Annotated in this window: 54 protein-coding genes and 1 pseudogene (1 of these 55 cut by a window edge); 29 read left to right on the top strand and 26 right to left on the bottom strand. The window is 70.8% G+C overall.

The genetic code is table 11. The features are described from left to right. Together AB0L71_RS15255 and AB0L71_RS15250 are read left to right on the top strand one after the other, a co-directional pair. On the top strand, positions 1-164 hold the final stretch of the coding sequence (locus AB0L71_RS15255; RefSeq protein ID WP_365242604.1) for an alanine racemase. 1,123 nt of this gene lie to the left of the window's left edge; only the last 164 of its 1,287 coding nucleotides appear in the window; the start codon falls outside the window, past its left edge; its stop codon occupies positions 162-164. Positions 165-202: 38 nt separating this feature from the next. Next, positions 203-1,831 carry a D-aminoacylase gene (locus AB0L71_RS15250; RefSeq protein WP_365242602.1) on the top strand — a complete coding sequence of 543 codons (1,629 nt, stop codon included), beginning with the start codon at positions 203-205 and terminating at the stop codon, positions 1,829-1,831. A 77-nt stretch (positions 1,832-1,908) separates the two neighbouring features. Here AB0L71_RS15250 and AB0L71_RS15245 read toward each other — a convergent pair whose 3' ends face one another. Then, positions 1,909-2,769, bottom strand: coding sequence for a serine protease (locus tag AB0L71_RS15245; RefSeq protein WP_365242600.1), 861 nt, complete (start codon positions 2,767-2,769; stop codon positions 1,909-1,911). A gap of 238 nt (positions 2,770-3,007) precedes the next feature. Further along, the gene (locus AB0L71_RS15240; protein ID WP_365242598.1) at positions 3,008-3,739 is read right to left on the bottom strand and encodes an NAD(P)H-binding protein; all 732 of its coding nucleotides are present in this window, start codon (positions 3,737-3,739) and stop codon (positions 3,008-3,010) included. 375 nt (positions 3,740-4,114) lie between these two features. On the opposite strand from AB0L71_RS15240, the gene AB0L71_RS15235 reads away from it, so the two are divergent. Together AB0L71_RS15235 and AB0L71_RS15230 are read left to right on the top strand one after the other, a co-directional pair. Further along, a complete protein-coding gene (locus AB0L71_RS15235; RefSeq protein WP_365242596.1) occupies positions 4,115-5,326 on the top strand; it encodes a pyridoxal phosphate-dependent aminotransferase in 1,212 nt (403 codons plus the stop codon). Between the two features lie 95 nt (positions 5,327-5,421). Next, positions 5,422-5,829 carry a hypothetical protein gene (locus AB0L71_RS15230; RefSeq protein WP_365242594.1) on the top strand — a complete coding sequence of 136 codons (408 nt, stop codon included), beginning with the start codon at positions 5,422-5,424 and terminating at the stop codon, positions 5,827-5,829. A 357-nt stretch (positions 5,830-6,186) separates the two neighbouring features. On the opposite strand, the gene AB0L71_RS15225 is transcribed toward AB0L71_RS15230, so the two are convergent. After that, on the bottom strand, positions 6,187-8,019 hold the full coding sequence (locus tag AB0L71_RS15225) for a phosphoenolpyruvate carboxykinase (GTP) (RefSeq protein ID WP_365242593.1): 1,833 nt from the start codon (positions 8,017-8,019) through the stop codon (positions 6,187-6,189). 211 nt (positions 8,020-8,230) lie between these two features. Between AB0L71_RS15225 and AB0L71_RS15220 the strand changes: the two genes are divergently transcribed. After that, positions 8,231-8,926: a hemolysin III family protein gene (locus AB0L71_RS15220; RefSeq protein WP_365242591.1), complete on the top strand. Its 696-nt coding sequence runs from the start codon at positions 8,231-8,233 to the stop codon at positions 8,924-8,926. A 44-nt stretch (positions 8,927-8,970) separates the two neighbouring features. Further along, on the top strand, positions 8,971-9,603 hold the full coding sequence (locus AB0L71_RS15215) for a TetR family transcriptional regulator (RefSeq protein ID WP_365242589.1): 633 nt from the start codon (positions 8,971-8,973) through the stop codon (positions 9,601-9,603). A gap of 44 nt (positions 9,604-9,647) precedes the next feature. Here the strand turns inward: AB0L71_RS15215 and AB0L71_RS15210 are convergent, their stop codons facing one another. Continuing rightward, on the bottom strand, positions 9,648-11,675 hold the full coding sequence (locus tag AB0L71_RS15210) for a thioredoxin domain-containing protein (RefSeq protein WP_365242587.1): 2,028 nt from the start codon (positions 11,673-11,675) through the stop codon (positions 9,648-9,650). A gap of 44 nt (positions 11,676-11,719) precedes the next feature. Then, complete coding sequence (locus tag AB0L71_RS15205) at positions 11,720-11,935, bottom strand: helix-turn-helix transcriptional regulator (protein WP_365242585.1); 216 nt, start codon at positions 11,933-11,935, stop codon at positions 11,720-11,722. 332 nt (positions 11,936-12,267) lie between these two features. On the opposite strand from AB0L71_RS15205, the gene AB0L71_RS15200 reads away from it, so the two are divergent. Continuing rightward, complete coding sequence (locus tag AB0L71_RS15200; RefSeq protein WP_365242583.1) at positions 12,268-12,702, top strand: PaaI family thioesterase; 435 nt, start codon at positions 12,268-12,270, stop codon at positions 12,700-12,702. A 237-nt stretch (positions 12,703-12,939) separates the two neighbouring features. Next, on the top strand, positions 12,940-16,203 hold the full coding sequence (locus tag AB0L71_RS15195; RefSeq protein WP_365242581.1) for a tetratricopeptide repeat protein: 3,264 nt from the start codon (positions 12,940-12,942) through the stop codon (positions 16,201-16,203). Positions 16,204-16,299: 96 nt separating this feature from the next. On the opposite strand, the gene AB0L71_RS15190 is transcribed toward AB0L71_RS15195, so the two are convergent. Both AB0L71_RS15190 and mca read right to left on the bottom strand, forming a co-directional pair. Then, positions 16,300-16,539, bottom strand: coding sequence for a hypothetical protein (locus AB0L71_RS15190; RefSeq protein WP_365242579.1), 240 nt, complete (start codon positions 16,537-16,539; stop codon positions 16,300-16,302). Between the two features lies 1 nt (position 16,540). Then, entirely contained in the window at positions 16,541-17,422 is an 882-nt protein-coding gene (gene mca, locus AB0L71_RS15185) for a mycothiol conjugate amidase Mca (protein WP_365242577.1), read from the bottom strand. Positions 17,423-17,574: 152 nt separating this feature from the next. Here mca and AB0L71_RS15180 point away from each other — a divergent pair, with 152 nt between their 5' ends. Both AB0L71_RS15180 and greA read left to right on the top strand, forming a co-directional pair. Then, positions 17,575-17,991, top strand: a complete 417-nt coding sequence (locus AB0L71_RS15180; RefSeq protein ID WP_365242575.1) for a DUF4307 domain-containing protein — start codon at positions 17,575-17,577, stop codon at positions 17,989-17,991. 183 nt (positions 17,992-18,174) lie between these two features. After that, positions 18,175-18,672, top strand: a complete 498-nt coding sequence (gene greA, locus AB0L71_RS15175) for a transcription elongation factor GreA (RefSeq protein WP_365242573.1) — start codon at positions 18,175-18,177, stop codon at positions 18,670-18,672. A gap of 97 nt (positions 18,673-18,769) precedes the next feature. On the opposite strand, the gene ilvA is transcribed toward greA, so the two are convergent. After that, a complete protein-coding gene (ilvA, locus tag AB0L71_RS15170) occupies positions 18,770-19,999 on the bottom strand; it encodes a threonine ammonia-lyase (protein WP_365242571.1) in 1,230 nt (409 codons plus the stop codon). Between the two features lie 156 nt (positions 20,000-20,155). Between ilvA and AB0L71_RS15165 the strand changes: the two genes are divergently transcribed. The 3 genes from AB0L71_RS15165 to AB0L71_RS15155 all read left to right on the top strand — a co-directional run bounded on the left by AB0L71_RS15165 (position 20,156) and on the right by AB0L71_RS15155 (position 21,562). After that, on the top strand, positions 20,156-20,686 hold the full coding sequence (locus AB0L71_RS15165) for a MarR family transcriptional regulator (RefSeq protein WP_365242569.1): 531 nt from the start codon (positions 20,156-20,158) through the stop codon (positions 20,684-20,686). A 115-nt stretch (positions 20,687-20,801) separates the two neighbouring features. Then, on the top strand, positions 20,802-21,314 hold the full coding sequence (locus AB0L71_RS15160; protein ID WP_365242925.1) for a sigma factor-like helix-turn-helix DNA-binding protein: 513 nt from the start codon (positions 20,802-20,804) through the stop codon (positions 21,312-21,314). Positions 21,315-21,349: 35 nt separating this feature from the next. Further along, a complete protein-coding gene (locus AB0L71_RS15155; RefSeq protein WP_365242924.1) occupies positions 21,350-21,562 on the top strand; it encodes a hypothetical protein in 213 nt (70 codons plus the stop codon). 93 nt (positions 21,563-21,655) lie between these two features. On the opposite strand, the gene AB0L71_RS15150 is transcribed toward AB0L71_RS15155, so the two are convergent. After that, a complete protein-coding gene (locus AB0L71_RS15150; protein ID WP_365242568.1) occupies positions 21,656-22,801 on the bottom strand; it encodes a cystathionine gamma-synthase in 1,146 nt (381 codons plus the stop codon). 68 nt (positions 22,802-22,869) lie between these two features. Here AB0L71_RS15150 and AB0L71_RS15145 point away from each other — a divergent pair, with 68 nt between their 5' ends. The 5 genes from AB0L71_RS15145 (at position 22,870) to AB0L71_RS15125 (ending at position 27,796) form a co-directional block, all read left to right on the top strand. After that, positions 22,870-23,973, top strand: coding sequence for a hypothetical protein (locus AB0L71_RS15145; protein WP_365242566.1), 1,104 nt, complete (start codon positions 22,870-22,872; stop codon positions 23,971-23,973). Between the two features lie 100 nt (positions 23,974-24,073). Continuing rightward, positions 24,074-24,901 carry a M55 family metallopeptidase gene (locus AB0L71_RS15140; protein ID WP_365242564.1) on the top strand — a complete coding sequence of 276 codons (828 nt, stop codon included), beginning with the start codon at positions 24,074-24,076 and terminating at the stop codon, positions 24,899-24,901. 264 nt (positions 24,902-25,165) lie between these two features. Next, entirely contained in the window at positions 25,166-25,831 is a 666-nt protein-coding gene (gene msrA, locus AB0L71_RS15135; protein WP_365242562.1) for a peptide-methionine (S)-S-oxide reductase MsrA, read from the top strand. A 123-nt stretch (positions 25,832-25,954) separates the two neighbouring features. Continuing rightward, positions 25,955-26,161, top strand: coding sequence for a hypothetical protein (locus AB0L71_RS15130; protein ID WP_365242560.1), 207 nt, complete (start codon positions 25,955-25,957; stop codon positions 26,159-26,161). 1,197 nt (positions 26,162-27,358) lie between these two features. Next, on the top strand, positions 27,359-27,796 hold the full coding sequence (locus AB0L71_RS15125; protein WP_365242558.1) for a GNAT family N-acetyltransferase: 438 nt from the start codon (positions 27,359-27,361) through the stop codon (positions 27,794-27,796). 109 nt (positions 27,797-27,905) lie between these two features. Here the strand turns inward: AB0L71_RS15125 and AB0L71_RS15120 are convergent. Together AB0L71_RS15120 and AB0L71_RS15115 are read right to left on the bottom strand one after the other, a co-directional pair. Continuing rightward, a pseudogene (locus AB0L71_RS15120) lies at positions 27,906-28,136 on the bottom strand (GNAT family N-acetyltransferase); the annotation flags it as partial. Between the two features lie 264 nt (positions 28,137-28,400). Next, on the bottom strand, positions 28,401-29,315 hold the full coding sequence (locus AB0L71_RS15115) for a hypothetical protein (protein WP_365242557.1): 915 nt from the start codon (positions 29,313-29,315) through the stop codon (positions 28,401-28,403). A 94-nt stretch (positions 29,316-29,409) separates the two neighbouring features. Between AB0L71_RS15115 and AB0L71_RS15110 the strand changes: the two genes are divergently transcribed. After that, the gene (locus AB0L71_RS15110; protein ID WP_365242556.1) at positions 29,410-29,847 is read left to right on the top strand and encodes a VOC family protein; all 438 of its coding nucleotides are present in this window, start codon (positions 29,410-29,412) and stop codon (positions 29,845-29,847) included. Positions 29,848-30,048: 201 nt separating this feature from the next. Here the strand turns inward: AB0L71_RS15110 and AB0L71_RS15105 are convergent, their stop codons facing one another. From AB0L71_RS15105 to AB0L71_RS15095, 3 genes are all read right to left on the bottom strand, one after another. Further along, positions 30,049-31,194, bottom strand: coding sequence for an MBL fold metallo-hydrolase (locus AB0L71_RS15105; protein WP_365242554.1), 1,146 nt, complete (start codon positions 31,192-31,194; stop codon positions 30,049-30,051). A gap of 302 nt (positions 31,195-31,496) precedes the next feature. Beyond that, complete coding sequence (gdhA, locus tag AB0L71_RS15100; RefSeq protein ID WP_365242552.1) at positions 31,497-32,834, bottom strand: NADP-specific glutamate dehydrogenase; 1,338 nt, start codon at positions 32,832-32,834, stop codon at positions 31,497-31,499. 324 nt (positions 32,835-33,158) lie between these two features. After that, positions 33,159-33,671, bottom strand: coding sequence for a hypothetical protein (locus AB0L71_RS15095; RefSeq protein ID WP_365242551.1), 513 nt, complete (start codon positions 33,669-33,671; stop codon positions 33,159-33,161). 234 nt (positions 33,672-33,905) lie between these two features. On the opposite strand from AB0L71_RS15095, the gene AB0L71_RS15090 reads away from it, so the two are divergent. Further along, positions 33,906-34,352 (top strand): RDD family protein, encoded by a 447-nt coding sequence (locus tag AB0L71_RS15090; RefSeq protein WP_365242549.1) that lies wholly within the window; start codon positions 33,906-33,908, stop codon positions 34,350-34,352. 176 nt (positions 34,353-34,528) lie between these two features. On the opposite strand, the gene AB0L71_RS15085 is transcribed toward AB0L71_RS15090, so the two are convergent. The 4 genes from AB0L71_RS15085 to AB0L71_RS15070 form a co-directional block, all read right to left on the bottom strand. Beyond that, positions 34,529-35,215 (bottom strand): ABC transporter ATP-binding protein, encoded by a 687-nt coding sequence (locus AB0L71_RS15085; protein WP_365242548.1) that lies wholly within the window; start codon positions 35,213-35,215, stop codon positions 34,529-34,531. Between the two features lie 45 nt (positions 35,216-35,260). Further along, positions 35,261-36,739 carry an ABC transporter permease gene (locus tag AB0L71_RS15080; protein ID WP_365242546.1) on the bottom strand — a complete coding sequence of 493 codons (1,479 nt, stop codon included), beginning with the start codon at positions 36,737-36,739 and terminating at the stop codon, positions 35,261-35,263. A 179-nt stretch (positions 36,740-36,918) separates the two neighbouring features. Next, complete coding sequence (locus AB0L71_RS15075; protein WP_365242544.1) at positions 36,919-38,187, bottom strand: Ig-like domain-containing protein; 1,269 nt, start codon at positions 38,185-38,187, stop codon at positions 36,919-36,921. 291 nt (positions 38,188-38,478) lie between these two features. Continuing rightward, a complete protein-coding gene (locus AB0L71_RS15070; RefSeq protein ID WP_365242543.1) occupies positions 38,479-38,919 on the bottom strand; it encodes a hypothetical protein in 441 nt (146 codons plus the stop codon). Between the two features lie 119 nt (positions 38,920-39,038). Here AB0L71_RS15070 and AB0L71_RS15065 point away from each other — a divergent pair, with 119 nt between their 5' ends. Then, entirely contained in the window at positions 39,039-39,317 is a 279-nt protein-coding gene (locus AB0L71_RS15065; protein ID WP_365242541.1) for a hypothetical protein, read from the top strand. A gap of 39 nt (positions 39,318-39,356) precedes the next feature. Here the strand turns inward: AB0L71_RS15065 and hutH are convergent, their stop codons facing one another. The 5 genes from hutH to AB0L71_RS15040 form a co-directional block, all read right to left on the bottom strand. Beyond that, positions 39,357-40,916: a histidine ammonia-lyase gene (gene hutH, locus AB0L71_RS15060; RefSeq protein ID WP_365242539.1), complete on the bottom strand. Its 1,560-nt coding sequence runs from the start codon at positions 40,914-40,916 to the stop codon at positions 39,357-39,359. 74 nt (positions 40,917-40,990) lie between these two features. Then, on the bottom strand, positions 40,991-42,157 hold the full coding sequence (locus AB0L71_RS15055; protein WP_365242537.1) for a GGDEF domain-containing protein: 1,167 nt from the start codon (positions 42,155-42,157) through the stop codon (positions 40,991-40,993). Positions 42,158-42,242: 85 nt separating this feature from the next. After that, positions 42,243-43,055, bottom strand: a complete 813-nt coding sequence (locus AB0L71_RS15050; protein ID WP_365242536.1) for an enoyl-CoA hydratase-related protein — start codon at positions 43,053-43,055, stop codon at positions 42,243-42,245. Positions 43,056-43,169: 114 nt separating this feature from the next. Further along, entirely contained in the window at positions 43,170-44,342 is a 1,173-nt protein-coding gene (locus AB0L71_RS15045; protein WP_365242534.1) for an adenylate/guanylate cyclase domain-containing protein, read from the bottom strand. 233 nt (positions 44,343-44,575) lie between these two features. Beyond that, positions 44,576-45,442, bottom strand: a complete 867-nt coding sequence (locus AB0L71_RS15040; RefSeq protein WP_365242532.1) for a biotin--[acetyl-CoA-carboxylase] ligase — start codon at positions 45,440-45,442, stop codon at positions 44,576-44,578. A 132-nt stretch (positions 45,443-45,574) separates the two neighbouring features. Here AB0L71_RS15040 and AB0L71_RS15035 point away from each other — a divergent pair, with 132 nt between their 5' ends. The 4 genes from AB0L71_RS15035 (at position 45,575) to AB0L71_RS15020 (ending at position 48,333) form a co-directional block, all read left to right on the top strand. Beyond that, on the top strand, positions 45,575-47,167 hold the full coding sequence (locus AB0L71_RS15035; RefSeq protein ID WP_365242530.1) for an acyl-CoA carboxylase subunit beta: 1,593 nt from the start codon (positions 45,575-45,577) through the stop codon (positions 47,165-47,167). Between the two features lie 14 nt (positions 47,168-47,181). Next, complete coding sequence (locus tag AB0L71_RS15030; RefSeq protein WP_365242528.1) at positions 47,182-47,388, top strand: acyl-CoA carboxylase epsilon subunit; 207 nt, start codon at positions 47,182-47,184, stop codon at positions 47,386-47,388. An 82-nt stretch (positions 47,389-47,470) separates the two neighbouring features. Further along, positions 47,471-47,599 carry a hypothetical protein gene (locus AB0L71_RS15025; protein ID WP_365242526.1) on the top strand — a complete coding sequence of 43 codons (129 nt, stop codon included), beginning with the start codon at positions 47,471-47,473 and terminating at the stop codon, positions 47,597-47,599. Between the two features lie 122 nt (positions 47,600-47,721). Further along, on the top strand, positions 47,722-48,333 hold the full coding sequence (locus AB0L71_RS15020) for a nucleoside triphosphate pyrophosphatase (protein WP_365242524.1): 612 nt from the start codon (positions 47,722-47,724) through the stop codon (positions 48,331-48,333). A gap of 6 nt (positions 48,334-48,339) precedes the next feature. On the opposite strand, the gene AB0L71_RS15015 is transcribed toward AB0L71_RS15020, so the two are convergent. Next, positions 48,340-48,813, bottom strand: a complete 474-nt coding sequence (locus AB0L71_RS15015) for a hypothetical protein (RefSeq protein WP_365242522.1) — start codon at positions 48,811-48,813, stop codon at positions 48,340-48,342. Between the two features lie 420 nt (positions 48,814-49,233). Here AB0L71_RS15015 and AB0L71_RS15010 point away from each other — a divergent pair, with 420 nt between their 5' ends. Beyond that, positions 49,234-50,988: a biotin carboxylase N-terminal domain-containing protein gene (locus tag AB0L71_RS15010; protein WP_365242520.1), complete on the top strand. Its 1,755-nt coding sequence runs from the start codon at positions 49,234-49,236 to the stop codon at positions 50,986-50,988. A 176-nt stretch (positions 50,989-51,164) separates the two neighbouring features. After that, positions 51,165-51,767, top strand: a complete 603-nt coding sequence (locus AB0L71_RS15005) for a helix-turn-helix domain-containing protein (protein ID WP_365242518.1) — start codon at positions 51,165-51,167, stop codon at positions 51,765-51,767. Between the two features lie 97 nt (positions 51,768-51,864). Here AB0L71_RS15005 and AB0L71_RS15000 read toward each other — a convergent pair whose 3' ends face one another. Both AB0L71_RS15000 and AB0L71_RS14995 read right to left on the bottom strand, forming a co-directional pair. Next, positions 51,865-52,830: a DeoR/GlpR family DNA-binding transcription regulator gene (locus AB0L71_RS15000; RefSeq protein ID WP_365242516.1), complete on the bottom strand. Its 966-nt coding sequence runs from the start codon at positions 52,828-52,830 to the stop codon at positions 51,865-51,867. A 185-nt stretch (positions 52,831-53,015) separates the two neighbouring features. Next, positions 53,016-54,455 (bottom strand): NAD(P)H-quinone dehydrogenase, encoded by a 1,440-nt coding sequence (locus AB0L71_RS14995; RefSeq protein ID WP_365242514.1) that lies wholly within the window; start codon positions 54,453-54,455, stop codon positions 53,016-53,018. A 261-nt stretch (positions 54,456-54,716) separates the two neighbouring features. On the opposite strand from AB0L71_RS14995, the gene AB0L71_RS14990 reads away from it, so the two are divergent. Beyond that, on the top strand, positions 54,717-55,154 hold the full coding sequence (locus AB0L71_RS14990) for a gamma-glutamylcyclotransferase (RefSeq protein WP_365242512.1): 438 nt from the start codon (positions 54,717-54,719) through the stop codon (positions 55,152-55,154). Between the two features lie 100 nt (positions 55,155-55,254). Further along, positions 55,255-56,047: purine-nucleoside phosphorylase (locus AB0L71_RS14985; RefSeq protein ID WP_365242510.1), on the top strand; the 793-nt coding region annotated here is incomplete at its 3' end.

The raw sequence follows: 56,047 nt of genomic DNA, 5'->3' as shown, positions 1-56,047 counted from the left end.
ACCAGCACGCGTGGCTGTGCACGGAACCGGGCGCGGAGCTGGAGGTGGGCGACTGGGTGGGGATGGGCCTGTCGCACCCGTGCACAAGCTTCGACAAGTGGCAGCTGATCCCGCTGGTGGAGGAGGACGGCACGGTCACCGACCTCATCCGCACCTTCTTCTGAACCCTGCGGCCGTACCGGCCCCTTGAGAGGCGAGCCCCATGGACCTGGTCATCCGCGACGCCCGCGTCGTCGACGGCACCGGCACCCCCGCGTACCGCGCCGACGTGACCGTCGACCACGGCCGGATCGCCGGGATCCACCCCGAGCACGCCACCGGGCCGCGCCCCAGTGCCCGCCGCACCCTGGACGCGGACGGGCTCGCCCTCTCCCCCGGTTTCGTCGACATGCACGCGCACAGCGATCTCGCGCTGCTCCGCGACCCCGACCACAGCGCGAAGGCCGCACAGGGCGTCACGCTCGAAGTCCTCGGCCAGGACGGCCTGTCGTACGCCCCGGTCGACGACCGGACCCTCGCCGAGGTGCGCCGCGCCATCAGCGGCTGGAACGGTGGCGCTCCCGAGGACGCGGGCATCGACTTCGACTGGCGCACGGTCGGCCAGTACCTGGACCGGCTGGACCTCAACTTCGGCGGACAGGGCATCGCGGTCAACGCCGCCTACCTCGTCCCGCAGGGCACCGTCCGGATGTACGCGATGGGCTGGGCGGACCGCCCGGCCACCGACGCCGAACTGGCCCGGATGAAGGAACTCGTCGCCCAGGGCATGGCGGACGGGGCGGTCGGCATGTCCTCCGGCCTCACCTACGCCCCCGGCATGTACGCGGACACCGCCGAACTCACCGAACTGTGCCGGGTGGTGGCCGAGCACGGCGGCTACTACTGCCCGCACCAGCGCTCCTACGGAGCGGGCGCGCTCGACGCGTACGCGGAGATGGTGCGGCTGACCCGGGAGGCGGGCTGCGCACTCCATCTCGCCCACGCCACCATGAACTTCGGCGTGAACAAGGGCCGGGCGCCGGAACTCCTCGCACTGCTGGACGACGCCCTCGACTCGGGCGCCGACATCTCCCTGGACACCTACCCGTACACGCCCGGCTGCACGACCCTCGTCGCGATGCTGCCGAGCTGGGCGAGCGAGGGCGGCCCCGGGGCCGTCCTGGCCCGCCTGGCGGAGGACGCGACGGCCGAGCGGATCCGGCACCACCTGGAGGTGCTGGGCTCGGACGGCTGCCACAGGGTGCCGATCGAGTGGGACACCATCGAGATCTCGGGCGTCGGCGATCCCGCCCTGGCCGGCCATGTCGGCCGCACCGTGGCCGAGTCCGCCCGTCTGCGCGGCGAGGCCCCCTGGGCGACCGCGCGCCGGCTGCTGATCGATGACCAGCTCGGCTCCACGATCCTCCAGCACGTGGGCCACGAGGAGAACGTCCGGCAGATCATGCGCCACCGGGTACACACCGGCGGCAGCGACGGCATCCTCCAGGGCGACAAGCCGCACCCGCGCGCCTACGGCACCTTCCCGCATTATCTCGGCCGATACGTAAGGGAGTTGGGCATCCTCTCGCTGGAGGAGTGCGTGGCCCACCTCACCTCCCGGCCCGCGCGGCGGCTGCGCCTGACCGACCGGGGATACGTCCGCGAGGGCTACCGCGCGGACCTGGTCCTCTTCGACCCGGCGACGGTGGCGGCGGGTGCGACGTTCGAGGAACCGCGCGCACGGCCCGTCGGCATCCCGCATGTGCTGATCGACGGCCGTTTCGTCATCGAGGACGGCCGCCGCACCCAGGTCCTGGCGGGCCGGTCCGTACGGGGCACGGGCCGCCGGTAGCGAGATGCGGCCGGGAGGAAACCTCCTCCACCGCCACGGAGCCGGTCGGCGTCGCGGCGGCGGAGGTGTTCACCGCATCACGGCTTGGGCAGCGTGCAGCCCGTCCGGCTGAGGTCGAACTGGCTGCCGGCGCCGATGCACGGCACGATGCCGTACGTCTCCTGGGCGTAGTTGATGCCCTGACGCACCGTCACAACGCCGCTCTCGTCGACCTCGCACGGGTTGTTCACCGTGCACTGCTCGCCGTCCTCGTTGCCGGTGTTGTTCACGGCGATGACCTTGCCGGTGGAGTTGTCGATCACCGGCGAACCGGACGTACCACCAATGGTCTGGCAGGCGGAGGTGTAACGGACCGAGTCCTTCCAGGTCCAGTCACCCTCCTTGAGGCGATAGACGAAGCCGTCCACGTTGCAGGAGTACGTGCGCTTCCAGTAACCGGAGGCGACGGTGATCGCGGTGCCCTGGACGGGGTGCGCGGTGTCGAGCTCCAGCGCCTTGATGCCGTAGGTGCTCTCGATCTGGGCGTAGGTGCGGGTGAGTTGGTACACCGAGATGTCGGTGTCGGTCATCGTCCCGTACGCGATCTTGCTTGCCCTGAGTGTGCCGACACCCGTGCCCGCGGCGTTGAGCAGGGTGAAGCTGCGGGTGGACGACTTGTTGAACACGACCTCGCCGGGATCCGGGAACCCGGTCTCCAGGCAGTGCCCGTTGGAGAGCACGAGTGCGGGGTCGGAAGAAAGGGAGTTGGGCGTACGGACGACGGATCCGGAACAGTTGCTGAGCGCGACCGTTCCGGCAAAGTTCACGGCCTGAGCCGTAATCCCCTTCTCGACCGTGCCGGTCGCCGCCGTGCCCTGGTCGGCCGCCGCGGTTGCGGGCGCGATCCCCGCCCCGAGCAGCAGAAAAGTGAACAGCGCGCCGACGAGAGGCTTCTTCATGTGGGGGTCCCCTCCGATGACCTGCGCAGGGGACGGTGGCCCCCGCGAACGCTTTGACATGCGCATGTTGACGCACACGCAAAGGCGCCCACAAGAGGTGCTTTCAAGCCGTCGGCCGGTCACCGCACCCCCATCACGGCGACCGGGTTCCTCCCCCTTTCGCCCCTCGGGGCGGCAGCCGCCCCCGCCCCGGTGGACCCGGCCCGCTGCGGCCGGGTCCACCGGGCGGCCCGCGCCGTCAGGAGAGCCAGTCGGCGTAGCGGGTGGGGGCGATGCGGGCATCGTCCCCGGCGGTGAGGGCGTCGCCCGGAACGGCGGCGAACATGCCGGCGGTGTCGTCGGTGACGACGGTGCGGCCGTCGGGGCGGGCATTCAGGGTGAACCGGCCGAGCTCGTCGAGGGTGAAGACATCGGGTCCGGCGACTTCGACGGTGTCGTTCAGGGGTGGGCCGGACGCGACGCCGACGACGGCGTCGACGACGTCCCGCACAGCGATCGGCTGGATCGGAGTGGCCGGAAGCCGGACGGTGTCGCCGTCGGTGGTCCAGGACATGACCTCGTCCATGAACTCCATGAACTGGGTGGCCCGGACGATCGAATAAGGGAGGGACCCGGCCTTGAGGAGGTCCTCCTGGAGGGTCTTGGCCCGGTAGTAGTCGAGGCCGGGCACCTGGTCCGTGCCGACGATCGAGAGGACGACGACGTGGCCCACCTTGTGCTTCCGGGCGACGCTCAGGATGTGGTCCATCGAGGTCCGGAAGAAGTCCGGGGAGGCCTCGTCGAACGTCGGGGAATTGGTCAGGTTGACGACGACGTCGACACCGGCCATCGCCTCGTCCAGGCCTTGCCCCGTGAGGACGTCGACACCGGTGGACAGCGAGTGCGGCACAGCCTCGTGCCCGGCCGCGTTCAGCTTCTTCACGACCTGCGACCCGATCCGGCCGGTACCGCCCAGTACTGCGATCTTCATGGATCACCTTTCCTCGCGCGGTTCATGACCCCCCTGGCCCCCGCTGCCGCAGTCTGGCACCGGCCCGGAAGGGGCGCCCCTCGTCCGGTGCGGCACTCGGGTGCACGCCCCGGGGGCGCGCCCGCTCACGCCGCCCGCACCCCGCACGGGCCGGGCAGCGCCGCCCGCGTGGCGCATCTCACCCGTTCGTGTCCGTCACGCCCCGATTCCAGCCCATTCCAAGCCCCGCACCCGTCGCCGACCGTCGTTCCCACGGGTCGGGGCCGGGAAGCGCATGGGGATGGAAGACGCGGCGGGGCACCGGAGTGACCCGGGCGGGGCAGCCGGGAGGGCAGCTCCGGGCGGCACGCGTAACGCGGTCGTAAGCTCCCAGACATGCAGGTCATCCAGTCCACGAAGCTCGCCAATGTCTGTTACGAAATCCGGGGCCCCGTGCTCGAGGAGGCGATGCGACTGGAAGCAGCCGGTCACCGCATCCTCAAACTGAACACCGGCAACCCCGCAGCCTTCGGGTTCGAGTGCCCGCCCGAGATTCTCGAGGACATACTGCGCCACCTCTCCGGGGCGCACGGTTACGGCGACGCGAAGGGGCTGCCGTCCGCACGACGGGCGGTGATGCAGCACTACCAGACCAAGGGGATCGACCTCGACGTCGAGGACATCTACCTGGGCAACGGCGTCTCCGAGCTGATCCAGATGTCGATGCAGGCGCTGCTCGACGACGGCGACGAGGTCCTCGTACCGGCTCCGGACTATCCGCTGTGGACCGCCTCGGTGTCGCTGGCCGGCGGCACGGCCGTGCACTACCGGTGCGACGAGCAGGCCGACTGGATGCCGGACCTCGCCGACATCGAGCGGAAGATCACCGACCGCACCAAGGCGATCGTGATCATCAACCCGAACAACCCCACGGGTGCGGTCTACGACGACGAGATGCTGCGCGGGCTGACGGACATCGCCCGGCGGCACGGTCTGGTCGTCTGCTCCGACGAGATCTACGACCGGATCCTGTACGACGGAGCGACCCACACCCCGACCGCGGTGATCGCACCCGATCTGATGGTGCTGACCTTCAACGGACTCTCCAAGAACTACCGGGTGGCCGGGTACCGGTCGGGGTGGCTGGCGGTCTGCGGCCCGAAGGACCACGCCGCCTCGTACATCGAGGGACTGACGATCCTCGCCAACATGCGTCTCTGCGCCAACATGCCCGCGCAGCACGCGGTGGCCACCGCGCTCGGCGGGCGGCAGTCGATCGACGATCTGGTGCTGCCGGGCGGGCGCATCCGGGAGCAGCGGGACACGGCGTACGAGCTGCTGACCCAGATTCCGGGCGTGACCTGCGTGAAGCCGAAGGGGGCGCTGTATCTCTTCCCGCGCCTCGACCCCAAGGTCTACAAGATCAAGGACGACCGGCAGATGGTTCTGGACCTGCTGCGGGCCGAGAAGATCATGGTGGTGCACGGCACCGGCTTCAACTGGCCGGAGCCCGATCACTTCCGTGTCGTGACGCTGCCCTCGACGGAGGACCTGACGGACGCGGTGGGCCGGATCGCGCACTTCCTGGACGGCTACGGCCAGCCGTAACCGATCACCGGTCGGAAATCCCTGATTCGATCGCAGACAACTTTAGACTGAATCCAATGTAGGATGGTCTCCACAGCATCACCAGGAGGCCATCCATGTACGAGCCGATCCGCACCCCATCGGTCCACTCGACGGCCGACCGCAGCGGTTTCCCGCGCCGTTCCCGCGAGGAGGAGCTGGACATCCAGCTCGCCGGACACCTGGCCGCGCTGCTCGCGGTCACCGACGAGCTGGGGCTCGACGCGGTGGGCGACCGCATCGCCGATCAGGTGGCCCGGCTGCGCGGCACCCCGCCCGCCCGGCACGCCGGCCGGACCGACGCGCCCGCACTCGCGCTGCACCGTCACGCGCACGCCCTCGCCGGCCGCACCCTGGTGGTGGCCGCATCCCGCGCCGACACGACCGTCGCGATCCTCGCCGCCGAGCGCATGGACGCCCACGCGGCGGCGATCGCCGCCGCCACCGCTCCCGACGCCCCGTCGCGCCTGGTCAGCGCCCACTGACCGCCCCGGTCCACGGGCCGACCAGGCGCGTGGACCGGGTGCACCCACTCCACGGCACCCCGGCGGGAAAGCCGCGGCCGACCGGCACGTCTGCGCTGACGGCGCCGGCGGCCGCCCCGGCCACCGGCGCCGTGAAGGAACCTCGCAGCGCCGGTGGAGGTGCTGCGCGCCAGGAGACGGCACCACCCGGAGACTCCTTATATAAGCCATGAGAAAAGGGCGACCCCCGGAATCGCAGGAGGATTCCGGGGGTCGTGCCGCGGCGGGCCGATGACGCCACAGGTCAGGGCGGGTGTCGGGAGACCCGGTCGCGGGGTGCGCGGGGGCGCACCCCGTGCGGGGTGCGCCCGGCGGGTGTCAGCCCAGGCGCTGGACCAGCGCGCGGTACTCGTCCCACATCTCCTTCGGCGCGTGGTCACCGAAGGTGTTGAGGTGCTCGGGGATGAGCCCGGCCTCCTCGCGCCAGACCTCTGTGTCGACCTTGAGCAGGAAGTCCAGGTCGGACTCGGAGAGGTCCAGTCCCACGGTGTCCAGGGAGTCCTTGGCCGGCAGGATGCCGATCGGCGTCTCGACGCCCTCCGCCCTGCCCTCAAGGCGCTCGACGATCCACTTCAGGACGCGGCTGTTCTCGCCGAAGCCGGGCCACACGAACTTGCCCGCGTCGTTCTTGCGGAACCAGTTCACGTAGTAGATCTTCGGGAGCTTCGAGGCGTCCTTGTCCGCACCGACCTTGAGCCAGTGGGCCATGTAGTCGCCCATGTTGTAGCCGCAGAACGGCAGCATGGCGAAGGGGTCGCGGCGCAGCTCGCCGACCTTGCCCTCGGCGGCGGCGGTCTTCTCGGAGGCGACGTTGGCTCCGAGGAAGACACCGTGCTGCCAGTCGAAGGACTCGGTGACCAGCGGTACGGCCGAGGCGCGGCGGCCGCCGAAGAGGATGGCCGAGATCGGCACGCCCTTCGGGTCCTCCCACTCGGGCGCGATGATCGGGCACTGGCCGGCCGGGACGGTGAAGCGGGCGTTGGGGTGCGCGGCCGGGGTGTCGGACGCGGGCGTCCAGTCGTTGCCCTTCCAGTCGGTGAGGTGGGCCGGAGCGGTCTCCGTCATGCCCTCCCACCAGACGTCGCCGTCGTCGGTGAGCGCGACGTTGGTGAAGACGGAGTTGCCCCACATGGTCTTCATGGCGTTGGCGTTGGTGTGCTCGCCGGTGCCGGGCGCGACGCCGAAGAAGCCGGCCTCGGGGTTGATCGCGTAGAGGCGGCCGTCCTCACCGAACCGCATCCAGGCGATGTCGTCGCCGATGGTCTCGACGCTCCAGCCGGGGATGGTGGGCTCCAGCATGGCGAGGTTGGTCTTGCCGCAGGCGCTCGGGAACGCGGCGGCGATGTACTTCGGGGACTCGGACTCACCCTGCGGCGGCGTGAGCTTGAGGATCAGCATGTGCTCGGCGAGCCAGCCCTCGTCACGCGCCATGACGGAGGCGATGCGCAGCGCGTAGCACTTCTTGCCGAGCAGGGCGTTGCCGCCGTAGCCGGAGCCGTACGACCAGATCTCGCGGTCCTCGGGGAAGTGCGAGATGTACTTGGTGGTGTTGCACGGCCACGGAACGTCCTCCTGGCCCTCTTCCAGGGGGGCGCCGAGCGTGTGGACGGCCTTGACGAAGAAGCCGTCGGAGCCCAGCTCGTCCAGCACGGCCTGACCCATGCGCGTCATCGTGCGCATGGAGACGGCGACGTACGCGGAGTCGGTGATCTCCACGCCGATCGCGGACAGCGGCGAGCCGACCGGGCCCATGCAGAACGGCACGACGTACATCGTGCGACCGCGCATGGCCCCACGGAAGACGCCCTGCTCACCGGTGAAGATCTCCCGCATCTCGGCGGGGTCCTTCCAGTGGTTCGTCGGACCCGCGTCCTCCTGCTTCTGGGAGCAGATGAACGTGCGGTCCTCGACACGGGCGACATCGCTCGGGTCGGACGCGGCGTAGTAGGAGTTCGGGCGCTTGGTCTCGTCCAGCTTGGTGAACGTCCCCTTGGCGACAAGCTCCTCGCACAGGCGCTTGTACTCGTCCTCGGAGCCGTCGCACCAGACCACCCGGTCCGGCTCGGTGATGGCTGCGATCTCGTTCACCCAGGAGGCGAGCTCCTGGTGCTGGGTGGGGGCAGTGGGGGGAGCCGCGATGTCGCGCGCCACGATCGCTCCTAGGTGAGGGTGTCAGTTGTGTAGTTGCCCCGTGGGGGCTGCGACCCGGATGCTTCTACCCCTTCGAACCCGTTGGCGCTCATCCGGTGCCGAACGCACTCATTTGATCATCCGACCCTTTTGCCCATCTGTCCAGAGGGCCGCACACGTGAGCATCACCACTCGCCGCTGATACCTACGGTTGCGTAGGTACGATGCGGGAATGACTGCCGCCGCCACCGCGCCCGAGCCAGCCGGGCTGGAACCAGCCGAGTCCCCCACCCCGCTGAAGCCTCGCCTGCGCGGCTGGCTGCATGCGGGGATGTTTCCCGCCGTGATCGTCGCCGGGATCGCCCTGATCGCCCTGACGGACAGCGCCCGAGGCCGCATCGCCTGCGGCATCTACGTGCTGACCGCGTGCCTCCTGTTCGGCGTGAGCGCGCTCTACCACCGAGGCACCTGGGGCCCGCGTGGCGAGGCGGTGCTCCGTCGGCTCGACCACGCCAACATCTTCCTGATCATCGCGGGCACCTACACTCCGCTGACCCTGCTCCTGCTCCCGGAGGCGACCGGAACGCCGCTGCTGTGGGCGGTCTGGGGCGCCGCGGCGGCCGGCATCGCCTTCCGGGTGTTCTGGGTCGGCGCCCCGCGCTGGCTCTACACGCCCTGCTACATCGCGATGGGCTGGGCGGCGGTCTTCTTCCTGCCGGACTTCATGCGGACCGGCGGGATCGCGGTGCTGGTGCTGGTCATCGTCGGCGGGGTCCTCTACAGCGCCGGCGGCGTCATCTACGGCATCAAGCGGCCCAACCCGTCGCCGCGCTGGTTCGGCTTCCACGAGGTCTTCCACTCGCTGACCCTGGCGGCCTTCGTCGTGCACTACGTGGGCATCTCGCTGGTGGCCTACAGCCACAGCTGAGCGACAGCCCCGCTCTCCCCCTCCGGTGCCCGACAATGGTCACCATGGCCGCCCTCTCCCGCACCCCTACCGCCCCCCGTCCCGGGACACCGCAGGGGACGGGGTTGCGCGAGCGGAAGAAGCTCAGGACCAGGACCGCGATACGCCAGGCGACGTTCCGGCTGATCTCCGAACGGGGGTACGACGCGACGACGGTCGAGCAGATAGCGGAGGCGGCCGACGTCTCGCCGAGCACGGTCCTGCGCTACTTCGGGACCAAGGAGGACATCGTCCTCGCCGACGAGTACGCCCTGGCCATGGCGGCCGAGCTGCGGAAGCGGCCGGCCGGCGAACCGCCACTGGACTCGCTCCGGTCCGTCCTGACCGAAGCGCTGCCCACGGTCCTCGGCATCGACGACGAGGAGCTGCGCCGGCGCACGCGCCTGATGGTGGAGGTCCCCGCCGTCCGGGCACGGATGACGGAGACCCTGTCGGACACGGCGAAGATCCTGGCACGGGTGGTCGCCGACCGTATCGGCCGCGGCCCCGACGACCTGGAGGTCCGGGTCTTCATCGCGGCAGTCCTGGGGGCGCTGCGCGAGGTGACGCTGTACTGGGGCGAACACGGCCAGGAGGGCGACCTGGCCGCACTGATCAACCGGGCCCTGGACGCCCTCGAAGGCGGCCTGACGCTGTAGCGCCGTGACCGGCACCCTGTGCCGGTCACGACGCCGGCCGGGGCTCAGTCCCCGGCCGAGTCCGACCCCAGGCGGCGCGCCAGCTCCTGACGGTCCACCGTCGGCGCATCGCACACGAAGTGCCTGCACACGTACGCCGTCGGCGCCCCGTCCACCATCGGCCGGTCCGCCAGCAACGGGAACTCCGCCTCCGCCCCCTCCCCCGCCGCCACCACCGCACCGGGCGCCGTACCCAGCAGCGCCGTACGATGCAGCGCACCGCCGACCGGACCGGCGACGGCGACCTCACGCGGCCCGTCGAGCAGGGCCTCGGCGACCGCGAGCCCCCAGCCGATGAACCGGGGAGCCCGCGGGCCGAGCGCCTTCACCACCCCGAGCGCCCCCTCCGCGGTCTCGCGATGGGGCCGGGAGCCGGTGTACGCGGCGTACGAGAGCAGCGCACCGGCCGCCGCCGTCCAGCCCGCCGGGGTCGCGCTGTCGGTGGGGTCCTGCGGGCGCCGGATCAGCCGCTCGGCGTCGTCCGCCGTGTCGTAGAGCTGCCCGCCCTCACCGGTGAAGTGCTGGAGCACGATGTCGAGGAGGAAGCCGGCGAACTCCAGCCAGACGCCCTCGCCGGTCACCGCGGCCAGGGCGAGGAAGCCCTCCGCGACATCGCCGTAGTCCTCCAGGACCCCCGCGTGGCCGCCGGTCCGTCCGTCCTTCGAGGTACGCGACAGCCGGGCGTTGTCACCCATGTGCACCCGTACCAGCAGGTCGGCCGCCTCGGTGGCACGCTCGACCAGGTCGGGCCGGCCGAAGTACGTCCCCGTCTCGGCGAGCGCGGCGATCGCCAGGCCGTTCCAGGCGGCCACCACCTTGTCGTCCCGCCCGGGGCGCGGACGCAGCTCCCGGGCGGCAAGGAGCCTGGCCCGCACGTCGGCGACCCGGTCCGTGTCCACCTCGGCGCCCGTGCGTGCGACCCGCAGGACCGAGGAGCCCTCCTCGAAGGTGCCCTCGGGCGTCACCCCGAAGTACTCCGCGGCAAAGGCCCCGTCCTCCTCGCCGAGCACCTCCCGCAGCTGCTCGGGCGTCCACACGTAGTAGGCGCCCTCGACGTGCCGGCCGGTCCCGTCGTCGCTGTCGGCGTCCAGCGCGGAGGCGAATCCGCCCTCCGGGGTGCGCAGCTCGCGCACCATGAAGTCGGCGGTCTCCAGGGCGATCCGGCGGGCCAGCTCGGAGCCGGTCGAGCGCCACAGGTGTGCGTACACCCGGCAGAGCAGCGCATTGTCGTAGAGCATCTTCTCGAAGTGCGGAATCACCCACTTCTGGTCCACCGAGTAGCGGGCGAACCCCCCACCGAGCTGGTCGTAGATCCCGCCCATGGCCATCGCCGCGCAGGTGTCGGCGGCCATGTCGAGGGCGCCCTCGGCCCCGGTGCGGGCGTGATGGCGCAGCAGGAACTCGATGATCATGGACGGCGGGAACTTGGGCGCACCGCCGAACCCGCCGTGCTTCTCGTCGTACTCCCGGGTGAGCCCGAGAAGCGCCTGCGCCAGTTCCGTCCCACCTGGAAGCCCGTCGCCCCCGAGCGCGAGCGAACGCTGGGCGAGGTCGTCGACGATGCGTCCGGCAACCCCGGAGACCTCGTCGCGGCGGTCCGTCCAGGCGGCCGAGACGCCTTCGAGCACCTGGCGGAAGGACGGCATCCCGTGCCGGGACTCGGGCGGGAAGTACGTGCCGAAGTAGAAGGGTTCGGCCTCGGGGGTCAGGAAGACGGACATGGGCCAGCCGCCCTGCCCGGTCGCCGCCTGCACGGCCTCCATGTACACGGCGTCCACGTCGGGCCGTTCCTCGCGGTCGACCTTGACCGACACGAAGTGCTCGTTCATGTACGCGGCGGTGTCGTCGTCCTCGAACGACTCGTGCGCCATGACGTGGCACCAGTGGCAGGAGCTGTACCCGACGCTGAGGAACACGGGCACGTCCCGTCGCCGCGCCTCGGCGAAGGCCGCCTCCGACCACGGCCACCAATCGACCGGGTTGTCGGCGTGCTGAAGGAGATAGGGCGACGTCTCTTGAGCCAGGCGGTTCATGCTTCCACCCTCCCATGCGATGCCCGCTCGGCCCTGCACACTTCTCAGGAGATGGCCGCGATGTCTCCGTCGTCGAAGCAGATCGCCTGATGCAGGCGTCCGCCCAGTGCGGCAGCGAACCGCGCAAGGACGTCCTGCCCGGGCATGTGCCCTCGCTCGATCTGCGACACACGCCCCTTCGGGACGCCCGTACGGTCGGCCGTCTCTTGCCGAGTCAGCCCCCGAGCCCGCCACAGCTCCGCCAGACGGCGCCCGGTCATCTCCGCGAGGAGTTCTTCCTTGCCGGCCCTTGCAGCCGCATCGATGTAGGCCTGCGCACCACCGTCGTGGCATTGGCCAGGTCCCCACCCCAGGCACGGAAGGCGTCGGCGCCCTGGCCCTTCCACTCCGCATACTGCCGACGGGTCTTCAGATCCTCAACGATCTTCTCGGCATGCAGCCCGCCAACTGACCGGGCATGCGCGGCGGGTTGGCGCGTTCTTCTCCATGAGACCGGCCCTTGCCGCGGATGCGTCGACACCGCGGGAACGCGGTGACACGATCCTCACCACGTGTCACCGACCACGCACCCGTATGCGAAAGGATCCACGCCATGGCCTCTTCCGAGCCGACCGCACCCGGCCTCGCCGATCTCCTGGCGGCCATGCCCCTGGCGACGCGGCTGGGCATCGAACTCCACGAGGCTGCGCCCGGCCGGACCATGGGCAGCCTGGCCTGGTCCCCCGAGTCCTGCACCGTGGGCGGCGCGCTGCACGGCGGTGCGCTGATGGCGCTGGCCGACTCCGTCGGAGCGGTCTGCGCCTATCTCAACCTCCCGCCGGGCGCCGGTACTTCCACGGTGGAGTCGAAGACCAATTTCCTGCGCGGGGTGACCTCCGGGCGGGTTCACGCCACGGCCCGCCCGTTGCACGTCGGCGGCACCCTCATCGTCGTACAGACCGACCTGCGCGACGACAAGGACCGTCTCGTCGGGCAGACCACCCAGACCCAGATCGTGCTCACCGCACGGGGCGGCGCCAGGAGCTGACCCCGGGCGCGGGGACGGCGAAGGCCTCGGGCGGCCGGGGTCACCGGTCGGGTGGATCGTCGGCATGCCGGAGCGGGTACGGGGAAGTCTCACGGTTCAGGCGATTCGGCGTACCCGCATCCTCTCGCAGGCCCGGTTGATCGCATCGCTCTCTCTCGCCACCGCGCCGTGCGCAGGACACCGGGCGGCGACGGCCGCGGGAGTTGTCGTCATCATCGGAATCGGAGGGGGAGGCATATGCGGGACAGCCATCGGGCGGAAGCCGAACGGCTGTTGGTAAGGGCGGTCGAGGAAGAGGTGCGGCGGTCGGGGGGCCGGGCCGACGCCGCCGTGCTCACGACGCGCGGGCATGCCGCGCTCGATTCGCTGGCGGCCGGGGCGGCCGAGGAGTACGCCGCCTATGTCCAGGCGCTGGACGCGGCCGAGGCCGGGCAGCGGCCGCTGTCCGCCCGGTTCAGCCGGGAATCCATGGGAACTCCACTCCTGGCAACCGGAGTTGCCGCAGTCGCCGCAGTGGCCGCGGATGTCGCGTTCGGTACGGCGGCGGGGCCGGCCCTCGGCGCGGGCGCCGTCGTCGCGGTCGCCGGGGCGACGGCGACCGTCGCCAAGGTCACCGCCTCGCACTGGCCCGCCGCCCACCGGCGTGCGGGTGCGCTCGGACAGCCCGGCGGCCCCGAACAGCTGCGGTTGCAGTGGCTGGCGGCGCTGGAGGTGCGGGGCATCCGCCCGTTCCTCGACCAGCAACGCATGCTCGCCGCCTCCTCGCGGACCTCGGGGAAGAAGGTTCCCGCACCGGCGCGGAACGCTCCCTCGCTGCGCGGCGGCGACCGCAGCGCAGCGGCCCGTACCCGTGCGGTGCTCGATCAGTCGTTCCGTCATCTGCCCTCCACCGACGGGCCGTTCGCCGGACGGCGGGCCGAACTGGCCCGGATCGCCCAGTGGGTGCGCGAGTCCCGGGCGTCGACGGAGACCGAGCCGACCGTCGTCGTGCTCCACGGCGCGCCCGGCACCGGCCGCACCACGCTCGCGGTGCGGGCGGCGCACGGCCTGAAGGACCAGTTCCGGGGTGCCTGTGTGGTGGACCTGCGGGGCGATGTGGCCGGAGAGACGCCCCTGTCGACGCGGGACGCGCTGCTGCATCTGCTGAACCGGCTGGGCGCCCCCCGCGAGCAGTTGCTGTTCCGGAACGGGTCCTCCTCCCGGCCGGACGGGAAGGCCCGGGGGGACGACTCCGCCGAGCAGCAGGTGCGGCGGCTGACCGACCTGTACCACCGGCATCTGACCGACACCCCCGTGACGATCGTCCTGGACGACGCCGCCGACGCGGAGCAGGTCCGCGCGCTGCTGCCCGAGCGCTCCGACAGCCTCGTCCTGGTCACCGCCCGCGAGCCCCTCGAACTGCCCGCCGACATCCCGGCCCGGGTCCACCGGCTGCCGGTGGGCGCACTGGACGCGGCCGGTGCGGAGGAGCTGCTGCGCGAGGCCGCCCGGGAGCAGGAGCAGGGGCCGTACGACTCCCAGTCGACGGACAGGGTCGCCGAGCTGTGCGGCGGGCTGCCGCTGGCGCTGCGCATAGCGGGATCCGCGCTCGGTCCGCGTACTCCGAGCGCGCTCGCCCGTGATCTCGCCTCGTACGGCCCGGTCACACCGGTCGAGCGGGCGCTGTGGCTGCGTTACACCGACCAGACCGAGCCGGCGCGGCGGCTGCTGCGCCGGCTCGCGCTGGCCGGGCGGGCCAGTCTGGGCGCCGCGGCGGCCGCGGCGCTGCTCTCGACCGACGAGCAGGAGGCCGGGCGGCTGCTCGCGACGCTGGCCGGGGCCGGGCTGCTGGACCATGTGCGGGGCGCGCGCTACCGGCTGCACGATGTCGTCCGGGGCTTCGCCCTGGCCCGGCTGCGGGACGAGGAGGAGGCGGCGGACCGTACCGCGGCCCAGGAGCGGCTGATCAAGAACTACGCGGAGCTGGCCGGTGCGGTGATCCGCATGGTGGACGGCAAGCTGTCGACCCGGGCCGGGCAGTTCGGCCCGCACGGGTTCGGTTCGCTGGAGTCGGCACTGCAGTGGCTGGACGAGGAGTCGAGCTTCATCACGTCGGCCCTGCGGCACGCGGAGGGAGTCGACCAGGGGACCGTGCTGGATCTGCTGGGCGCGCTGTGCGACTACTGCCTGCTGCGCGGTGACCTCTACCGGCTGGGTGAGATCAGCGAGTTGACGCAGGCCGTGGACAAGGGGCTGCTGGAGCGGTCCGTGCAGTGGCGTACCGGCATCGCGGCCCGTCAGCTCGGCGAGCTGGACAAGGCGCGCACCACACTGTCGTCGGTCGTCGGCCTGTACCGGGAGGCGCAGAACGAGGCCGGTGCGGCGCTGGCGCTGTGCTCGCTCGGCATCACCCTGCACCATCAGGGGAATCTGACGGAGGCGGCGGCACGGCTGGGTGAGGCGATCGAGCTGCAGTCCTCCGCGGAGCAGGCCGAGGACCGGGCGTGGTCGCTGCACGCCCTGGCCGCGGTCGAGCGCGACCGGGCCCGCCCGGCCGAGGCCCTGGCCCTCCTGGACACCGCGCTGGCCCTGCACCGGGAGGGCGAGTCGTTGCACGGTGAGGCATGGGCGCAGTACCAGCTGGGGCAGACGCTGTTGCGGATGGGCGATGTGGACGGCGCCAAGGACGCGCTGCGCACGGCCCTGGAGTTGTACAGCCGCACCCGTGACGAGCGCGGGGAGGCGTGGGCGCTGACCCAGCTGGCGCGGGCCCGGCTGCTGGAGGGCGACCCGGCCACGGCCGTCGAGGAGCTGAACCTGGCCCTGGGCCGCCACCGTGACAACGAGGACGCGCGCGGGGAGGCGTGGACGCGGTACCACCTGGGGCAGGCCCTGGAGGAGGGCGGTGACGGCGACCAGGCGGTGCGGCAGCTGGAGCGGGCCCGCACGATGTTCTCCCGGATGCGTGACGCCTACGGGCTGGCGTGTGCCCGTCACCACTCGGGCCGGGTCACCCGCGACCAGCGGGCCGCGCGGACCGGGAACCTTCTCAATTCGGGCTTCGCCCGCCAGCTGCTGGCGGACGCGCGGGCCGACTTCCGCCGGATCGGGGTGCCGCACGGCGAGGCCTGGACATGCCTGGAGCTGGCCCTGGTCGACGCGGGCAACAACCGTGCCGGGCAGGCGCTGGAGCTGTGCGGGGAGGCGGCGGAGCTGTTCGCCTCCTACGGCGACACCCGGGGCGAGGACTGGGCCCGGTTCCTGCGCTGCACGCTGCTGCCGTACGCGTCGCCGGGCGGCAGCGAGGTGGGCACGGCGGTGGCCCAGCAGGAACTGGCCGACCTGCTCCTGGCCGGCCACCCGACGCGCGACAGCAAGCTGGAGGACTGCGCGGAGGCGTTCACGGTGGTGCTGAACCGTGGCGTGGACCTGGCGGACGGCTGGCAGGCCTGGCGCCTGGGCCTGACGCCGACACGTCACGCACGGGAGGTCATGGGCGTGCCGGTCCCACCGAGGGTGTGAGAAACGGCACACCGCGCACCGCCCCGGACTCGGCCACCGACTGCGGCCTCCGGGCGCGGTGGGTGCGGTACCGGGCGCCCCGGTACCGCGCCGTGCCTACTTCCGCTTCGTGGCTCCGGCGCCCGCGGCGACGGTGTCGTCCGACGCCGCCTCCGGGTCCGGGGCCTCCTCGAAGTCGACCTTGCCCATGTGGCGGTTCATGGACTTCATCAGCAGCCACACGCCCACCGCGAGCACCGCGAAGACGATGAAGCCGAGAACGCCGGGGGTCACCTTGTTGTCGTCGACCTCCTTGGCGAGAGGGACGAGATGGGTCAGTGCCTGGGTCGCGTACATATCAGGCATTGTCGCGGATGCCCGCGAAGAGGTCGCTCTCGGGGAGGGAGGTGTCGACGAGGGACTTCGCCAGTTCGTACTCCTCGGTCGGCCAGACCTCCTTCTGGACGTCCATCGGGACACGGAACCAGCCGCCGTCGGGGTCGATCTGGGTCGCGTGTGCGATCAAGGCCTTGTCGCGGGTCTCGAAGAAGTCCGCGCACGGAACGTGCGTGGTCAGCGTGCGCTCCTCGCGCTCGAACTCCGTCCAGCGCTTCAGCCAGTCGCCGTACGGGGACTCCAGGCCACGGGCCAGCAGCGCCTCGTGGAGCGCCACCGTCCGGGGCCGGTTGAAGCCCTGGTTGTAGTAGAGCTTCTGCGGCTGCCAGACCGGGCCGAACTCCGACTCGGGGAAGGTCTCGCCGTCCGCCGCGCCGTCGAAGGCGATCACCGTGATCTTGTGGGTCATGATGTGGTCGGGGTGGGGGTAGCCGCCGTTCTCGTCGTACGTCGTGACGACCTGCGGCCGGAACGCGCGGATGCTGCGGACCAGACGCCCGGCGGCCTTCTCCTCGTCCTCCAGCGCGAAGCAGCCCTCGGGCAGCGGCGGCAGCGGGTCTCCCTCGGGAAGACCGGAGTCGACGAAGCCGAGCCACTCCTGCCCGACGCCCAGGATCTCCCGGGCCTCGTCCATCTCCTTCCTGCGCACCTCGTGGATGTTCTCCTCGATGTACGCGTCGCCCTGGAGCTTCGGGTTGAGGATGGAGCCGCGCTCGCCTCCCGTGCAGGTCACGACCAGCACGTCCACCCCCTCGGACACATACTTGGCCATGGTGGCCGCACCCTTGCTCGATTCGTCGTCGGGGTGCGCGTGGACGGCCATCAGTCGCAGCTGCTCAGTCAAGTCTCGATCCTCGTTGAGGGGACGCCGTGGAGAGATGCCGTCCCGCAGGGACGTCTGCATGGGGTGGCGCCCGGGTGGCGGGTGGCAGACTTCTATAGTGACCGAACCGGGGGGCGGAAAATTCCAGCATCCCCGGTACGGGAGGAACGATCATGACCGCGGTGCGCGAGGCGCTTCCGGAGAACCGCTACGGCCGCTCCGCGGACCAGCGCGCGGACCGCAAGCTCAGGATTCTCGGTGCGGTGCTGGGTGTCGCCCTGCTCGGAGTGCTGTGCTGGATCGGTTACGGCTACGTCGTCGGCCGGGGCATCAGCGCCGAGGTGATCAAGTTCAAGGTGGTCTCCGACGAGCGCATGGATGTGCACCTGGAGGTGCGCAAGGGCGCGGACGTCAAGGGCTACTGCACGCTCCGCTCGCAGCACAAGGACGGCAGCGAGGTGGCCCGCAAGGACGTCCGCTTCGACGCACACTCGGACCGGATCGACCAGGTCGTGTCCCTGCGCACGACCGCCAGGGCGACCACGGTCGAGCTGCTGGGCTGCACCGACGACGGCGGGGCGGGGCGTTGATCTGCGCACGCCAGCGCTGAACCGCCGACACAGGCCCTGACCTGCACCTGAACGACCCGAGCCGTAAACCTGCTCCCCCTTTTCCGGGGGAATTGTTAGGCTCGTGGTTTCGCCCACCCGGGAAGGCACATGCTTACGGGTAGGGCGTTGCTTTGTATTCCCAGTACCGACGAGGAGCACCCTGTGACCCAGACCAGCGAAAACGTCACCTGGCTCACGCAGGAGGCGTACAACCAGCTCAAGGCCGAGCTGGAGTACCTGTCTGGTCCCGCGCGCACGGAAATCTCCGTAAAGATCGCGGCGGCCCGTGAGGAGGGTGACCTCCGGGAGAACGGCGGGTACCACGCGGCCAAGGAGGAGCAGGGCAAGATGGAGCTGCGGGTGCGCCAGCTCACCCAGCTCCTGGAACACGCCAAGGTCGGCGAGGCACCTGCCGACGACGGTGTGGTCGAACCCGGCATGGTCGTGACGATCGCCTTCGACGGCGACCCGGACGACACCCTGACCTTCCTGCTCGCCTCCCGTGAGTACGCGAGCTCGGAGATCGAGACGTACTCACCGCAGTCGCCGCTCGGCACCGGCGTCAACGGAAAGCGCACGGGCGACGACGCCGAGTACGAGCTTCCGAACGGCAAGACGGCAACCGTGAAGATCCTCGCGGCGAAGCCCTACACGGGCTGATCCCGCACCCTCGTGCGAGGAGCCCCCGGCCGGTGGCCGGGGGCTCCTCGCACGGTGGGGGGCCGCCGCAGCGGGGCGGCCGGGGTTCGCCCGGGGCTCAGCTCATCACCAGATAGCCCGCCTCACGCAGCGCCGCCGAGACCTCGTCGCAGTGCTGCGGGCCCTTCGTCTCCAGGTGCAGCTCCACCTCGACCTCCGTGAGCCCCAGCCGGGGATCGGTCCGCACATGCCCGATGTCGAGGACGTTGGCGTCGACCACCGAGAGCACGGCCAGCAGCGTGGCCAGCGCACCGGGCCGGTCGCTCAGCCGCAGCCGCAGACTCAGATAACGGCCGGCCGCCACCATGCCGTGGGTCAGGACGCGCTGCATCAGCAGCGGGTCCACATTGCCGCCCGACAGCAGGGCGACCACCGGTCCGCGGAACGACTTCGGATCGCTCAGCAGCGCCGCGACCGGGCTCGCACCGGCCGGCTCCACGACCAGCTTCGCCCGCTCCAGGCAGAGCAGCAGCGCACTGGACAGCTCGTCCTCGGAGACCGTGCGGACCTCGTCGACCAGCTCCTGAACCAACGCGAACGGCACATCGCCGGGGCGTCCGACCTTGATGCCGTCCGCCATCGTGGTCGGCGAGGCGATCGACACCGGGTGGCCCGCGGCCAGCGACGGCGGATAGCAGGCCGCACCCGCCGCCTGCACGCCGATGATCCGCACATCGGGCCGGACCGCCTTGACCGCCACCGCGATGCCCGCGACGAGACCACCGCCGCCGACCCCGACGACGATCGTGCGCACCTCGGGGCACTGCTCGAGGATCTCCAGGCCCACGGTGCCCTGCCCGGCGATGATGTCCGGGTGGTCAAAGGGGTGGATGAAGACCGCGCCGGTGTCATGCGCGTACTCCTGGGCGGCGGCCAGCGTGTCGTCGATGACATGACCGTGCAGCCGGACCTGCGCCCCGTACTCGCGGGTGGCGGCCACCTTCGGCAGGGGAGCCCCGACCGGCATGAAGACCGTCGACCGTACGCCGAGCAGCGCAGAGGCGAGTGCGACACCCTGCGCATGGTTTCCGGCACTCGCGGCCACGACGCCGGCCGCCCGCTCCACCGGAGACAGGCCCGCGATCCGTACGTAGGCACCACGCAGTTTGAACGAACCGGTCCGCTGCAGGTTCTCGCACTTGAGATGGACCGGCGCGCCCACGAGCTCGGTGAGGTGACGGCTGCCCTCCATGGGCGTCATCCTGGCCACGCCGGAGAGCATCTTCTGCGCCCCGCGGACGTCGTCGAGGATCAGCGGGGGGAAACGGCCTGGGGCACGGTAGCTCATATCGTCAGTCTCGCAGCTCGACAGGGTGCCGGATGCCTCGCGTGATCCCTCCGTGCACCGCTGTCCACGGGTTTGCACAGCACTGGTACGCGTTACCCCGCAGCCGCGTACTCTGTCCCCCACCCATCCGACACCGCATGAAGAGAGCCCCCGGCCATGCCCCCTCAGGACATGACGACAGCTGCGTCTCCTTCCGGGGACCCGGCCCCCGATTCCACGGGTTCCGACCAGGTCCTCGACACACTGCAACACCAGGTCGCAGTATTCGCCCGCCGTGCCGAGCAGACCCGCCTCGGCGGTGTCGGGCAGGTCCGCAACACCATGGACCGGGCCGCCTATCTGCTCCTCAACCGGCTGGACCGGGAAGGCCCGATGGGCGTCAAGGCACTGGCCGCGGGCATGGGGATCGATTCCTCGACCGTGACCCGGCAGGTCGCACCGCTGGTCGAGACGGGCCTGGTCAAGCGCACCTCGCACCCGGAGGACGGCCGGGCCGTCGTGCTGCAGCTCTCGCCGCGCGGCCAGGCACGGCTGGGCGAGGTCCGTATGTCGCGGCGCGAGCTCATGTCGCAGGTGACGGACGACTGGACGCCCGAGGAGCGCGAGACGTTCTGCGCGCTGCTCACCCGGTTCAACGGGGCACTGGCGGCCCGCCAGGCATCGCACCAGACTCCCGAGGCCGGCTGAGCACTCCCGTCCGCGGCACCCCGGGTGCCGCGGCGGCGTCCGACGGCACGGCCCCACGAGCTGTCCGGTGCACGCCTCTTGACCCGGGAACTCCCGGGCGGCTCGGATGAGTTCTGTGCGAGAGCGCCAAGCGGGCCACGAACGGCGCCGCTCCCAGGAGTTCGAGGCGTTCGTGGCGGGCGCGGCCGGCCGGCTGCTGCACACCGCGACGCTGCTCACCGCCGAGCCCATGCAGCCGCCGGGCACGAACCCCCGCGCCCAGCGGCTGCTGATGGTCGCGCTGGCACACACGTACGCGGAGTGGGAGCGGCTGCGCGGCGAGGACCCGTACGACCGCACCCGGCAGGCGCTGGTCACCCGGTTCGCACACGAGGTCTGGCAGCACCACCGCCCGCGCGGCGGCCTGCTGGACCCGCTGACCCCGCAGGAACGCCTGGTTCTCGTCCTTCGGCTGTACGAAGGCGTCGCGGAGGAACAGGCCGCGGCCCTGCTCGGGCTTCCGGTGGACCGGATCCGGGCGCTCTGCAACCGCTCGGTGGCCACCCTGCGCGGCACCCGCCGGCCGACGGCCCGGCGGGGACTGCTGGGGCCCCTGGGGCCGAAGGGGCCGCTGGGGAGGGCGCCGTGAACGGCCGCGGCAGCAGGGAGGACGAGGTCTGGCGCATGCTGGCCGGTCCGCATCCGCAGGTGCCCGCCGATCTGGCGCGTCAGGCGGCACGACGCGGCGGCCGTCTGCTGCGCCGCCGCCGGCGCGCACGCCGGCTGCTGCTGTTGTTGGCGTGCGTCGCGATGGTGGCCTTCACGGTGTGGGCGGTGCGGGTGCAGCCGTGGCAGTTGCCTCCGGCCGAGACGACACCTCCGCTCGACGGCTGGTGAGAGCCGGTCCTGGGCGCCGAGCCGGCCCCGGCACGCAGACGCCCGGAACCGCGCGAACGGATCCGGGCGCTGTGACGGGGCGAACCCCTCCTGTCAGCCGAGCGCCTGTGTCAGATCGGCGATCAGGTCGTCGGCGGACTCGATGCCGACGGAGAGCCGGACCAGGTCGGCCGGTACCTCCAGCGGGGAGCCGGCCGCCGAGGCGTGCGTCATGCGGCCCGGGTGCTCCAGGAGGGACTCGACGCCGCCCAGGGACTCGCCGAGGGTGAACAGCTCCGCCCGGTTGCACACCTGGACCGCCGCTTCCTCACCGCCCTCGACCCGGAAGGACACCATGCCGCCGAAGGACCTCATCTGCTTCGCGGCGATCTCGTGGCCGGGGTGCTCGGGCAGCCCCGGGTAGAGGACCTGGGTGACCTTGGGGTGCCGGGTCAGCAGATCGGCGATCTTCGCGGCGTTCTCGCTGTGCCGGTCCATGCGGACCGCGAGGGTCTTGATGCCGCGCAGCACCAGCCAGGCGTCGAACGGTCCGGCGACCGCACCCATGGCGTTCTGGTGGTACGCCAACTCCTCGGCCAGTTCAGGGTCGTTGACGATCAGTGCGCCGCCGACGACGTCCGAGTGCCCGCCCATGTACTTCGTCATGGAGTGCACCACGACATCGGCACCGAGGGCGAGCGGCTGCTGGAGGTAGGGACTGGCGAAGGTGTTGTCGACGACCAGCCGCACACCGGCCGCACGGGCCACACCGGCGACCGCGGCGATGTCGGTGATGCCGAGCAGCGGGTTGGACGGGGTCTCCACCCAGATCGCCTTGGTGCGCGGGGTGATCGCCGCCCGTACCGCCGCCACGTCCGACGTGTCGGCGACCGAGAAGTCCACGCCCCACCGCGAGACGACCTTCGCGAACAGCCGGAACGTACCGCCGTAGGCGTCGTTCGGGATGACCACGTGGTCGCCGGGGGTGAGAAGGGTACGGAGCAGGCAGTCCTCGGCAGCGAGGCCGGAGGCGAAAGCGAGCCCGCGGCGGCCACCTTCCAGGGCCGCGAGGTTCTCCTCCAGCGCGGTACGGGTGGGGTTGGCGCTGCGGCTGTACTCGTAGCCGCCGCGCAGTCCGCCCACGCCGTCCTGCTTGTAGGTGGACACCTGGTAAATGGGCGGTACGACGGCGCCCGTGAGGGGATCGGCGGTGTTTCCCGCATGGATCGCGAGAGTCTCGAAACTGTGCTGGTCGCTCATGGGGCCAGAGCGTAGTTCGTCACGAGGGCGGCGACCGGACTGTACGGCCGTCCGGTGACAATGGGGGCATGGAGATTCTCTGGTTCCTGATCGCCCTGTGCATGCTCGCCGCGGTCATCGGCCCCTTCGTGCTGCGCCGCCGCGGCGGAATCCGCCAGGTCGCGCCCGGTTCGCCGGACGCCGCCGACCCGGAGGCCTACGGCTTTCTGCGCCAGGAGGAGCTCGATGTCCGGCTGCCGGGCCCGGACCAGGATCTCCTCGATGTGCTCGCCGTCGTGCAGCGCACCCAGGACTGGCGGGCGGCCTCGCAACTGCTGGCCGGTACGCCCAAGGAGGGCGAGGTGCGGTGGCAGCGGGTGCAGGCATTCGCCGGTGCCGCCTCGCTGGAGCTCGCCCAGCAGCCGGGTGTCGGTGGTGCGTGGCTGCGCACCTGGCGGGCCGAGGCGCCGAAGGACGCGGGCGGCGCGGCGGTGCACGCCGAATTCCTGGTGCAGCAGGCATGGCGTTCGTCGACCGCGGGGACGGACGATTTCCGGATCATCCTGGAGGAGGCCCGTACGGTCTGCGGCGAGGCCGCGCTGCTGGCTCCGGGCGACCCCGTGCCGTACCTCGTCGAACTGGCGGTGGCCCGTGGACTCGCTTACCCGCACGAGGAGTTCGACCGGCTCTGGGCCAAGGTGATCGACCGGGCCCCGGCCCACATGGGCGCACACATCGCCGCGCTGCACTACCTGTGCGAGAAGTGGCACGGCTCCCGCGAGGAGGCCGACCGCTTCGCCACCACGGCAGCCGCCCGCGCCCCGCAGGGCTCGCTGTTGGCCGCGCTGCCGCTCTTCGCGGTGTACGAGCATCTGCCCGAGGTCAACCTCGTGCGGGGCTTCTACCAGGGCGCGGTGGTGACCAAGGCCGTCGAGGGCGCCCTGTTCGCGGTGCACGCGGCCCGCGCGGACGATCCGATGCTGGCGCACGTACGCCATCTGCTGGTGCTGTTCCTGGTCCGGATGGAACGCTGGTCGGAGGCGATGAACCAGTTCGTCCACATCGACGGCCATGTGGGCGCACTGCCGTGGACCGAGGACCCCGACCCGGCCGCCGTGTACACGGTCCACCGGGCGCTGGCGGTCGCCGGCTACGAGGCGAACGGCGGCAGCCCGGCGACGCTGCCGCGGTAGCCGGTGTGTGGGCCGGCCGATCGGGCCCCGGCGATGTGAGGCCGGAAGTTTTGCCATGCACGGCCGGTACGGCGCCCCCAGCACGTAGGCTCCCGGAGCTATGAAGGTGCTGATCTCTGTCGACCTGGAGGGCATCTCGGGGATCGTCCATCCCACCGAGACGAATCCGGATCGCTACGACTACGAGCGCGGTCGCTCGTTGATGACGGCCGAGGCGAACAGCGTGATCGCCGGTGTCCTGGATGCCGAGCCCGCCGCCACGGTCTGGGTCGCCGACGCGCACGGGCCGTTTCGCAACCTGTTGCCGGAGGAGCTCGACCGGCGGGCACGACTGGTGCGCGGCAAGCCGCGCCCCCTGGGCATGCTCGGCGGGCTCGACGACCGCACCGACGCGGTTCTGTTCATCGGCTATCACGCACGGGCCGGTGGCGGCCCGGCCGTGCTGGCGCACACCATGAACGACGGCATCCTCGATGTGCGCGTGGCCGGGCGCTCCATGGGCGAGATCGGTCTCAACGCCGCGATGGCCGGGCATCTGGGCGTGCCCGTCGTCCTGCTCAGCGGGGACGACAGCGCCTGCGCCGAACTGCGTGATCTGGTCCCCGCCGCGACCACCGTCGAGGTCAAGCAGGCCCTCGGCCAGCTCGCCGCCGTCGCTCTGCACCCCGAGGAAGCGCGGGAGCGGCTGCGCCGCGGGGCCGCCGACGCCATCACGCGGCGGGCCCAGGTTTCACCGCTGACCCTCGCCGGACCGGTGGAGGTCGAGGTCGACCTCTCCGCACCGTTCACGGTCGACCTGGCGACTCTCGTGCCCGGGGTCTCACGCAGCGGAGACGGCCGCACCGTCGCCTTCACCACCGACGACTTCGGCGACGCCTACCGTCTGGTCCTGCTGCTCGCGCAACTCGCGACCATCAAGCCGGGTTAGTACGGCAACCGGGGCCTCTCGTGCGCGCCGGCCGGGCTCGCGGGGTCCGGGCGGCCCACACTCCAGACGCAAGCCCCGAGGGCCGTCCCGTGGGCTGCGCATCGGGTTATCCGCCGACCCCAGCTCGGCCGGACACGTCCTGGCGCGGCAGCGTCGTCGGGCGCAGGGAGTCCCCGTGGAATCCAGGAAGCACCCGGTGCGTTGAAAGTTGACACGCTCGGCATGCCGTACGCACCGAACGCCGACCCCAGGAGGAGCCCCCGCATGTTCCTGCACCGCCGTACCCCGCAGCTCCCCACCCCCGAGGAAGCCCTGAAGGGCCGCTCCATCCCCGGGTTCACCGTCCCGTCCCGCCACACGGTCCTCGGCAACGCGCTGCTGGGCCCGTACCCGGAGGGGCTGGAGGTCGCGGACTTCGCCATGGGCTGCTTCTGGGGCGCCGAGCGCACGTTCTGGCGGACGGACGGCGTCTGGACGACGCTCGTCGGCTACCAGGGCGGCTACACGGAGAACCCCACGTACGAGGAGGTCTGCTCGGGCCTGACCGGTCACACCGAGGCGGTCCGCGTGGTCTTCGACCCGGAGATCATCTCGTACGGTGCACTGCTGAAGGTGTTCTGGGAATCCCACGACCCCACCCAGGGCTTCCGCCAGGGCAACGACGTGGGCACGCAGTACCGCTCGGCGGTCCACACCCACTCCCCCGAACAGGCAGCCACCGCGGCGGCCTCCCGTACGGCCTACCAGGAGGTCCTCACGGGCTCCGGCTACGGCGAGATCACCACGGAGATCCTCTCGGCCGAGGGTCGCGCCCTGTGGCCTGCCGAGGCATATCACCAGCAGTACCTCGACAAGAACCCGGCCGGTTACTGCGGGATCGGGGGGACGGGGGTGTCCTGCCCGATCGGCATCACGAAGGCCGATGGCTGAGTCCCTCTCGCCCGGTGCGATGGCGACACTGAACGCGCTGCTTGCCGGTTCCGATCCGGTGAGCAGTGCTCTGCGTGCTCAGATTCCGCATGCGCGAGTGGCGGGCCGGTTGGTTGCGGCTGCGTGGCTGTCGACCTCATGGTGGACCGCGCGGCGGTGCCACCGGCCCTGGTGCACGGAAACCCGGCTGCGGATGCCTGGTACGCCGTACCGGACGACGCCGGGGTGATGGTGTTCACCAAGGCTGGTTATCTCTCGCTCTTGGAGATCTACTCGGCGTCCAGCGAGCCGATCACCTCGTGGCCGGAGCCTCGCTTCCAGGAACGCTGAGCGGGCGACGCCACAGGCGGCCGTCCGATCCGACGACGGACTCGCACGCATCACAGAGAGTCAGCTCGATCGGCCGGGTCTCGCGCAGCGTTCCGGCGTCGCCACACCGCTCACAGACGTGCTCGCTGACGGCCGTGAACTCGGCCACCAGCGCATCGAGCCTGTCCGCCTCGTCGGACGTCCAGTTTCCGCCCCGCTTCCACGGCCGAGGAAAAGCCTGGTAGGCCAGGGCGGCCCACTTCTGTTTCACCGCCAGAAGCTCGTACTCGGGAAACTCCGCGACGACCGCCTCATGGCACCGCAGCACAAGGGACCGCCACCCGGGCCCTACATCACATTCGGACGAGGGGTCACGGAAGTGGTGCCTGAGCGGCGCCAGTTCAGCGTCTGGTTCGGCGGCAGACGCTGGCACAGGACGGCCGCTCATCTCTCCGCCCCCTTCGTATCGAACGCGTACACCCGTACAGGATCAAGGTGAAGCTCGTGCGGGCCCATGCAGTCAGCAGCGAGGGTGGCAACGAGGACACCGCATCCGCAGGCCATGTTGCGGCCCCCGGTGCCGAGCGGGCCGCAGCAGCCCTGGTGGGGGCCATCCTGATCCAGCAGCCGGAGATCCGGTACGTCGTCGGGATGCACGACGACGGTGTTTCTCTGCCCACCCGGGGTCCAGTCGGTCAGTTCGGCCGGCATGAGCAATCGGCGCGGATGGTGCGGCCGAGGTTCACCGGTCGGCGGGGTGAACGGTGCGCCCCACAGCTCGGGATCAATCGCATAGTGCCCTCGCGGCACAGTGGAGGGGGCCAGACGTGTCTTCCTGTCCCGGTCCCCGTCACGGCCCGAGACTTCCGGCACGGCGGGTAGCTCCACCAAGTCCGGGGTGAGTTCGACTCCGCACTTCGCACAGAAGAAGACCGTCATAGATGCCGTTGTAGCTGCCAGGCGCTTGCCGGCGCATCCTCGTTTCGATGAGGCAGCGGTGCAGGGCCTCGCCCGCGTCGACCTCAACTTGCCCAACCGCCAATGGACGTCACGTCTGATCATGGCAAGCCGTTGTACGTCCAGTGCGATGGATCACGCGCCGTCGTCTCCATGGGGAGCGTCGTGTCCGACCGGCATCGCTCCTGCGCCGGATGTCACCCAGGAGTAGTCCGCACACAACACCCCTCCTCGGTCCAGGGCGATCGATAGGATCACGGGATGGACGTCCGTGTGGAGATCGCCCGGGAAGCAAGCCAGGAGCTTGTGGATGCCTTCGGTCGGCTGCTGCCGCAGCTGTCTTCGACGGCGAAGCCGCTCGATTTCGAAGCGGTCGACCGGATGGTGACCTGTGACGCGAACACCGTGCTCGTCGCCCGGTCCTCCGACGAGATCGTCGGCACCCTGACGTTGGTGCTGCTGCCGCTGCCGTCCGGTTTGCGGGGGCGTGTCGAAGACGTGGTCGTGGACGGCGTTGCGCGAGGCCAGGGAGTCGCCGGCCTCCTCACTGAGGAGGCCCTGCGGATTGCCGGGGAGGCGGGTGCCCGGACGGTCGATCTCACCTCTCGGCCGGATCGTGCGGCAGCGAACCGGCTCTATGAACGTCTCGGCTTCCGGTCGCGACAGTCGACGGTCTACCGCTTCCAGCACGGGCAGTAGGTCATCCGCAGGTGGGCTCGCGCTCACGTCTGCGGACACCGTCGGGGTGTGGTGCCTCAACGCCGGAGGCGGCGCACTTTGCCGTACTGAGTTCCTCGGGGCCCATCGTTCAGAGTGGGGCGAGGAGCATGAGGACCTCGTCTCGGTCGTCACCTTCGGCAAGGCGGAGGGCGCCGGGCCAGCGGCCGGTCTCCCTCCAGCCCAGGCGCCCGTAGAAGGCCTCCAGTCCCACGCCGGCGCGCGCGGCGAGACGGAGTTGCTCAAGTCCCATCTCCTCCCGCGCGATGCGGCGGACCTCGTGTACGAGAGTGGCCCCGTAGCCGCGTCCGTGCAGGCCGGGGCGGATGTAGGAGCCGTTTCGGCGGTCGGCGTCACATCGTCGAAGGCGGCATCAGGCACGGACGGCATCCTCGCTGGTTCAGGGTGTGTGGCCCGGTCGTATGTGGTTGTGGTGGTGGAGGGCGGCGTGCGGTCGTTGCCGACTACCCCGTACAAGACCAGCTGGAGTGCGTCGTTTCCGACCCGCATCGCACAGGCTCCGGGCGTCGACGCGGAGCAAACGACCTCAGCCGTCCGACTGCGGGGCTGGGTCTCGGACCGTCCGTCAGTGGCAGTCATGGCGGTGGGCGTACGGGAGATCGGGGCACTGGCGGCAGAGAAAGACGTACAGGCCCCCGGCATCCCCGATCTCCAGTTCCGGCCCGATCGCGTCCAGGGCGTCCTGGGCCGCTGGAGCGTCCCACGTCGGTAGCGTCGTTCCGGGTTCGTGCTCGTCCAGCGGGAGCCAACGCCCGTAGGCCGGCTCTCCGGTGATGCTGAACAGGTGCTCCATGCGGTGGCCCTGGTCGCAGTGCGGCCAGTCCGGGCTCTGGGTCCAGGCCGGATATCCACCGACCTTGTTCTGCAGGGCGCTCGCCACTTCCGTGTACCAGAACCCGAAGCGGTCCTGGAGCTCTTCGAGGCGGGGGCCCAGGGATGTCAGCAGTTCGTGGGGCAGGTCGTAGCCCGGATACTCGACCGCGGGAGTCGGACAGACCGTGCAGGGGCGCGGAACGAGGTCGTCCACGTACTCGCCCTCATGAGGTGCAGGAACGTCGTGCAGGAGTCCCGCTGCCACCGTCTCGGCCTCGTTGCGCCAGTACAACTTCGGCAGCACGGCTCCTGCTGGGTCACCGTCATGGATGAGAGCGCACCAGAGCAACTGCACCACATCCTTGCCCCGAGGAAACTCGAGCCAGGGAACGTCACGGGCAAAGAGCTGGACCACCGGCACCATGGGGACCGCACCCGGCTCCGAACTCCCGGCGCCGCCGTCCGTGCCGTAGGCCCAGTGCCCGAACTGGGCGCAGTACGGCCATGGTTCGTCAATCGGCCAGAGCAACGGGCCGCCCATGGAGCTGTGCCGGACGCCGGGGTCACCACTCCTCGGGTACAGCAGGGTCGTCTCTTTGGCGAGGCTCGCGAACTCCGGTGCGAGTTCGGCCATGTCGAAGGGCGGCGGCGGAATCCTGCGAGGCATGGTGCGGGTCCTCCAAGGGCGAGCACGCTGGTACGGGCGAGGAGAAACCTACGCCCGAGCACTGACGGTCAGAGGCGCACGGTACGGTCCACCCATGGCAGCCGGCATCGACCTGACCCTTGATGGTGCGGACGCACAACTCCTGGCCGTTTTCTGGAAGACGGCCCTCGGCTACGTGGACGAGCCGCCTCCGGCTCCGTTCACCACACGTGCGGAGTGGTTCGCACAGTTCGACCTTCCCGAGGACGAATCCGTGGACGACGCTGCGTGGCTCTGTGATCCCGACGGAGTCGGTCCTCGCTTGAGCATCCTCAAGGTCCCCGAGCCCAAGACGGTAAAGAACCGGCTCCACATCGACGTTCGAGTGCCGGGGCACGGCAGCCCTGACGAACGATGGGCACGGATCAAGGCGGAGTCGGCGCGCCTGGTGCAGGCGGGCGGGACCGTTCTCGGCGAGTTCGACGGCCATCATGTGGTGATGGCGGACCCGGAGGGCAATGAGTTCTGCGTCGCCGCAGGCCCCGTGGGATGAGCGGGACGGGTGCGGGCCCGGCTGCGCTCGATGGGAATCACGCAGCGGCCAGGGCTCCGGGAGCCGGCTCGTCCCAGGGGCTCCTCGGGAGGGAGCCCCTGGGACGAGTTCGGCAGCCATGGCTGTGAGCAGAGCAGAACCCCCACACAATCCCTGCCCGGCCAGGGACTTGGGGGTGGAGCGGGTGAGCGGAATCGACGGTCAGGACCGCTTCTTGACGCCCTTGCGGTCGACGCTGTAGATCTCCAGGTCGCCACCCACGTGCACCGGACCGTCGTACCCGTTACGAGCCCAGCGACGCCACTGGGGCCGGTTGACGGCGCTGCCGTCCAGGTTGCCGATATGGCTCAGGAGCAGGGCCTCGGCGTTGCTGCGGGTGGCTACCCCGCCCACCTTCTGCACCTCGACGTGGGAGAGCAGGATGTGGTCGAGCACGGCCGCCGGCATGGACATTCCCTGCACGTTGACGGCCTCGTGCACCAGCAGGCGGGAGCCGTCGGCGAGACGCTCCAGGTTCTCGCTGTAGGTGGTGTCGCCCGAGAAGGTCACCGACCCGTACGCGGTGTCGAACCGGTAGGCGAAGGCGGGAAATGCGGGGCCGTGCGGCACCAGGACCGCGGTCACCCGGACCCGGTCGTCCTCCATCACGACGAACGGCCGCATGTCAGGGGCGGTGTTCTCGTACGAGGCCCCGGTCCCGGCCACATCGATCTCGTGGACGTCGGCAAGGGCACGGGTTTCGCGGATGCCCGAGTCGCGCATGAACACGTTCGTGCTGTAGGCGAAGGCGTCACACACATGATCGGTGAGCCCCGCGAGACCCGGCGTCGGGTCCCCCGGCGAGGTGGTCGACACGGTGCCGTTGCCGAAGGCGGGCGGCAGGCCGCCCGCCGCGCCGGGCCCGTACACCGGGATCGGGCCCGCGAGGGTGTCGCCCTGCCCGGGGGTGTTCCAGCCGCCGAGCAGGAACAGGTTCGGGTAGTCGGCCAGGTGGTCCACGTGGAGATGGGTCACGAAGACCGCGGTGAGGTCGGCCAGTTGCAGGCCGGCGTTGACGAACTGGTGGACCGCGGCGGCGCCCACGTCGACCAGATACACCTTCCCGTCGACGACGATCGCGGTCGAGATGCCGGCCTGTCCCGGCCGGGGCGGCGGGCCGCCGGCGGTCCCCAGCAGGACGACGTGAAGACCACGGGTCAGATCCGAGCCGCCGCGGGAATCAGTCGCGGCCGACGCGATGCCCGCGGGCACGGTTGCCAGACCTGCCCCTGCGGCCACACCGCCCAGCAGCAGACGCCGGGAGAGAGACCGGTGGGTGTGGGTCGGGTCGCTGCAGCTGCTGCACATGGGCACTTCCTCCTCAGGATCCGCCGACAGTGCGCGCTCGTGCGAGTGCGGTGGCAGACGTGGCTCGCAACCTAGGCGCGCCGCCTTGATGGGTCAGCCGAATTCCGCCTTGCAGAACCGTCGACGGGCCGCCAGAGACGGATTGTCAGCTCGGCGTCCCGTTTGCCCCGGTACCGCACCGCCGGCGAACGTCTGCGCATGCTCATCGCATCCGTCGCACGGTCCCCGTCCTACCGAAACGGCCCGGCCGCACCCCTCGGGTGAGAGGGCGGTCGGGCCGTTGCGGCGCCGGAGCCGAGGGATCAGATGAGGCCCTGGGCGAGCATCGCGTCCGCGACGAGTTCGAAGCCGGCGATGTTGGCGCCGACCACGTAGTTGCCGGGGCTGCCGTAGCGCTCGGCCGTGGTGTAGCAGGAGTCGTGGATGTGGCGCATGATCTCCGCGAGGCGCTGCTCGGTGTGGGCGAAGGTCCAGGAGTCGCGCGAGGCGTTCTGCTGCATCTCCAGGGCGCTGGTGGCCACACCACCGGCGTTGGCCGCCTTGCCAGGGGCGAAGGCGATGCCCGCTTCCTGGAAGATCCGCACGGCCCCCGGGGTGGTGGGCATGTTGGCGCCCTCGGCGACCGCCTTCACGCCGTTGCGGACCAGGGCCTGGGCGTCGGTCTCATGCAGTTCGTTCTGGGTGGCGCAGGGCAGGGCCACGTCACAGGGGACGTTCCAGAGACCGGCGCCGGGGACGTAGGCGACGTGGCTGCCGCGGCGCGCCGCGTACTCGGAGACCCGGCCGCGGCCGGCCTCCTTGATCTCCTTGAGCAGGGCGAGGTCGATGCCCTTGTCGTCGACGACGTACCCGTCGGAGTCGGAGCAGCTCACCACGATCGCGCCGAGCTGCTGGGCCTTCTCGATGGCGTAGATCGCGACATTGCCCGAGCCCGAGACCACGACGCGCTGTCCGTCGAGGGACTCGCCGCGGCTGCGGAGCATCTCGGCGGTGAAGAGCACACAGCCGTATCCGGTCGCCTCGGTGCGTGCCTGGGCGCCGCCCCATCCCAGGCCCTTGCCGGTGAGGACTCCGGACTCGTAGCGGTTGGTGATCCGCTTGTACTGACCGAAGAGGTAGCCGATCTCACGGCCGCCGACGCCGATGTCACCGGCGGGAACATCGGTGTACTCGCCGAGGTGGCGGTGGAGTTCGGTCATGAACGACTGGCAGAAGCGCATGATCTCGGCGTCGGAGCGGCCCTTCGGGTCGAAGTCGGCACCACCCTTGCCGCCGCCGATGGGCATGCCGGTCAGGGCGTTCTTGAAGATCTGCTCGAAGCCGAGGAACTTCACGATGCCGAGGTTGACCGAGGGGTGGAAACGCAGGCCGCCCTTGTACGGTCCGAGCGAGCTGCTGAACTCGACCCGGAAGCCGCGGTTCACGTGGATGTCGCCGGAGTCGTCCGTCCACGGCACGCGGAAGATGAGCTGACGCTCCGGCTCGCAGAGGCGCTCGATGATCCGGGCGTCCACGAACTCCGGTCGCTGTTCGAGGACCGGGTCGAGGGTCTCCAGGACCTCGTGCACCGCCTGGTGGAACTCCTTCTCGCCCTGGTTGCGGCGGAGGATCTCCGCGTACAGCGGCTCGATGACACTCATGTGGGGCCGTACCTTCCGTGGGTAGGGATCGCGCGCGTCGGCACCCCGTCCCGAGGGCACCTGCGGTCCCCCTCCCCATTGAGGGCGTCGCCCAGACATCGCACGCTCCGCAGCTCACGAAAGCGACGTTGAGACCGTTGTGGCATCTCAATTGTCCCAGGCGGCCGAAAAAACAGTGCACCGCATCCGTATCCCGGACTCGCACCCCGGATTCACTCCCCGGGTGCGCCCGGCGCGTGCGGAGAGTCCGCTGTCCGGTTCGGGCGGCCTCGTCAGGGTGTGTGAGGTGGGCGACAAGGGGACTGCCAGGGCCGGGTGGCGGGGTCAGTCGGTGACCCCGAGATCCTGGCGCATCAGCGTCCGCATGGTGTCGAGGCGGGGGTCGGCCGCCTTGAGCTCCTCCAGGGCCCGCTCGACGCTCTCGCCGTCATGGGCGAGGTCGCGGTCGAGGCGTTTGACGGCGGCGTCACCGGCGGCGAGGACCCGGTTGAGGTCGCGGGATGCCTGCAGAATCCGTTCCGGCACGATCATCTGCGCCTCGGCGTAGCGGTCGCGGTGGTCGAGACGGGCCTCTTCGAGCTGGGTGCGTTCCTGTTCGGTGTAGACGCCGTCGCGAATGCGGTGCAGGGCGTCCTTGAGGAGGGTGTGGAACTGCCGGGAGGCCCGGTTCATCGCTGTGTACTGGGCGCGCCGTTCCTCGAGCTTCCGCTGTCCGGCGGCGAGCCGGGTCTCCTCCGCGCGCTGGCGTCCGGTCAACCGCTGCGCGAGTACCGGAGCGAGGAGGGTGCCGAGCACCCCGACCACTGCGGTGATCATTGCGGCTATGGCGGTGATCATGGCTGAGAGAGTAGCGGGGCACGTAACGGAAAGAGAGCGGTTCTCGCCCCAGGACGGACGATCAGACATGATTTCGCCATGACAATGTCACGGGGGTACAGACAAACCGGGCCGATCTCACGGGGCGACGGCCCCGAGGGACGGTCACGTCCCTCGGGGCCGTACGCCCCGCCGGCTCTCCCGCTCGTCCCCGGCCGGCGCGTCACGCCCCGGGTCCCGCCACGGGTGGGCGACATGCGCCGCTATCTCGCCGTGGCTCTCGACTCCTACCTCTGCCTGGTCGCCAGTGGCCTGCTGGTCCGTACGCGCGTGGACACGGCCGGTGTCCCGGAGATCGTCGGCCTGCTACTCGGTCCGGCGCTCGCCTTCTCCTTCCTCAACCAGGTGGTCCTGACCGCGATCGCCGGGGCCGGCGCCGGCAAGCTGATCATGGGGATACGGGTGATCGGCCTGCCCGACGCCGGACGTCCGGGCCCCTGGCACCTGGTACGGCGCTGGCTGTACGGACTGTGCCGGCTGCCATTGCAACCCTGGTACGCGCTGCACTCGTTCCTCGCGGCCCCCAGGACCGTCCCGCTCAGCGCCGTCTGGAGCAGCGGGCACGACGACCCGATGGGGCTGCGCCAGGTCCACCGGGCCGACCTCGCCGCTCATCGCAACGCCGTGGCCGGACCGCGCTGAACCCTGCGGGCGTAATGGCTGAACCCGGCGGGCTCCATGCCGGTCCCCACGGCCCGTGGGGCTTCGGGCCGTGGGGACTCGGTCCATGGGTACGCCGGGTCATGGGGACGCTGGGTCATGGGGACGCTGGGCCGTGGGGGGACGCCGGGCCGTGGGGGCGCCGGGCCGTCCGGCCGTCAGGCCGCCGCCGCGTTCTCCGTGATGGTGACCTTGCCCTTGCGGATCGTGGCCAGCCGGGGCGCGCGCCGGGCGATGGAGCTGTCGTGCGTGACCATGATGAAGGTCAGGCCGTGCTCCTTCCACATGTTCTCCAGCACCTCCATGATCTCGTCACGCATCGACTCGTCGAGGTTGCCGGTGGGTTCGTCGGCGAGCAGCACCTTGGGCTGCTTGACCAGGGCCCGCGCGATCGCCACGCGCTGCTGCTGCCCCCCGGACATCTCGCTGGGCAGGTGTCCGAGCCGTTCGCCGAGTCCGACGGCGTCCAGTGCCTCGGCGGCCCGCTTGCGCCGCTCGGACGCCTTGCCGCCGAGGGGTACGAGCGCGGTCTCCACGTTCTCCTGGGCGGTGAGCGTCGGGATGAGGTTGAAGCTCTGGAAGACGAAGCCGATGTTCTGTGCGCGCACCTTGGTGAGCTTGGCCTCGCTGAGCTTGCCGAGGTCGACGCCGTCGAGTTCCACGCTGCCGCTCGTGGGGCGGTCGAGACCGCCGAGCATCTGCAGCAGGGTGGACTTGCCGCCGCCGGTGGGCCCCTGGATGACCAGCCGGCCGCCGTCCGGGACGGTCAGGTCGACTCCGGCGAGCGCATGGACGGTGGACTTGCCGCGCGTATAGCGCTTGGTGACGTCTCTCAGTGTGTACATGGGTGAACTCCTGCTGGAACGGGGTGGGAGGGGACGCCGCGGGGGCTACTCGACACGGCGCAGGGCGTCCGCGGGGCGCAGCCGCGAGGCCCGCCAGCCACCGAACGCACCGGCGATCAGCCCGCCCGCCACGGCCAGCCCGACGGCGATGAGGATGACGGAGAGGGAGACGGGTGCGGTCAGCGCGACCTCGAGCGACTTGGACGCGCTCTGTCCCGGTCCGCCCGGTCCGCCCATACCGCCGCCCATGCCGCCACCGCCACCGCCGCCGCCCGAGGAGCCGAGCTGTGCGGTGAGGGAGGGGCTGATGGCGGTGACGATGTACGCACCGGCGAGACCGATGGCGATGCCGAGCACGCCGCCCAGGAGTCCGTTGATGAGCGCCTCGCCGACGACCTGCCGGGTGACCCGGCCGCTCTTCCAGCCGAGCGCCTTGAGGGTGCCGAACTCACGCACCCGGCGGCTGACCGCCGAGGAGGTGAGCAGACCGGCCACCAGGAAGGCGGCGACCAGCACCGCGATCGACAGCCACTTGCCGACGCTGGAGGCCAGGTCGGAGGCGGTGGAGAGGGAGCCGGAGACGGTGTCGGCGAGATCGGCGGAGGTGGTGACCGTCGTCCCGGAGACGTTCTTCTGGATGGTGGACTTGACCTGGTCGATCTTCTGCGAGTCCGAGGCCTTCACATAGACCGTGGTGACCTTGTTCTTCGAGTCCGAGAGGGTCTGGGCCTGCTTCAGCGGGATGTACAGGTTGGCTGCCGCGTCACCGCTGTCGGCGGTCGAGACACCGACGATCTTGAACTTGGTGCCGCTGATGGTCACGGTCTTGCCGACCGCGAGCTCCTTCTCCTTGGCGTACGCGGAGTCCACGACGGCGACCTTCGCGTTGGTCTCGGACGCCTTGAAGGTACGACCCTTGGTGATCTTGGAGGAGGTCAGCGGGCCGAGGTCCTGCTTGGTGACGTCGGTGCCGTACACGGAGTACGAGTTGACGTCGAAGGAGGCGCCGCCGCCCTGGACCTCGCCCTGCGGCTGACCGTTGCCGCCGCCGCCCGGGCCGCCCTGCCCCTGGCTGCTCTGCGAGGAGCCGTCCTGCTTGAACTCGCCGCGCTTGAACTGGCCGTCGACCTTCATGACGTTCAGGCTCAGCCCCCCGACCGCGTCCGCGACCCCGTCCTGCTTGCCGATCTTGTCGACGGTGGAGGAGGCCAGCGCCTGGAAGCCCTGGACCATGACCCGGTCGCTGCTCTGCGTCGAGTCGTCGTCGTCGCCCTTGGCGTCGAACTCGAACTTCGGGCGTTCCTTGTTGGAGCCGGAACCGGGGGCAGCCGCGGCCTTGGTGACCGTCATGTCCGTACCGAGGCCGTACAGCGATTCCAGGACCTTGTCCTGGGCCTTGCTCATGCCGGAGGAGACCGAGCTGACGATGATGACCAGCGCGATGCCCAGGGCCAGTCCCGAGGCGACGACCAGCGCCGCCTTTCTGCGGCGGCGCAGTTCGCGCCGGAGGTAGGTGAAGAACATGCTGCGAAGCTATGGGCGCGTCCTGATGGTGGGTTAAGGCCAACATGAGAGCCGGATGAGAACCTCGGAAACGCCGAAGGCGGCGGCACCGCGGATCCGGGGAGGATCCGGGGTGCCGCCGCCTTCGTACGGGGTTCGGGGCTACCGGAGAAGTGGCTGCGGGAGAACGGGTGGCCGGGTCAGACCGCGGAACCCGCGACCCACTCCGCCCAGTTCATGTTCCAGCCGTTGAGGCCGTTGTCGGGGGTGATGGTCTTGTCCGGGGAGTTCTTGACGACGACCACGTCACCGATGATGGAGTTGTTGTAGAACCAGGCGGCGGGCTGGTTCGCGTCGCTCGCGCCCTTCACGTCGGCGAGGCCGACGCAGCCGTGGCTGGTGTTGACGCTGCCGAAGATGGACCGCGCGCCCCAGTAGTTGCCGTGCACGAAGGTGCCCGAGGTGGACAGCCGCATGGCGTGCGGGACGTCCTTGATGTCGTACTCGCCCTTGCCGTCGTCGTCGGTGAAGCCGACGGTCGCGCCGTTCATCCGGGTCTCCTTGAACTTCTCGGAGATCACCATCTGCCCGTTGTACGTCGGGTTCTCGGAGGAGCCGGCGGAGATCGGGATGGTCTTGATCGTCTTGCCGTCCTGGGTGACGGTCATCGTCTTCGCCTTGGCGTCGACCGTCGAGACCTGGTTGCGGCCGACGGTGAAGGTGACCGTCTTCTGCTGCACACCGTAGACACCGTCCGCGCCCTCGACACCGTCCAGCGCGAGCTTCAGCGTGACGGTGGAGCCGCCCTGCCAGTACTGCTCGGGGCGCAGGTCGAGGCGCTGCGAGTTGAACCAGTGGCCGACGACTTCCTGACCGCTGCTGGACGTCACGGTGATTCCGGCCTGGACGGCCTTCTTGTCCGTGATCGCCTTGTTGAAGTTGATCGAGACCGGCATGCCGACGCCGACCGTGGAGCCGTCCTCGGGGGTGAAATTGCCTATGAAGCTGTTGGCGGGCGACACCGTGGTGAACGAGGAGTTCTCGTGGGCCTCACGGCCCTTGGAGTCCTCGGCCGTCGCGTTGATCTTGTACGTGGTCGAGCGCTCCAGCTGGCCGTCCGGCCGCCAGCTCTTCTTGTCGGAGGCGAGCGTGCCCGGGACGGACTGACCGGCCGACGTGGTCATGGTGACCTGGGACAGCGTGCCCTTGGCGACGGTGACCTTGGCGTCGTTGTTGATGCTCGCGTTGGTCGCACCGTTCTTCGGCGAGATCGTGATCTGCGCCTCGGACGTGTCCTGGGCCGCCGCCTCGTCGACCGCGGCCGTCTGCGACTTCTTCGAGCTCTCGGCGCTACCGGCACTCGCTCCGTTGTCGTTGCAGGCGGTGAGCGCCAGAACACCACCGAGCAGTGCGGACGCGGCCATCAGGCCCTTGCGCCGCTTGCTGTCCGTCATCACACGCTTCTCCATCGTTGCCTAGTCCCAAAAACCCCGAGCAGAGCCACCGACGACCGGCGATACCCGTCCACGGGTCCAGAACCCGTCGAAGGGGTCCTCCGTTCCACATCCACCACGGATGTGGGGAACAACACTCACCGACGCTTCCGCGTCCGCGGTGGTTCCCGGCGCCGGTCGCGTAGGGCGACCGGACCACGCAGGACGCGTCCCCGGCCCGTGAAAGAACCGGCCGGGGACGTGGCTCACCGCCGCTGGGACCGCCGCTCCACGCTCGCGTCCGCGCCGCCTTGCCCGCCGTCGTCCTCACCCATTGTGCGGGATGCCGACATCGTTCCCCTTGTCGTTCTCCGCGCCCTCGTCGTTCTCCGCGCCCTCGTCGTCCTCCGCGCCCTCGTCGTCATCGAGGTCCCACTCGTCGTCGTCGAGGTCCCATTCGTCGACGTCGGCCACGGGGGCCGAACCCGGTTCGACGGTCTCGCAGCTCCATGACGCCTGGGAGAGTTCGACTCCCGGCACCCCTCCGACCAGGTCGAACGGGTCGACCAGGGAGGCCAGGGCTCCCGCGCCGTCCGCCCGGACGGCCTCCTCCGCCTGCAGACGATCCTCGGCCTGCTCGCCGCCGGGCTCCCCGTACTCGGCGGCGACGGCCTCCAGCGCACTGCCGGTGAGCGCGACGGGATCCGTGACCTCCACCACCATCTCGATGCGAAGCCGAACAAACTGTGCCGATTCAGAACTGGTCATGTGCCGGAGCGTACGGGACCGCGACGGGCTCCGCGCCTCGGCGACTTTCCCGCGACCCGCTGCTTTCACTAGCATCGGTGCGCAAGCCCGACTCGCGGCTGTGACAAGGGGGTTCGTCCGTGGCCATTGCCCGCCGCCCGCTGCTGACCGCCACCACCGCGGGCACGCTGCTGGCCGCCCTGTGGTTCGTCCCGTCCGCCAACGCGACGGACGAACCGGACGCACGGAGCCGGCAGATGACCCCCACTGCCGTGGGCACCGGGGGCGGCCCCGTGCTCGCCGACACCGGCGCCGGGGTCGACACCACCCCGTATCTGATCGGCGGCGCGGCGTTCCTGGGCATCGGCGCGGCGTTCGTCAGCTACTCGGTACGCCGCGCCGGCACCCTGCCCGGCTGACCTCCGCCGGAGCCGATGCCGGTCGGTGCCTGTCGGGCCCTACGCCAGCGGTCCGGTCACCGGCTCGACCGCCGCGACCAGCTTTCCGGCACGTACGAACGCGTGCGCCGCGGCCAGGTCCGGTGACAGGAAGCGGTCCGGTCCCGGTCCCTGGACCCCGGCAGCGCGCAGGGCGTCGACGGCGGCCTGCGAGGCGGGGGCGGGGACGAGGCCCTCTGCGGCGCGCAGTTCGAGGGCGCGGGTCGCCGCGTACAGCTCCACGGCCACGATCCGGGCGAGGTTGTCGACCGCGGTGCGGAGCTTGCGCGCGGCCGACCAACCCATGGAGACGTGGTCCTCCTGCATGGCGGAGGACGGGATCGAGTCGGCGGACGCCGGTACCGCGAGCCGCTTCATCTCGCTGACCAGGGCGGCCTGGGTGTACTGGGCGATCATCAGACCCGAGTCCACACCGGGGTCGTCGGCGAGGAACGGCGGCAGCCCGTGCGAACGGTTCTTGTCCAGCAGCCGGTCGGTACGGCGCTCGGTGATCGAACCGAGGTCGGCGGCGGCGATCGCGAGGAAGTCGAGTACGTAGGCGACGGGGGCGCCGTGGAAGTTGCCGTTGGACTCGACCCGGCCGTCGGGGAGCACCACGGGATTGTCGACGGCGGAGGCCAGTTCGCGGTCGGCGACGAGACGGGCGTGGTCGAGGGTGTCGCGTCCGGCGCCGTTGACCTGGGGGGCGCAGCGCACCGAGTAGGCGTCCTGGACACGGGGCGCGTCGCCGGTGATCTCGGCGTGCCGGCCGGTGAGGCCGGAACCGGCGAGCACCCGCAGCATGTTGTCGGCGCTGGCGGCCTGGCCGGGGTGCGGGCGGATGGCGTGCAGTTCCGGGGCGAGGACCCGGTCCGTACCGAGCAGTGCCTCCAGTGAGAGGGCGGCGGTGATGTCGGCCGAGGTGTAGAGGGTCTTCAGGTCGGCGAGGGCCATGACGAGCATCCCGAGCATGCCGTCGGTGCCGTTGAGGAGGGCGAGGCCCTCCTTCTCGTGCAGCTCGACGGGGGTGATGCCGTGGGCGGCGAGCAGCTCGCCGGCGGGGCGCACGGTGCCGTCGGGGCCCTCCGCGTCACCCTCGCCCATCAGGGTCAGGGCGCAGTGGGAGAGCGGGGCCAGGTCGCCGGAGCAGCCGAGCGAGCCGTACTCGTGGACGACGGGGGTGATGCCCGCGTTGAGGACGTCCGCCATGGTCTGCGCGACCGCGGGGCGTACGCCGGTGCGGCCGGAGGCGACGGTCTTCAGCCGCAGGAACATCAGCGCGCGCACGACCTCGCGCTCGACCCGCGGGCCCATGCCGGCGGCGTGCGAGCGGACGATGTTGCGCTGGAGCCGGGTGCGGAGATCCTGGCCGATGTGACGGGTGGCCAGCGCACCGAAGCCGGTGGAGACGCCGTAGACCGGATCGGGCTTGGCGGCGAGCGCGTCCACGATCTCGCGGGCGGCGGCGAGTGCCGCCACGGCCTCGGCGGAGAGCTCGACGCGGGCGTCCTCGCGGGCCACGGCGATGACGTCGCGGGCGGTGGTCCCGGACGTCCCCAGCACGACGGTATGCATATCCATATTCAGAAGCCTACGGATTGAATCTCTCCATGTCACCAGCAGCCGCCGATGAGCCTCGCCGATCCGACCCCCGGTCAGGGCCGGCTGCCGCGCAGGTGCCGGCGGTCGTGCGGGGACTTGGGCGGCGCGTCGGCCAGCCGGATCACCTCGTCGTCGCGTCCCGCCACGACGGGCTTCAGGGAGCGGGCCGCCTTGGCCCGGTACTGGGCCGCGTCGGCCAGCCGGAAGAGCCGTCGCGCGGACACCACCGGGCCGACCGGGTCCCCGGTCGACGCGATCCCGCACGCCACCCCGTCACCGAGCTCCAACTCGGCCGCCCGCTCGCAGAGTTCGGCGGCCACCCGGATCACTTCGTCCGCCTCGGGGCCCACCGCGAGCAAACAGAACTCGTCACCGCCGAGCCGGGCCGCCAGCGCACCGGTCAGCCTGGCACCGCATCGGGAGAGCACCGAGCCGAAACGTTCCAGCAGGCGGTCGCCGACCTCATGGCCATGGGTGTCGTTGACCCCCTTCAGGCCGTTGAGGTCACAGACGACCAGACTGACCACGGCCCCGTCCGCGAGGTGCCGTTCCACCGCCTCGTCGAGCCGCACATCCACGGCGCGGCGGTTGGCCAGCCCGGTGAGCGGATCGGTGAAGGCGAGCCTGCGGACCTCCTCCAGCCGCTCGGCCTGGACGATCCCGGCGGCGACGACGGCGGCCAGCACGGTCGCGAAGTCCGCGTCCTCCCGCCCGAACACCGGAGCCCCCACCGGGCGGGCCACATACAACTCGCCCCAGGCCCGCCCATGCAGGACGATCGGCGCGATCACACAGCAGCCCCGCCCGCGCCGACGCAGGGCGGACACCCGCTCGTGGAAGTACACATGCCCGGCTCCGCACTCCCCCGCACCCTCGCCCGACGGGCGCCGCACCGAGTCGTCGGCGGTCTCCACCCAGGCATCCGGCTCGCCGCCCGCGGCCCACCGTTCGTGCAGGAACTCGGTGATCTCCGGGAACTGATGCACCGGATACACCTCCTCCTCAGGAAACTCTTCCTCCCCTTCACCCCGTTCTCCCGCATTGACCAGCACACGCAGCCGCCCTCGCTCCCGCTCCCACACGGAGAGCGCGGCGAAGCTGCCACCCAACGCCTCGCACGCGCCCAGCGCAGCAGCCCGCCACGCCCCCTGGGGGGTGTGCGCCGCCGCCATCGCCTGCGCGAGCGAAACCACGGCCCGCAGCCGCACCTTGTCACCCATTGCACCAGCTTATGTAGTTTTGTGGTGATTTGATCAACGCAAGACGTCGGAGATGTCCGGTTCGTGTCCTCATGGACACGCAACGTCACTCACCGGGCCAGTTCGGCTTCCGCTTCTCGTTGAACGCGGCCACACCCTCGGCCCGGTCGCCCGAGAAGGCCACCGCCCGCCAGGCGGCGTCCTCGACTTCGAGTCCGGCCCGCAGATCGAGCCCCTGCCCGAGCCGCAGCGCCCGCTTGGCGGCCCGCAGCCCCACCGGGGAATGCGCGGCGATCCGGCCCGCGAGCGCCAGCGCGGCCTCCCGGTCCCGGCCGGCCTCCACCAGCTCGTCGACCAGCCCCGAACGATGGGCTTCCGCCGCCTCCACCCGCCGGGCCGTGAAGACCAGTTCGGCGGCGCGCGCGGCCCCGATCCGCCGCGGCAGCAGCTGAGTGCCGCCGCCGCCCGGAATGACACCGACCGACACCTCGGGCAGGCCCACCACGGCCGTGCGGTCGGCGACGATCAGATCGCAGGACAGGGCCAGCTCGAACCCGCCGCCGAGCGCGAAGCCGTGCACCGCCGCGATCGACGGCATCGGCAGTTCGAGCACGCCGGTGTACGCGGCACGGGCGGTGGGGCGCTGGCGCAGCAGATCGGCGTCGGTGAAGGAGTTCCGCTCCTTCAGGTCCGCACCCACACAGAAGGCCCGCTCATGGCTGGAGGTGAGGACGGTGACCCTGACCCCCGGATCGGCGGCGAGCGCGGCACAGGCGGCGGCGATCGAGCGCGCCATCTCCGTGGACACCGCGTTCATCGCCTTCGGCCGGTCCAGGACCAGTTCGGCGACGTGCTCCTGCCCCTCGTGGACCCGTACGACAATGCAGTCCCCGAACCGCTGCTCGGACATGACGGCCATGGCTTCACCCCTCCGGTTAACGATCGTTATCGGAGGGATCCTAGGGGGAGTTTCTGTCGGGCGACAGAAAATAGTGCGGGGACGGTCCGGAGGAGGGAACGGCCCGGAGCAGGATCAGGCCGTGCCCCGGCGCGCCAGCAGCCAGGGCTCCACCACACCCAGCCCGCGCACCGGTCGCTGCCACATCGGTTGCAGCCCGTAGCGATACGAGGGCAGAGGCGCCGGCTCCACGCCCTCCCGGCGCTCCCGCTCGGCCGCCGCGGCCTCCGCCGCCGCCTTGGCCTCGGAGGCCGGGGCATCGCCGGTGCGCGTGAGCTCCTCCGCGAAGGCCCCGTCCACCAGGACGGCGTCCTTCGGCGCTATCGAGGTCAGCCGGCTGGCGAGATTCACCGTCGTACCGAAGACATCGCCCATTCGGGTGGTGACGGTGCCGAACGCCATGCCGACGCGCAGCGCGGGCATCGTCTCGTCCTGGGCCATCGCCTCGATCAGACGCAGCGCGATCTCGGCCGCGGTGCCCGCGTCGTCCGCGGCGTAGAGGACCTCGTCGCCGAGTGTCTTGATGAGCCGGCCGCCGTGGGCGGCGACCAGGTCGGCGCAGGTGGTCTCGAAGGACTCGACCAGTTCGCCCAGCTCCTCCTCCTCCAGCCGCCGGGTGAGCCGGGTGAAGCCGACGAGGTCGGCGAATCCGACGGCCAGGCGCCGGTCGACCATCTCCTCGTCGTCGGCCGCCTGCACGACCCGGCCGGTGGCGGCGGCGAGCTGGCGCCGCCACACGTACACCAGGAACTCCTGCAGCTCCGGGAGGAGCAGCTCCACCAGGGGGTAGGTGACCTCGGTCCGGGTCATCCCGGGTTCGGGCGGCTCGGTCAGCCCCTCCAGGAAGGAATCGATCTGCCACTCCGCGAGCCGGGCCGTGGTCTGGCCGGTGGACCGGGCCACCTGGATCGCCATGGGCTCGCTGAGCAGGCCCGCCTCGACGAGACCGGCGAGCCGGCGCAGCGCCAGTACGTCCGCCTCGGTGAGCGCCCTGGCCTGTCCGATGTCGGCGAAGCCCATGGCCCGCCAGAACCGGGAGGCCAGGTCCATCGAGACACCGGCGGTACGGGCCGCCTGGAACGCCGTGTACTGACGGTCGGAGCCCAGGATCAGCTGTTCGAGCCGGATCGCGAGCGGGTCGTCGCTCGGTTCCGCCGTGTGGTCGACTTCGTGATGCGGTGTCGGGTGGACCGAGCGGTCCGACGGGGGCTCCGCGCCCGCGCCGGAGGTCGTGTCGTCGACGGTCACCAGCCGCCTCCTGCCCGTTCCCTGCGCACTGCCCTGCCGATCTGTCGGTGGATCGCCTCAACGATACGGCAGGTGTGCCGTGGCTCACGTCGCCCGGTGCGCCGGGACTGCTCGCGGGCGGGCCGGTCAGCCGCACCGCGCCGCCCCGGCGGGGTCCCCGGGCCCGTGGTCACGCCGCGGGCGGGGTCCCCGCGCCGCGCGGGCGGCGGGCCCGGCCCGGTCGGTGCGCCGGCTCAGACCAGGCCGCCGCCGACGCCCCGCAGATGCACGATGTCGCCCGCCGACACGGGTTCCTGGAGGCCGTCGGCGGTGGACACGATCAGCCGGCCGTCGCCGTCGACCGCCATGGCTTCGCCGGTGAGCGTGCGACCGCCGGGCAGTTGGGCGCGCACGGTCCGGCCGAGCGTCGCGCAGCCGGCCGCGTACGCCTCCTGAAGACCGCTCCGCGCGGCGTCGCCGTCCGCCGCACGCCACTGCCGGTACCAGTGCTCCAGCGAGCGCAGCACCCCTCGCAGCAGCGTCTCGCGGTCGGTGGAGACCGCCTCGGCCAGGAGCAGTGAGCCGGCGGTGGGGGCGGGGAGTTCGTCGGCGTGCAGCGAGACATTGAGGCCGATGCCCACGACGACGCCGTCACCGGCGCGCTCGGCCAGGATGCCGCCCGCCTTGCGTTCCTCGCCCGCCACGGTCACGAGCAGGTCGTTGGGCCACTTGAGAGCGGTGTCGACGCCCGCCGCGCGGGTCAGGCCCGTCGCGATCGCGACACCGGTGAGCAGCGGCAGCCAGCCCCACCGGTGGACGGGGACGTCATCCGGTGTCAGGAAGACGGAGAAGAACAGGCCGGAGCGGGCCGGAGCCGTCCAGGTGCGGTCGAGGCGGCCCCGGCCCGCGGTCTGTTCCTCGGCAACCAGCACGGCGCCCTCGACAAGACCCGCACCCGCCCGCCCGGCCAGATCGGAGTTGGTGGAACCGGTGGTCTCCACGACGTCGAGCGAGGTCCACAGGCCGCCCTGCTTCAGCAGCCCGCGGCGCAGCGCGGGAACGTTCAGAGGAGGCCGGTCCAGGTCCGACCAACGACTGTGTGACGCATCCGAAGGTGTCATGCAAGCCAGACTAGGTGTGGGAAAGGACGCACTGCCGAACCGGATACGCGCCGATACGCTACGGAACAGTAGGTGTTACGAACCTGATCAGCAGCACAGTCGTCCCGTGACCAGGCAGGGAGCCGCCACCCGATGTCCGAGCCGGAAGAGATCGACATCCACACCACCGCGGGCAAGATCGCGGATCTTCAGCGCCGTATCGACGAAGCCACGCACGCGGGCTCCTCCCGTGCGGTCGAGAAGCAGCACGCGAAGGGCAAGTTGACTGCCCGCGAACGGGTTGATCTGCTGCTGGACGAGGGTTCCTTCGTGGAGCTCGACGAGTTCGCCCGGCACCGCTCCACCAACTTCGGCATCGAGAAGAACCGCCCGTACGGGGACGGTGTCGTCACCGGCTACGGCACGGTCGACGGCCGCCCCGTCTGTGTGTACTCGCAGGACTTCACCATCTTCGGCGGCTCGCTCGGCGAGGTCTACGGCGAGAAGATCGTCAAGGTGATGGACTTCGCGCTGAAGACCGGCTGCCCGATCATCGGCATCAACGACGGCGGTGGCGCCCGGATCCAGGAAGGCGTGGTGGCGCTCGGCCTGTTCGCCGAGATCTTCCGCCGCAATGTGCACGCCTCGGGCGTCGTCCCGCAGATCTCGCTGATCGTCGGTCCGTGCGCGGGCGGCGCGGTCTACTCCCCCGCGATCACCGACTTCACGGTCATGGTCGACCAGACCTCGCACATGTTCATCACCGGCCCCGACGTCATCAAGACCGTCACCGGCGAGGACGTCGGTTTCGAGGAGCTCGGCGGCGCCCGCACCCACAACACCACCTCCGGTGTGGCCCATCACATGGCGGGCGACGAGAAGGACGCCATCGACTACGTCAAGTCGCTGTTGTCGTACCTTCCTTCGAACAACCTCTCCGAGGCTCCGGCCTTCCCGGAGCCCGCGGATCTCACCACCACCGACGAGGACCGCGAGCTCGACACCCTCGTCCCGGACTCGGCGAACCAGCCGTACGACATGCACAGCGCCATCGAGCACGTGCTGGACGACGGTGAATTCCTGGAGACGCAGGCCCTGTTCGCGCCGAACATCATCACCGGCTTCGGCCGCGTCGAGGGCTACCCGGTGGGCATCGTCGCCAACCAGCCGATGCAGTTCGCGGGCTGCCTGGACATCAACGCGAGCGAGAAGGCCGCCCGGTTCGTCCGTACCTGCGACGCCTTCAACGTGCCCGTCCTGACCTTTGTCGACGTCCCCGGCTTCCTGCCCGGCGTCGACCAGGAGTACGGCGGCATCATCCGCCGCGGCGCCAAGCTGATCTACGCGTACGCGGAGGCCACCGTCCCGCTGATCACGGTGATCACCCGCAAGGCGTTCGGCGGCGCGTACGACGTCATGGGGTCCAAGCACCTCGGCGCCGACATCAACCTCGCCTGGCCGACCGCGCAGATCGCGGTGATGGGCGCGCAGGGCGCCGTGAACATCCTGCACCGCCGCACCATCGCGGCCGTCACGGACCCCGCCGATGCGGAGGCCACCCGCGCCGAGCTGATCGCCGACTACGAGGACACGCTGCTCAATCCGTACGTGGCGGCCGAACGCGGCTACGTGGACGCGGTGATCATGCCGTCCGACACCCGCGTCCACATCGTGAAGGCGCTGCGCCAGCTGCGCACGAAGCGGGAGTCGCTGCCCCCGAAGAAGCACGGCAACATCCCCCTCTAGAAAGGGCCCTGACCATGATCAAGGTCGTCCGGGGCAACCCGACCCCTGAGGAGCTGGCTGCCGCACTCGCGGTGGTCCGGGCGCGGGCCGCGGCAGGGCCCGACCTGCCGTCCGAGGCCCCGACGCTGTCCGGCCAGTGGGCCGATCCGGGGCGCATCGCCCGGCGCGAGCGCCGTCTGCCGGGGCCGCGGGCCTGGGCCCGGACGTACTGGCCCGGATGAGCGCGGAAGCACCCCGCATGCGGTCGGGCGCCTGAGTACCCGTACTCAGGCGCGCCGTCCGCCGTCGCAGCACGATCGGTTCATGCTGTGGTCCGACCCGAAGAACGAACCGCCCGAGGAACTGCGCGCCGCCCAGAACATGATGCGGCGCGCGGGGCTGGTCCTCGCGCTCGCGATGCTGGTCGCGATGTTCGTGGTCGGGACGCGGTAGAGGGTGCGACGGCGTCGTGCCCCGGCCAGGCGCGGGGCACGGCATCGCGCGGGGCCCTCCCGGGGCGTGGCCCCGCGCACGGCCCGGGGTTCCGCCCCGGACTCCGGCCGGCCCCTTCTACGATGGCCCGTATGACTGATCAGCGCCGTCTCGTGCTCGCCTCCGCCTCCCCCGCCCGTCTCGGCCTGCTGCGACAGGCCGGTTTCGCGCCCGAGGTGATCGTCAGCGGAGTGGACGAGGACGCCCTGAGCGCCCCGACGCCGGCCGAGCTGGCCCTCGTGCTCGCCGAGGCCAAGGCCGCAGCGGTGGCGGCCAGGCCGGAGACGGCGGGCGCGCTCGTCATCGGGTGCGACTCGGTCCTCGAACTCGACGGCCAGGCACTCGGCAAGCCTGCCGACGGCGAGGAGGCCATCGCCCGCTGGAAGTCCATGCGCGGCCGGGCCGGTGTCCTGCAGACGGGCCACTGCGTCATCGACACCGCGAACGGGCGTACGGCCTCGGCGACCGCCTCCACGACCGTTCGCTTCGGCGAGCCCACGGACGCCGAGATCGCCGCCTACGTGGCCTCGGGCGAGCCGCTCCACGTCGCGGGCGCCTTCACCCTGGACGGCCGCTCGGCACCGTTCGTCGACTCCATCGAGGGCGACCACGGCAACGTCATCGGGCTCTCGCTGCCGCTGCTGCGCCGGCTCCTGGGCGAGCTGGGGATCTCCGTGACCGAACTCTGGGTCTGAGCCGTCTCAGGCGGTGGCCGGAGCGCCCGGTTCGGCGCCGTCCGCGGGCCGTTCGGTCCCTTCTCCCTGTCCCCTGTCGGCCCCGGGGCCATACGCCACCAGCGTCAGCACGATCAGTCCGAGCACCACCATCAGCACCGCGAACGCGGTCCAGCCGACCAGGCCGACCGTCAGCGCTCCCAGCACCCCGTGCACCACGGCACAGGCGATGAGGGCGACACGGGCGACACGGCCGGGCGCCCGGTCACGGATGCCGGCCGTCAGCAGGGCCAGCCCGCACAGCAGCAGATAGACGCCGGAGACGATGCCGATCGCCCAGGTGCCCTTGACCATGGCACCGGGGTCCATCCCGGCCAGTGACATGTCCTGGTTGTCGACGACCGTCGCCAGGATGCCGTTGAGGACCACGACGCCCACGGCTTCCGCGAACAGCACGATCGCGGACACGAACGCCACCGGTCTGCGCACCACGGCGCCCACCCCCTGTTACCAGCAGTACCTCCGACAGCGCGGACCCTACTAACCGGTAATGCTCCGGACAAGGGCCCGCCGCTCCTTGCTCCCTTCTCGCTCACGCCCGCAGCCGAGAAGGGCGCCCCCTGCGCGCTCTTCGCACTCGGCTCCTCGCGCTTCGGCACGTCCGGCAAAGAATCACTCCCCCATTAGTGGGGACTCCACAAAGAATCCCCATGTGCGACTGCCTGCCCGGACAGAGATCTGGACCACACCTCGTGGCTACTGTGCGGTCATGATTCGCGGCGTACCTTGGTGCCACAAGGGATTTCGCGACTGGAGCAGGCCTCGAATCACACTCCGTGTGGGCAAGCTCACCAGTAGGGACGGGTCGTACCACCGTGTCGGTAGTCCCTAAACTCAGCTTGTTTCAAGGAGGGAGCCATCGTGCGCAAGGTGCTCATCGCCAACCGTGGCGAAATTGCTGTCCGTGTTGCTCGGGCATGCCGGGATGCCGGTATCGGGAGCGTGGCCGTCTACGCCGACCCGGACCGCGACGCTCTGCACGTCCGTACGGCGGACGAAGCATTCGCCCTGGGCGGTGACACACCTGCCGCCAGCTACCTGGACATCGCCAAGGTGCTCCGGGCGGCCGAGGACTCCGGCGCGGACGCGATCCACCCGGGCTACGGCTTCCTGTCGGAGAACGCCGAGTTCGCCCAGGCCGTCATCGACGCGGGCCTGACCTGGATCGGCCCGCCGCCGCAGGCGATCCGGGACCTCGGTGACAAGGTCGCCGCCCGTCACATCGCGCAGCGCGCGGGCGCCCCGCTGGTGGCCGGCACCCCCGACCCGGTCTCCGGTGCCGACGAGGTCGTGGCCTTCGCCAAGGAGAACGGACTGCCGATCGCGATCAAGGCCGCCTTCGGTGGCGGTGGTCGAGGCCTGAAGGTGGCGCGCACCCTGGAGGAGATCCCGGAGCTGTACGACTCCGCCGTCCGTGAGGCCGTCGCGGCGTTCGGCCGCGGGGAGTGCTTCGTGGAGCGCTACCTCGACAAGCCGCGCCACGTCGAGACGCAGTGCCTGGCCGACACCCACGGCAATGTCGTCGTCGTCTCCACTCGTGACTGCTCGCTCCAGCGCCGCCACCAGAAGCTGGTCGAGGAGGCCCCCGCGCCGTTCCTCACCGAGGAGCAGAACGCGCAGCTGTACGCGGCGTCGAAGGCCATCCTCAAGGAGGCCGGTTACGTCGGTGCGGGCACCGTGGAGTTCCTCGTCGGCACGGACGGCACGATCTCGTTCCTGGAGGTCAACACCCGCCTCCAGGTCGAGCACCCGGTCACCGAGGAGGTCACCGGTCTCGACCTGGTCCGGGAGATGTTCCGGATCGCCGACGGCGAGAAGCTCGGCTACGACGACCCGGCCGTGCGCGGGCACTCCTTCGAGTTCCGGATCAACGGCGAGGACCCGGGCCGCGGCTTCCTGCCCGCCCCGGGCACCGTCACCGTGTTCTCCCCGCCGACCGGCCCCGGTGTCCGTCTCGACGCGGGCGTGGAGTCCGGCAGCGTCATCGGCCCCGCCTGGGACTCGCTCCTGGCGAAGCTCGTCGTGACCGGTGCGACCCGCGAGCAGGCCCTTCAGCGGGCGGCCCGCGCGCTGGCCGAGTTCCAGGTCGAGGGCATGGCCACCGCCATTCCGTTCCACCGTGCGGTCGTCGCCGACCCGGCGTTCACCAGCAACCCGTTCCAGGTCCACACCCGGTGGATCGAGACCGAGTTCGTCAACGACATCAAGCCTTTCACCGCCGTCGCCGACGGAGAGCCGGAGGAGGAGACCGGCCGCGAGACCGTGGTCGTCGAGGTCGGCGGCAAGCGTCTCGAGGTCTCGCTGCCCTCGTCGCTGGGCATGAGCCTGGCCCGCACCGGGCTGGCGGCCGGGGCCAAGCCCAAGCGCCGCGCGGCGAAGAAGTCCAGCTCCACGGCGTCCGGCGACAGCCTGGCGTCCCCGATGCAGGGCACGATCGTCAAGATCGCCGTCGAGGAGGGCCAGGAGGTCCAGGAGGGCGACCTCGTCGTCGTCCTGGAGGCCATGAAGATGGAGCAGCCGCTGAACGCGCACCGCGCAGGCACCATCAAGGGTCTCGTCGCCGAGGTCGGCAGCTCGGTCTCGTCCGGCGCCGTGATCTGCGAGATCAAGGACTGACCGGGCGGCATCCGCTCGTGTTCCGGGGCCCTCGGGAAGTCGTGCGACTTCCCGAGGGCCTCGGTCGTCCGTCCGACGGGCGGGCGCGTCCCCGCAGGGCCGAAACGCTCCGGAGTACTCCTCCGGATATCCAATGGCATCCTGGAGCCGGGGCGGAAAAAGTGGAGGACTGCGCCATGGCGATGAGCACGGCACAGACGTCGGTTCGGCCGATGCGCGCCGATGCGCGCCGCAATTACGACCGGCTGCTGAGCGAGGCCCGTACCGCCTTCGCGGAACACGGTACGGACGCGCCCCTGGAGGACATCGCGCGTCGCGCGGGCGTGGGGATCGGCACGCTGTACCGGCACTTCCCGAACCGGCACGCGCTGATGAACGCCGTCTTCCAGGAGGCCCTGGCCTCCCTGATCGCCCGGTCCCACGAACTCGCCGGGGCGGAGCAGCCGTGCCGGGGCCTGGTGGAGTGGCTCGGCGCAATCATCACCCATGCGGGTGAGTACCGCGGGCTCGCCCAGGCGCTCATGTCGACCTCGCGGGACGAGTCCTCGGCCCTGTCGCGCTGCCATGTGCCGCTGCACGAGGCGGGGGCGGCACTGCTGGCACGGGCGCAGGCGAGTGGCGCCGTGCGGGCGGACGTGTCCATCGACGACCTGTTGCAGCTGACGAACGCGATCGCGCTGGCCGCGGAACAGGCGACGGACGACCCGGAGTTGGCGCATCGTCTGCTGATGCTGACGTTGCAGGGGCTGAAGGCGCCCGACGCGGACGGGAGTCGGTGAGGTCGTAGCCGGCCGACGGGCCGTGGGACCGGAGAGGCCGCCCGGCTGCGCCGCGATTCCTCCCCGGCCCGGAAGCGGAAACCGGAGCCGAAATCCCTTACCGGCGCCGCAGATCCGCGGCCCTCGCCCGGTCCCCCTGCCCCGGTTCGGCCAGCACCGCCGCACTCCGCAGCTGCGGTGCCCCGGGGCCGCTCCCCCGGGTACGCCGCTGACCGGGCAGGGGCATGTCCCGGCGGCCCCGGGGGCCCGGCGGGGGAACCTCGGCCGACGCGGGGCCGCTTCCGGCGCCGGCCACCGCAATCTGCACCCCCTGGTCGGCCAGGGCCTGCAGTTCGGTGGCGGCACGCTCGTCGTGGCCGGGCGGTTCGTCCGTCACCAGGCGGGTGATGAGATCCGTCGGCACCGTCTGGAACATGGTGTCGGAGCCGAGCTTGGTGTGGTCCGCGAGGACCACCACTTCCGCCGCGGCCTGCACCAGGGCCCGGTCCACGCTCGCCGAGAGCATGTTGGACGTGGACAGGCCACGCTCCGCGGTGAGCCCGCTCCCGGAGAGGAACGCGCGCGAGACCCGCAGGCCCTGGAGGGACTGCTCGGCCCCGCTGCCCACCAGGGCGTAGTTGGAGCCGCGCAGGGTCCCGCCGGTCATCACCACTTCCACCCGGTTGGCGTGGGCCAGCGCCTGGGCGACCAGCAGCGAGTTGGTGACGACGGTCAGACCGGGTACGCGCGCGAGCCGGCGGGCGAGCTCCTGCGTGGTCGTACCGGCACCGACGACGATGGCCTCACCCTCTTCGACGAGACCGGCTGCCAGGTCGGCGATGGCAGTCTTCTCGGCCGTGGAGAGATGGGACTTCTGTGGAATGCCGGACTCGCGCGTGAAACCACCCGGCAGGACCGCACCGCCGTGCCGGCGGTCGAGGAGTCCTTCTGCCTCCAGCGCCCGCACGTCCCGACGCACGGTCACTTCGGAGGTCTGGACGACGCGGGCGAGCTCACGGAGCGATACCGCCCCGTTGGCGCGCACCATTTCGAGGATCAATTGACGACGTTCTGCAGCGAACACGAAACTGACAGTAACGTGGCCGCCCGAGTGTTTTCAGCGGTTTGCGCCGAATAACGGAAGTTGTACGCGGAAGGGGCCGCCAAGTGATATAGGCGGCCCCTTTGTTGCTCGCTCCTGACCGCCGAACCCCCGACCGGCGGTCAGGATGCCGTGAACGGCCGGGAAGACCGAGTTCCCGGAGGGTTCTACGACTCGGCGGTGAGCTTGCGCGTGTGCAGCTGACGGGCCACTTCGGCGATCGATCCCGACAGGGACGGGTACACGGTGAAGGCATTTGCGATCTGTTCGACCGTCAGGTTGTTGTCGACCGCGATCGAGATGGGGTGGATCAGTTCGCTCGCCCGCGGCGCGACGACACAGCCGCCGACCACGATGCCGGTGCCCGGCCGGCAGAAGATCTTCACGAAGCCGTCGCGGATGCCCTGCATCTTGGCGCGCGGGTTGCGCAGCAGCGGCAGCTTGACCACCCGTGCGTCGATCGTGCCGGCGTCGACGTCGGCCTGGGTGTAGCCGACGGTGGCGATCTCGGGGTCGGTGAAGACGTTCGAGGAGACCGTCTTCAGGTTCAGCGGGGCCACCGCGTCCCCGAGGAAGTGGTACATCGCGATCCGGCCCTGCATGGCGGCGACCGAGGCGAGAGCGAAGATCCCGGTGACGTCACCGGCCGCGTACACGCCGGGGGCGCTGGTGCGGGAGACCTTGTCGGTCCAGATGTGGCCGGACTCCTTCAGCCGGACCCCGGCCTCCTCCAGGCCCATGCCCGCACTGTTCGGGATCGCGCCGACCGCCATCAGGCAGTGCGAGCCGGAGATGACCCGGCCGTCGGCGAGGGTGACCTCGACCCGGTCGCCGACACGTTTCGCCGCCTGGGCGCGGGAGCGGGCCATGACGTTCATGCCGCGGCGCCGGAAGACGTCCTCCAGCACGGCGGCGGCGTCCGGGTCCTCGCCCGGCAGCACCCGGTCGCGGGACGAGACGAGCGTGACGCGCGAGCCGAGCGCCTGGTAGGCGCCCGCGAACTCGGCACCCGTCACACCGGAGCCGACCACGATGAGCTCCTCGGGAAGCTCGTCGAGGTCGTAGACCTGGGTCCAGTTCAGGATGCGCTCGCCGTCCGGGAGCGCGTCCGGGATCTCCCTGGGGTGGCCACCGGTCGCTATCAGGACGGCGTCGGCGGTGAGCCTCTCCTCCGTGCCGTCGGCGGCGGTCACGACGACCGTGCGGGAGCCGTCGGCGGCCTGGAGGCCTTCGAGACGGCCCCGTCCGCGCAGCACCCGCGCGCCGGCACGGGTGACGGAGGCGGTGATGTCGTGGGACTGGGCGAGCGCCAGACGCTTCACCCGTCGGTTGACCTTGCCGAGGTCGACGCCGACCACCCGGGCCGCATGCTCGTTGTACGGCGTGTCGTCGGCGACGATGATGCCCAGCTCCTCGTACGAGGAGTCGAAGGTGGTCATCACCTCTGCCGTCGCGATCAGGGTCTTCGAGGGCACGCAGTCGGTGAGCACCGACGCGCCGCCGAGGCCGTCGCAGTCGACGACGGTCACCTCCGCGCCGAGCTGGGCGCCCACCAACGCCGCCTCGTACCCGCCGGGTCCTCCGCCGATGATCACGATCCGGGTCACGAAAAGTCCGCCTCGCGTATGTCATCCCGCGGCCGTCTGCTGCCCCGGCCGGGGGTCCGGGGGGTGACCCCGGGGAATGCAGTACGTACTTCATTGTCCCGCACGCGCCAAGGTGCTTCGCTCCGGGGCCCTCCAAACGAGGGCGGAAGCGGGCGTGGCGGGGCTCGGGGGCTGGTCCGGGGGCCTGGACCGGGCCCGCGGGTGAGAGTCTTCCTCGCGGGAGTCGACGTTCCGCCCACGACCTCCCGTACTCTCGATCCCATGTCGCTCTACGCCGCGTACGCCGGCAACCTCGACGCGCGGCTGATGACGCGCCGCGCACCGCACTCCCCGCTGCGCGGCACCGGCTGGCTCAACGGCTGGCGGCTGACCTTCGGCGGGGAGCAGATGGGCTGGGAGGGCGCGCTCGCCACGGTGGTGGAGGCCCCGCGCTCCCAGGTCTTCGTCGCGCTGTACGACCTGGCTCCGCTGGACGAGGACTCCATGGACCGGTGGGAGGGCGTCGGCCTGGACATCTACCGGCGGCTGCGGGTGCGGGTACACACCCTGGACGGCGAGGAGCCGGCCTGGATGTACGTACTGAACGGATACGAGGGCGGGCTGCCATCCGCCCGCTACCTGGGCGAGATCGCCGATGCCGCGGAGTCCGCGGGCGCGCCGCACGACTATGTGATGGAACTCCGCAAGCGTCCGTGCTGACCGCTCGACCAGCCTTTTTGTAGGAATGTATGTGCACATCCGGTCAGAGTCTGTAGAGGGGCATCTACGCGCGTAGGGAATCACCGGCTACCCTCATCGCGTGAACGCATCAGTTATCCCGGACAACATCCAGGGCGACCCGCACGCCGCAGCCGCCGACGCCGCCGCCCGCCTGCGCGAGCTGACCGGTGCCGAGACCCACGACGTCGCACTCGTGATGGGTTCCGGCTGGGCACCCGCGGGCGATGCGCTCGGCACGCCGGAGGCCGAGTTCCCGGTGACCGACCTGCCCGGCTTCCCGGCCCCCGCAGTGGAGGGGCACGGCGGCACGATCCGCTCGTACCGGATCGGCGAGAAGCGCGCCCTGGTCTTCCTCGGCCGCACGCACTTCTACGAGGGCCGCGGCGTGGCCGCTGTCGCGCACGGGGTCCGTACCGCCGTCGCCGCGGGCTGCCGGACCGTCGTCCTGACGAACGGCTGCGGCGGTCTGCGCGAGGGCATGCGTCCCGGACAGCCGGTCCTGATCAGGGACCACATCAACCTGACCACCGCGTCCCCCATCGTCGGCGCCAACTTCGTCGACCTGACCGACCTGTACTCGCCGCGGCTGCGCGCGCTGTGCAAGGAGGTCGACGAGACCCTCGAAGAGGGCGTGTACGTACAGTTCCCCGGCCCGCACTACGAGACCCCGGCCGAGATCAACATGGTCCGGGTCATGGGCGGCGACCTGGTCGGCATGTCCACCGTGCTGGAGGCCATCGCCGCACGGGAGGCGGGGGCCGAGGTACTGGGCATCTCGCTGGTCACCAACCTGGCGGCGGGGCTGAGCGGGGAACCGCTCAACCACGAGGAGGTGCTGCGGGCCGGCCGGGAGTCCGCCACCCGCATGGGCG

Origin of the sequence: Streptomyces sp. NPDC052052, from assembly GCF_040680455.1 — a bacterium.
Lineage (GTDB): Bacteria > Actinomycetota > Actinomycetes > Streptomycetales > Streptomycetaceae > Streptomyces.
The sequence above is the reverse complement of the archived record's forward strand: the minus strand, read 5'-3'. Positions and strand labels throughout refer to the sequence as shown.

Coding starts and splice junctions, on each gene's coding strand:
- AB0L71_RS15115 (WP_365242557.1), bottom strand. CDS start 29,315: ATGCCTCGCAGGATTCCGCCGCCGCCCTTCGACATGGCCGAACTCGCA.
- AB0L71_RS15215 (WP_365242589.1), top strand. CDS start 8,971: ATGGCCGCCCTCTCCCGCACCCCTACCGCCCCCCGTCCCGGGACACCG.
- AB0L71_RS15240 (WP_365242598.1), bottom strand. CDS start 3,739: ATGAAGATCGCAGTACTGGGCGGTACCGGCCGGATCGGGTCGCAGGTC.
- AB0L71_RS15155 (WP_365242924.1), top strand. CDS start 21,350: ATGCTGGCCGGTCCGCATCCGCAGGTGCCCGCCGATCTGGCGCGTCAG.
- AB0L71_RS15235 (WP_365242596.1), top strand. CDS start 4,115: ATGCAGGTCATCCAGTCCACGAAGCTCGCCAATGTCTGTTACGAAATC.
- AB0L71_RS15030 (WP_365242528.1), top strand. CDS start 47,182: ATGATCAAGGTCGTCCGGGGCAACCCGACCCCTGAGGAGCTGGCTGCC.
- AB0L71_RS15195 (WP_365242581.1), top strand. CDS start 12,940: ATGCGGGACAGCCATCGGGCGGAAGCCGAACGGCTGTTGGTAAGGGCG.
- msrA (WP_365242562.1), top strand. CDS start 25,166: ATGTTCCTGCACCGCCGTACCCCGCAGCTCCCCACCCCCGAGGAAGCC.
- AB0L71_RS15200 (WP_365242583.1), top strand. CDS start 12,268: ATGGCCTCTTCCGAGCCGACCGCACCCGGCCTCGCCGATCTCCTGGCG.
- AB0L71_RS15230 (WP_365242594.1), top strand. CDS start 5,422: ATGTACGAGCCGATCCGCACCCCATCGGTCCACTCGACGGCCGACCGC.
- AB0L71_RS15050 (WP_365242536.1), bottom strand. CDS start 43,055: ATGGCCGTCATGTCCGAGCAGCGGTTCGGGGACTGCATTGTCGTACGG.
- AB0L71_RS15105 (WP_365242554.1), bottom strand. CDS start 31,194: ATGTGCAGCAGCTGCAGCGACCCGACCCACACCCACCGGTCTCTCTCC.
- gdhA (WP_365242552.1), bottom strand. CDS start 32,834: ATGAGTGTCATCGAGCCGCTGTACGCGGAGATCCTCCGCCGCAACCAG.
- AB0L71_RS15245 (WP_365242600.1), bottom strand. CDS start 2,769: ATGAAGAAGCCTCTCGTCGGCGCGCTGTTCACTTTTCTGCTGCTCGGG.
- AB0L71_RS15190 (WP_365242579.1), bottom strand. CDS start 16,539: ATGTACGCGACCCAGGCACTGACCCATCTCGTCCCTCTCGCCAAGGAG.
- AB0L71_RS15020 (WP_365242524.1), top strand. CDS start 47,722: ATGGCCCGTATGACTGATCAGCGCCGTCTCGTGCTCGCCTCCGCCTCC.
- AB0L71_RS15085 (WP_365242548.1), bottom strand. CDS start 35,215: ATGTACACACTGAGAGACGTCACCAAGCGCTATACGCGCGGCAAGTCC.
- AB0L71_RS15110 (WP_365242556.1), top strand. CDS start 29,410: ATGGCAGCCGGCATCGACCTGACCCTTGATGGTGCGGACGCACAACTC.
- AB0L71_RS15080 (WP_365242546.1), bottom strand. CDS start 36,739: ATGTTCTTCACCTACCTCCGGCGCGAACTGCGCCGCCGCAGAAAGGCG.
- AB0L71_RS15150 (WP_365242568.1), bottom strand. CDS start 22,801: ATGAGCGACCAGCACAGTTTCGAGACTCTCGCGATCCATGCGGGAAAC.
- AB0L71_RS15165 (WP_365242569.1), top strand. CDS start 20,156: ATGCCCCCTCAGGACATGACGACAGCTGCGTCTCCTTCCGGGGACCCG.
- AB0L71_RS15090 (WP_365242549.1), top strand. CDS start 33,906: ATGCGCCGCTATCTCGCCGTGGCTCTCGACTCCTACCTCTGCCTGGTC.
- AB0L71_RS15145 (WP_365242566.1), top strand. CDS start 22,870: ATGGAGATTCTCTGGTTCCTGATCGCCCTGTGCATGCTCGCCGCGGTC.
- AB0L71_RS15035 (WP_365242530.1), top strand. CDS start 45,575: ATGTCCGAGCCGGAAGAGATCGACATCCACACCACCGCGGGCAAGATC.
- AB0L71_RS15205 (WP_365242585.1), bottom strand. CDS start 11,935: ATGACCGGGCGCCGTCTGGCGGAGCTGTGGCGGGCTCGGGGGCTGACT.
- AB0L71_RS15070 (WP_365242543.1), bottom strand. CDS start 38,919: ATGACCAGTTCTGAATCGGCACAGTTTGTTCGGCTTCGCATCGAGATG.
- AB0L71_RS15180 (WP_365242575.1), top strand. CDS start 17,575: ATGACCGCGGTGCGCGAGGCGCTTCCGGAGAACCGCTACGGCCGCTCC.
- AB0L71_RS15140 (WP_365242564.1), top strand. CDS start 24,074: ATGAAGGTGCTGATCTCTGTCGACCTGGAGGGCATCTCGGGGATCGTC.
- AB0L71_RS15075 (WP_365242544.1), bottom strand. CDS start 38,187: ATGGAGAAGCGTGTGATGACGGACAGCAAGCGGCGCAAGGGCCTGATG.
- AB0L71_RS15005 (WP_365242518.1), top strand. CDS start 51,165: ATGGCGATGAGCACGGCACAGACGTCGGTTCGGCCGATGCGCGCCGAT.
- AB0L71_RS15125 (WP_365242558.1), top strand. CDS start 27,359: ATGGACGTCCGTGTGGAGATCGCCCGGGAAGCAAGCCAGGAGCTTGTG.
- AB0L71_RS15025 (WP_365242526.1), top strand. CDS start 47,471: ATGCTGTGGTCCGACCCGAAGAACGAACCGCCCGAGGAACTGCGCGCC.
- AB0L71_RS15250 (WP_365242602.1), top strand. CDS start 203: ATGGACCTGGTCATCCGCGACGCCCGCGTCGTCGACGGCACCGGCACC.
- ilvA (WP_365242571.1), bottom strand. CDS start 19,999: ATGAGCTACCGTGCCCCAGGCCGTTTCCCCCCGCTGATCCTCGACGAC.
- AB0L71_RS15040 (WP_365242532.1), bottom strand. CDS start 45,442: ATGACACCTTCGGATGCGTCACACAGTCGTTGGTCGGACCTGGACCGG.
- AB0L71_RS14990 (WP_365242512.1), top strand. CDS start 54,717: ATGTCGCTCTACGCCGCGTACGCCGGCAACCTCGACGCGCGGCTGATG.
- AB0L71_RS15210 (WP_365242587.1), bottom strand. CDS start 11,675: ATGAACCGCCTGGCTCAAGAGACGTCGCCCTATCTCCTTCAGCACGCC.
- hutH (WP_365242539.1), bottom strand. CDS start 40,916: ATGGATATGCATACCGTCGTGCTGGGGACGTCCGGGACCACCGCCCGC.
- AB0L71_RS15095 (WP_365242551.1), bottom strand. CDS start 33,671: ATGATCACCGCCATAGCCGCAATGATCACCGCAGTGGTCGGGGTGCTC.
- AB0L71_RS15055 (WP_365242537.1), bottom strand. CDS start 42,157: ATGGGTGACAAGGTGCGGCTGCGGGCCGTGGTTTCGCTCGCGCAGGCG.
- AB0L71_RS15220 (WP_365242591.1), top strand. CDS start 8,231: ATGACTGCCGCCGCCACCGCGCCCGAGCCAGCCGGGCTGGAACCAGCC.